Source organism: Streptomyces sp. NPDC107562 (assembly GCF_055657325.1).
Window position 1 is genome coordinate 790,224 of sequence record NZ_JBVKBE010000001.1, and the last position, 53,923, is coordinate 844,146.

Annotated in this window: 59 protein-coding genes and 1 pseudogene (1 of these 60 running past the window's edge); 31 read left to right on the plus strand and 29 right to left on the minus strand. The window is 69.7% G+C overall.

All coding sequences use genetic code 11. From position 1 onward, the window contains the following. Positions 1-146, minus strand: partial view of an aldo/keto reductase gene (locus tag ACZ7LV_RS03535; RefSeq protein ID WP_471935251.1) — the 5' end (the start) only. The gene continues 874 nt to the left of window position 1, outside the view; the window shows 146 of its 1,020 coding nt (coding positions 1-146); its start codon is at positions 144-146; its stop codon lies off the left edge, out of view. 26 nt (positions 147-172) lie between these two features. After that, entirely contained in the window at positions 173-1,069 is an 897-nt protein-coding gene (locus ACZ7LV_RS03540) for a helix-turn-helix transcriptional regulator (protein ID WP_471935253.1), read from the minus strand. Between the two features lie 282 nt (positions 1,070-1,351). Here ACZ7LV_RS03540 and ACZ7LV_RS03545 point away from each other — a divergent pair, with 282 nt between their 5' ends. Next, positions 1,352-1,912, plus strand: coding sequence for an MFS transporter (locus tag ACZ7LV_RS03545; protein WP_471935255.1), 561 nt, complete (start codon positions 1,352-1,354; stop codon positions 1,910-1,912). 69 nt (positions 1,913-1,981) lie between these two features. On the opposite strand, the gene ACZ7LV_RS03550 is transcribed toward ACZ7LV_RS03545, so the two are convergent. From ACZ7LV_RS03550 to ACZ7LV_RS03560, 3 genes are read right to left on the minus strand one after another with little or no spacing between them, the layout of a single operon-like run. Further along, entirely contained in the window at positions 1,982-2,854 is an 873-nt protein-coding gene (locus tag ACZ7LV_RS03550) for an NAD-dependent epimerase/dehydratase family protein (protein ID WP_471935257.1), read from the minus strand. Positions 2,855-2,867: 13 nt separating this feature from the next. Further along, entirely contained in the window at positions 2,868-3,692 is an 825-nt protein-coding gene (locus ACZ7LV_RS03555; RefSeq protein WP_471935259.1) for an MIP/aquaporin family protein, read from the minus strand. Positions 3,693-3,705: 13 nt separating this feature from the next. Next, complete coding sequence (locus ACZ7LV_RS03560; protein WP_471935261.1) at positions 3,706-4,206, minus strand: carboxymuconolactone decarboxylase family protein; 501 nt, start codon at positions 4,204-4,206, stop codon at positions 3,706-3,708. Between the two features lie 47 nt (positions 4,207-4,253). Between ACZ7LV_RS03560 and pdxR the strand changes: the two genes are divergently transcribed. Continuing rightward, positions 4,254-5,690 carry a MocR-like pyridoxine biosynthesis transcription factor PdxR gene (pdxR, locus tag ACZ7LV_RS03565; protein WP_471935263.1) on the plus strand — a complete coding sequence of 479 codons (1,437 nt, stop codon included), beginning with the start codon at positions 4,254-4,256 and terminating at the stop codon, positions 5,688-5,690. Positions 5,691-5,704: 14 nt separating this feature from the next. Here the strand turns inward: pdxR and ACZ7LV_RS03570 are convergent, their stop codons facing one another. Next, a complete protein-coding gene (locus ACZ7LV_RS03570) occupies positions 5,705-6,244 on the minus strand; it encodes an LOG family protein (RefSeq protein ID WP_471936097.1) in 540 nt (179 codons plus the stop codon). 513 nt (positions 6,245-6,757) lie between these two features. Here ACZ7LV_RS03570 and ACZ7LV_RS03575 point away from each other — a divergent pair. Beyond that, complete coding sequence (locus ACZ7LV_RS03575) at positions 6,758-7,015, plus strand: DUF6221 family protein (protein ID WP_471935265.1); 258 nt, start codon at positions 6,758-6,760, stop codon at positions 7,013-7,015. Between the two features lie 18 nt (positions 7,016-7,033). On the opposite strand, the gene ACZ7LV_RS03580 is transcribed toward ACZ7LV_RS03575, so the two are convergent. After that, positions 7,034-7,615, minus strand: coding sequence for a TetR/AcrR family transcriptional regulator (locus ACZ7LV_RS03580; protein ID WP_471935267.1), 582 nt, complete (start codon positions 7,613-7,615; stop codon positions 7,034-7,036). Positions 7,616-7,788: 173 nt separating this feature from the next. Between ACZ7LV_RS03580 and ACZ7LV_RS03585 the strand changes: the two genes are divergently transcribed. Next, positions 7,789-8,349: a hypothetical protein gene (locus ACZ7LV_RS03585; RefSeq protein WP_471935269.1), complete on the plus strand. Its 561-nt coding sequence runs from the start codon at positions 7,789-7,791 to the stop codon at positions 8,347-8,349. A gap of 112 nt (positions 8,350-8,461) precedes the next feature. On the opposite strand, the gene ACZ7LV_RS03590 is transcribed toward ACZ7LV_RS03585, so the two are convergent. Together ACZ7LV_RS03590 and ACZ7LV_RS03595 are read right to left on the minus strand one after the other, a co-directional pair. Then, a complete protein-coding gene (locus tag ACZ7LV_RS03590; protein ID WP_471935271.1) occupies positions 8,462-9,025 on the minus strand; it encodes a hypothetical protein in 564 nt (187 codons plus the stop codon). A gap of 35 nt (positions 9,026-9,060) precedes the next feature. Beyond that, a complete protein-coding gene (locus tag ACZ7LV_RS03595; RefSeq protein WP_471935272.1) occupies positions 9,061-9,507 on the minus strand; it encodes a hypothetical protein in 447 nt (148 codons plus the stop codon). Positions 9,508-9,681: 174 nt separating this feature from the next. Here ACZ7LV_RS03595 and ACZ7LV_RS03600 point away from each other — a divergent pair, with 174 nt between their 5' ends. Then, positions 9,682-10,809: a PP2C family protein-serine/threonine phosphatase gene (locus tag ACZ7LV_RS03600; RefSeq protein WP_471936099.1), complete on the plus strand. Its 1,128-nt coding sequence runs from the start codon at positions 9,682-9,684 to the stop codon at positions 10,807-10,809. A 39-nt stretch (positions 10,810-10,848) separates the two neighbouring features. Here the strand turns inward: ACZ7LV_RS03600 and ACZ7LV_RS03605 are convergent, their stop codons facing one another. Together ACZ7LV_RS03605 and asnB are read right to left on the minus strand one after the other, a co-directional pair. Further along, positions 10,849-11,331, minus strand: coding sequence for a MarR family winged helix-turn-helix transcriptional regulator (locus ACZ7LV_RS03605; RefSeq protein ID WP_471935274.1), 483 nt, complete (start codon positions 11,329-11,331; stop codon positions 10,849-10,851). A gap of 32 nt (positions 11,332-11,363) precedes the next feature. Continuing rightward, complete coding sequence (asnB, locus tag ACZ7LV_RS03610) at positions 11,364-13,208, minus strand: asparagine synthase (glutamine-hydrolyzing) (protein WP_471935275.1); 1,845 nt, start codon at positions 13,206-13,208, stop codon at positions 11,364-11,366. A gap of 323 nt (positions 13,209-13,531) precedes the next feature. On the opposite strand from asnB, the gene ACZ7LV_RS03615 reads away from it, so the two are divergent. Continuing rightward, on the plus strand, positions 13,532-15,037 hold the full coding sequence (locus ACZ7LV_RS03615; protein WP_471935277.1) for an aldehyde dehydrogenase family protein: 1,506 nt from the start codon (positions 13,532-13,534) through the stop codon (positions 15,035-15,037). Positions 15,038-15,149: 112 nt separating this feature from the next. Here ACZ7LV_RS03615 and ACZ7LV_RS03620 read toward each other — a convergent pair whose 3' ends face one another. Then, positions 15,150-15,869: a LamG domain-containing protein gene (locus tag ACZ7LV_RS03620; RefSeq protein WP_471935279.1), complete on the minus strand. Its 720-nt coding sequence runs from the start codon at positions 15,867-15,869 to the stop codon at positions 15,150-15,152. A 283-nt stretch (positions 15,870-16,152) separates the two neighbouring features. On the opposite strand from ACZ7LV_RS03620, the gene ACZ7LV_RS03625 reads away from it, so the two are divergent. The 5 genes from ACZ7LV_RS03625 to ACZ7LV_RS03645 all read left to right on the plus strand — a co-directional run bounded on the left by ACZ7LV_RS03625 (position 16,153) and on the right by ACZ7LV_RS03645 (position 19,555). Then, a complete protein-coding gene (locus ACZ7LV_RS03625) occupies positions 16,153-16,899 on the plus strand; it encodes a phosphotransferase family protein (protein WP_471935281.1) in 747 nt (248 codons plus the stop codon). Positions 16,900-17,062: 163 nt separating this feature from the next. After that, positions 17,063-17,830 (plus strand): SDR family NAD(P)-dependent oxidoreductase, encoded by a 768-nt coding sequence (locus ACZ7LV_RS03630; RefSeq protein WP_471935283.1) that lies wholly within the window; start codon positions 17,063-17,065, stop codon positions 17,828-17,830. A 94-nt stretch (positions 17,831-17,924) separates the two neighbouring features. Continuing rightward, positions 17,925-18,362: a MarR family winged helix-turn-helix transcriptional regulator gene (locus ACZ7LV_RS03635; RefSeq protein WP_471935285.1), complete on the plus strand. Its 438-nt coding sequence runs from the start codon at positions 17,925-17,927 to the stop codon at positions 18,360-18,362. Between the two features lie 141 nt (positions 18,363-18,503). Further along, positions 18,504-18,851: an ArsR/SmtB family transcription factor gene (locus ACZ7LV_RS03640; protein ID WP_471935287.1), complete on the plus strand. Its 348-nt coding sequence runs from the start codon at positions 18,504-18,506 to the stop codon at positions 18,849-18,851. A gap of 209 nt (positions 18,852-19,060) precedes the next feature. Continuing rightward, on the plus strand, positions 19,061-19,555 hold the full coding sequence (locus tag ACZ7LV_RS03645) for a cupin domain-containing protein (protein WP_471935288.1): 495 nt from the start codon (positions 19,061-19,063) through the stop codon (positions 19,553-19,555). A 23-nt stretch (positions 19,556-19,578) separates the two neighbouring features. Here ACZ7LV_RS03645 and ACZ7LV_RS03650 read toward each other — a convergent pair whose 3' ends face one another. Continuing rightward, complete coding sequence (locus ACZ7LV_RS03650) at positions 19,579-20,565, minus strand: aldo/keto reductase (protein WP_471935290.1); 987 nt, start codon at positions 20,563-20,565, stop codon at positions 19,579-19,581. Between the two features lie 470 nt (positions 20,566-21,035). On the opposite strand from ACZ7LV_RS03650, the gene ACZ7LV_RS03655 reads away from it, so the two are divergent. After that, positions 21,036-23,504 (plus strand): SpoIIE family protein phosphatase, encoded by a 2,469-nt coding sequence (locus tag ACZ7LV_RS03655; RefSeq protein ID WP_471935292.1) that lies wholly within the window; start codon positions 21,036-21,038, stop codon positions 23,502-23,504. A 107-nt stretch (positions 23,505-23,611) separates the two neighbouring features. On the opposite strand, the gene ACZ7LV_RS03660 is transcribed toward ACZ7LV_RS03655, so the two are convergent. Next, a complete protein-coding gene (locus tag ACZ7LV_RS03660) occupies positions 23,612-24,403 on the minus strand; it encodes an SDR family NAD(P)-dependent oxidoreductase (RefSeq protein WP_471935294.1) in 792 nt (263 codons plus the stop codon). A gap of 87 nt (positions 24,404-24,490) precedes the next feature. Between ACZ7LV_RS03660 and ACZ7LV_RS03665 the strand changes: the two genes are divergently transcribed. Beyond that, positions 24,491-25,342 (plus strand): helix-turn-helix transcriptional regulator, encoded by an 852-nt coding sequence (locus ACZ7LV_RS03665; protein ID WP_471935295.1) that lies wholly within the window; start codon positions 24,491-24,493, stop codon positions 25,340-25,342. Positions 25,343-25,361: 19 nt separating this feature from the next. Further along, on the plus strand, positions 25,362-25,676 hold the full coding sequence (locus ACZ7LV_RS03670; protein ID WP_471935297.1) for a hypothetical protein: 315 nt from the start codon (positions 25,362-25,364) through the stop codon (positions 25,674-25,676). Here ACZ7LV_RS03670 and ACZ7LV_RS03675 read toward each other — a convergent pair. Further along, on the minus strand, positions 25,654-26,028 hold the full coding sequence (locus ACZ7LV_RS03675; RefSeq protein ID WP_471935299.1) for a peptidase inhibitor family I36 protein: 375 nt from the start codon (positions 26,026-26,028) through the stop codon (positions 25,654-25,656). The two genes, ACZ7LV_RS03670 and ACZ7LV_RS03675, sit on opposite strands and share 23 nt — an antisense overlap. Positions 26,029-26,214: 186 nt before the next feature. Further along, on the minus strand, positions 26,215-26,520 hold the full coding sequence (locus tag ACZ7LV_RS03680) for a DUF6355 family natural product biosynthesis protein (protein ID WP_471935301.1): 306 nt from the start codon (positions 26,518-26,520) through the stop codon (positions 26,215-26,217). Positions 26,521-26,812: 292 nt separating this feature from the next. Here ACZ7LV_RS03680 and ACZ7LV_RS03685 point away from each other — a divergent pair, with 292 nt between their 5' ends. Next, on the plus strand, positions 26,813-27,769 hold the full coding sequence (locus ACZ7LV_RS03685; protein WP_471935303.1) for a LysR family transcriptional regulator: 957 nt from the start codon (positions 26,813-26,815) through the stop codon (positions 27,767-27,769). Positions 27,770-28,700: 931 nt separating this feature from the next. Here the strand turns inward: ACZ7LV_RS03685 and ACZ7LV_RS03690 are convergent. The 3 genes and pseudogenes from ACZ7LV_RS03690 to ACZ7LV_RS03700 form a co-directional block, all read right to left on the minus strand. Continuing rightward, a complete protein-coding gene (locus ACZ7LV_RS03690; protein WP_471936152.1) occupies positions 28,701-28,850 on the minus strand; it encodes a hypothetical protein in 150 nt (49 codons plus the stop codon). A gap of 6 nt (positions 28,851-28,856) precedes the next feature. After that, positions 28,857-29,620: pseudogene (locus ACZ7LV_RS03695) on the minus strand (ADP-ribosylglycohydrolase family protein); the annotation flags it as partial. Between the two features lie 325 nt (positions 29,621-29,945). Then, positions 29,946-30,452, minus strand: coding sequence for a hypothetical protein (locus tag ACZ7LV_RS03700; protein ID WP_471935306.1), 507 nt, complete (start codon positions 30,450-30,452; stop codon positions 29,946-29,948). A 181-nt stretch (positions 30,453-30,633) separates the two neighbouring features. Between ACZ7LV_RS03700 and ACZ7LV_RS03705 the strand changes: the two genes are divergently transcribed. Next, positions 30,634-30,873 carry a hypothetical protein gene (locus ACZ7LV_RS03705; protein WP_471935308.1) on the plus strand — a complete coding sequence of 80 codons (240 nt, stop codon included), beginning with the start codon at positions 30,634-30,636 and terminating at the stop codon, positions 30,871-30,873. Further along, positions 30,873-31,250, plus strand: a complete 378-nt coding sequence (locus ACZ7LV_RS03710) for a fic family toxin-antitoxin system, toxin component (protein WP_471935310.1) — start codon at positions 30,873-30,875, stop codon at positions 31,248-31,250. Before ACZ7LV_RS03705 ends, ACZ7LV_RS03710 begins: the two co-directional genes overlap by 1 nt. 122 nt (positions 31,251-31,372) lie before the next feature. Here the strand turns inward: ACZ7LV_RS03710 and ACZ7LV_RS03715 are convergent, their stop codons facing one another. The 7 genes from ACZ7LV_RS03715 to ACZ7LV_RS03745 form a co-directional block, all read right to left on the minus strand. Further along, positions 31,373-32,371, minus strand: coding sequence for a nucleotidyl transferase AbiEii/AbiGii toxin family protein (locus tag ACZ7LV_RS03715; RefSeq protein ID WP_471935313.1), 999 nt, complete (start codon positions 32,369-32,371; stop codon positions 31,373-31,375). After that, entirely contained in the window at positions 32,368-32,991 is a 624-nt protein-coding gene (locus tag ACZ7LV_RS03720) for a hypothetical protein (RefSeq protein WP_471935317.1), read from the minus strand. The genes ACZ7LV_RS03715 and ACZ7LV_RS03720 overlap by 4 nt, the downstream gene beginning before the upstream one ends. A gap of 272 nt (positions 32,992-33,263) precedes the next feature. Then, on the minus strand, positions 33,264-34,262 hold the full coding sequence (gene gap / locus ACZ7LV_RS03725; RefSeq protein ID WP_471935319.1) for a type I glyceraldehyde-3-phosphate dehydrogenase: 999 nt from the start codon (positions 34,260-34,262) through the stop codon (positions 33,264-33,266). A gap of 113 nt (positions 34,263-34,375) precedes the next feature. Beyond that, the gene (locus ACZ7LV_RS03730; RefSeq protein ID WP_471935321.1) at positions 34,376-35,332 is read right to left on the minus strand and encodes a GlxA family transcriptional regulator; all 957 of its coding nucleotides are present in this window, start codon (positions 35,330-35,332) and stop codon (positions 34,376-34,378) included. A gap of 342 nt (positions 35,333-35,674) precedes the next feature. Continuing rightward, complete coding sequence (locus tag ACZ7LV_RS03735; protein ID WP_471935323.1) at positions 35,675-35,881, minus strand: hypothetical protein; 207 nt, start codon at positions 35,879-35,881, stop codon at positions 35,675-35,677. Between the two features lie 722 nt (positions 35,882-36,603). After that, the gene (locus ACZ7LV_RS03740) at positions 36,604-36,825 is read right to left on the minus strand and encodes a hypothetical protein (RefSeq protein WP_471935325.1); all 222 of its coding nucleotides are present in this window, start codon (positions 36,823-36,825) and stop codon (positions 36,604-36,606) included. A 31-nt stretch (positions 36,826-36,856) separates the two neighbouring features. Continuing rightward, positions 36,857-37,618, minus strand: coding sequence for a maleylpyruvate isomerase family mycothiol-dependent enzyme (locus ACZ7LV_RS03745; protein ID WP_471935327.1), 762 nt, complete (start codon positions 37,616-37,618; stop codon positions 36,857-36,859). Positions 37,619-37,822: 204 nt separating this feature from the next. Here ACZ7LV_RS03745 and ACZ7LV_RS03750 point away from each other — a divergent pair, with 204 nt between their 5' ends. The 3 genes from ACZ7LV_RS03750 to ACZ7LV_RS03760 all read left to right on the plus strand — a co-directional run bounded on the left by ACZ7LV_RS03750 (position 37,823) and on the right by ACZ7LV_RS03760 (position 40,842). Then, positions 37,823-39,142 carry a tetratricopeptide repeat protein gene (locus ACZ7LV_RS03750; protein ID WP_471935329.1) on the plus strand — a complete coding sequence of 440 codons (1,320 nt, stop codon included), beginning with the start codon at positions 37,823-37,825 and terminating at the stop codon, positions 39,140-39,142. Positions 39,143-39,299: 157 nt separating this feature from the next. Further along, positions 39,300-40,187 carry a septum formation family protein gene (locus ACZ7LV_RS03755; RefSeq protein ID WP_471935331.1) on the plus strand — a complete coding sequence of 296 codons (888 nt, stop codon included), beginning with the start codon at positions 39,300-39,302 and terminating at the stop codon, positions 40,185-40,187. A gap of 127 nt (positions 40,188-40,314) precedes the next feature. Beyond that, positions 40,315-40,842, plus strand: a complete 528-nt coding sequence (locus ACZ7LV_RS03760; protein WP_471936101.1) for a hypothetical protein — start codon at positions 40,315-40,317, stop codon at positions 40,840-40,842. 274 nt (positions 40,843-41,116) lie between these two features. Here ACZ7LV_RS03760 and ACZ7LV_RS03765 read toward each other — a convergent pair whose 3' ends face one another. Next, positions 41,117-42,652, minus strand: coding sequence for a GntP family permease (locus ACZ7LV_RS03765; RefSeq protein ID WP_471935332.1), 1,536 nt, complete (start codon positions 42,650-42,652; stop codon positions 41,117-41,119). 323 nt (positions 42,653-42,975) lie between these two features. Here ACZ7LV_RS03765 and ACZ7LV_RS03770 point away from each other — a divergent pair, with 323 nt between their 5' ends. The 4 genes from ACZ7LV_RS03770 to ACZ7LV_RS03785 all read left to right on the plus strand — a co-directional run bounded on the left by ACZ7LV_RS03770 (position 42,976) and on the right by ACZ7LV_RS03785 (position 46,407). Then, on the plus strand, positions 42,976-44,205 hold the full coding sequence (locus tag ACZ7LV_RS03770) for a CaiB/BaiF CoA transferase family protein (protein WP_471935334.1): 1,230 nt from the start codon (positions 42,976-42,978) through the stop codon (positions 44,203-44,205). Next, positions 44,206-45,144, plus strand: coding sequence for a hydroxymethylglutaryl-CoA lyase (locus ACZ7LV_RS03775; RefSeq protein ID WP_471935336.1), 939 nt, complete (start codon positions 44,206-44,208; stop codon positions 45,142-45,144). 39 nt (positions 45,145-45,183) lie between these two features. Beyond that, entirely contained in the window at positions 45,184-45,984 is an 801-nt protein-coding gene (locus ACZ7LV_RS03780; RefSeq protein WP_471935338.1) for an IclR family transcriptional regulator, read from the plus strand. A gap of 129 nt (positions 45,985-46,113) precedes the next feature. Beyond that, a complete protein-coding gene (locus tag ACZ7LV_RS03785) occupies positions 46,114-46,407 on the plus strand; it encodes a hypothetical protein (RefSeq protein ID WP_471935340.1) in 294 nt (97 codons plus the stop codon). 67 nt (positions 46,408-46,474) lie between these two features. Here ACZ7LV_RS03785 and ACZ7LV_RS03790 read toward each other — a convergent pair whose 3' ends face one another. Continuing rightward, positions 46,475-47,302 (minus strand): SDR family NAD(P)-dependent oxidoreductase, encoded by an 828-nt coding sequence (locus ACZ7LV_RS03790; RefSeq protein WP_471935342.1) that lies wholly within the window; start codon positions 47,300-47,302, stop codon positions 46,475-46,477. 238 nt (positions 47,303-47,540) lie between these two features. On the opposite strand from ACZ7LV_RS03790, the gene ACZ7LV_RS03795 reads away from it, so the two are divergent. From ACZ7LV_RS03795 to ACZ7LV_RS03825, 7 genes are all read left to right on the plus strand, one after another. After that, a complete protein-coding gene (locus ACZ7LV_RS03795) occupies positions 47,541-48,110 on the plus strand; it encodes a TetR/AcrR family transcriptional regulator (RefSeq protein ID WP_471935344.1) in 570 nt (189 codons plus the stop codon). A 298-nt stretch (positions 48,111-48,408) separates the two neighbouring features. After that, positions 48,409-49,554 (plus strand): hypothetical protein, encoded by a 1,146-nt coding sequence (locus ACZ7LV_RS03800; protein ID WP_471935346.1) that lies wholly within the window; start codon positions 48,409-48,411, stop codon positions 49,552-49,554. 132 nt (positions 49,555-49,686) lie between these two features. Next, positions 49,687-50,556: an AraC family transcriptional regulator gene (locus ACZ7LV_RS03805; protein WP_471935348.1), complete on the plus strand. Its 870-nt coding sequence runs from the start codon at positions 49,687-49,689 to the stop codon at positions 50,554-50,556. 157 nt (positions 50,557-50,713) lie between these two features. Next, on the plus strand, positions 50,714-51,031 hold the full coding sequence (locus ACZ7LV_RS03810; protein WP_471935349.1) for a hypothetical protein: 318 nt from the start codon (positions 50,714-50,716) through the stop codon (positions 51,029-51,031). 150 nt (positions 51,032-51,181) lie between these two features. Beyond that, entirely contained in the window at positions 51,182-51,937 is a 756-nt protein-coding gene (locus ACZ7LV_RS03815) for a hypothetical protein (RefSeq protein WP_471935352.1), read from the plus strand. Between the two features lie 110 nt (positions 51,938-52,047). Further along, on the plus strand, positions 52,048-52,713 hold the full coding sequence (locus ACZ7LV_RS03820; RefSeq protein WP_471935353.1) for a nitroreductase: 666 nt from the start codon (positions 52,048-52,050) through the stop codon (positions 52,711-52,713). Between the two features lie 121 nt (positions 52,714-52,834). Then, positions 52,835-53,122 (plus strand): hypothetical protein, encoded by a 288-nt coding sequence (locus ACZ7LV_RS03825; RefSeq protein WP_471935355.1) that lies wholly within the window; start codon positions 52,835-52,837, stop codon positions 53,120-53,122. A 143-nt stretch (positions 53,123-53,265) separates the two neighbouring features. Here ACZ7LV_RS03825 and ACZ7LV_RS03830 read toward each other — a convergent pair whose 3' ends face one another. Beyond that, entirely contained in the window at positions 53,266-53,586 is a 321-nt protein-coding gene (locus ACZ7LV_RS03830) for a hypothetical protein (protein ID WP_471935357.1), read from the minus strand. Positions 53,587-53,923 lie beyond the last annotated feature (337 nt).

Below are 53,923 nucleotides of genomic sequence, written 5' to 3' on the forward strand. Positions count from 1 at the left end.
ACGAAGTTGATGCCCGCGTCGAGGGCGCGGTGGGTGATCCGGATGGAGTCGCTCTCGTCCTCGTTGCCCCAGGGGCCGAACATCATCGCGCCCAGGCACAGCGGGCTGACCTGTATGCCGGTACGGCCCAGCGGTCGGTACTGCATGGAGGGGTTCTCCTCTGTCGTGGGGGTCAGTCGTTGCCCGCGGGCACGACCGTGCCGGTGCTCGTCCAGCTCGCGAGCAGGTTCAGGGCCTGCTGTTCCGGGGAGTCCGGCTCGGGTGTGTAGAAGTTGAGGCGCAGGCCGGGGTCGGAGGGCAGTTCCATCGCCTCGTAGGGCAGTGCGAGAACCCCGACGAGCGGGTGGTGAAGGTTCTTCAGGCCGGAGCGGTGGAACTTCACGTCGTGCCGTGCCCACCTGCGGGCGAAGTCGCTGCTACGGGTGGTCAGTTCGCCGATCAGATCGGTGAGGGCCTTGTCGTGCGGCGCGCGACCCGTCTCGGTGCGCAGGAAGGCGACGGCATCGTCGGCGCCCTTGTCCCAGTCGACCCAGAAGTCCTGGCTGGCGGGGTCGAGGAACAGGAAGCGGGCGCTGTTGACCGGCCCGCGCTGCGCGAACAGCGGCGAGTCGAACAAAGGCGCGTACAGCGCTCGTCCCAGTGCGTTGGCGGCCATGATGTCGAAGCGGGCGTTGCGGACGAACGCCGGGACGCCGGTCATCGAGTCGAGCAGCCGCAGGATCGTCGGCCGGACGCGCGAGGAGGTCACCGCCGGCCGTCGGCCGGACGGGCTGGCGGCGCGGGCCAGATCGTAGAGGTGGGTGCGCTCGGCCTCGTTGAGCTGTAGGGCGTGCGCGAGGGCTTCGAGGACCGAGTCGGAGGCGCCGGCAAGGTTGCCGCGCTCCAGGCGGACGTAATAGTCCACGCTCATGCCTGACAGCAGGGCGACCTCTTCGCGCCGCAAGCCCGCGACACGGCGGTTTCCGCCGTAGACCGGCAGCCCGGCCTGCTCGGGGGTGATCCTGGCCCGCCGGGTGCTGAGGAACTCCCGCGCCTCGGCGGCCACGTCCTTCTTGGTGCGGTTGGTCATGCTCATTTCCTGGTGTGGGTGCCCGGCTCCGACCGGGCTCGTCGCGTCGGCCGCCGGGCCGGACCCGACCTCGAGTGGCGAGGCACGGCGGACTCCTCCTGATCGGCCTGCTCGGTGTGCCGGTTCATCCACGGTAGGTCGGCCCGGGCAGGCCTGCGAGGTACTGCCAGTACCTGGAAGAGCAGTGACTCCCACTGCCCCCTCAAGGGGCCGTTACCTGGAAGACGCCACAGACGGGCGGCCCGGAAGCGGGCCGCACTCCCGATCGACGCGAGGAAGAGCGTGCGTACCGCAGCCATGCACGACGCCGGCGATGCGCCCGCCGGGCCAGTCGCCGACTCAAACCGTCCGGGCGGGCCGAGCGGCGACAGGACCACCGCCCCGCGCCACCAGGCGCGGCGTTCCTCCGGGGGCCCGGCCCGTTCGACGCTGATCCTGGCGATCATCTGCATCAGTTACTTCATGGTCGTCCTGGACAACTCGATCGTGTTCACCGGGCTGCCCCGGAACCGCTCTGACATGGGATTCTCCGAGACGGGCCTGTCGTGGATCACCAACGCCTACGTACTGGTCTTCGGCGGGCTGCTGCTTCTGGGAGCGCGCGCCGGTGATCTCTTCGGCCACCGCAAGGTCTTCCTGTACTCGCTGGTGGTCTTCTCGCTGGCCTCGCTGCTGGTGGGCGCCGCCCAGAGCGCCTGGTGGCTGATCGCGTCCCGGGCGCTGCAGGGCGTCGGCGCCGCCGTTCTCGCCCCGTCCGCGCCCTCCCTGCTCACGCGCAGCTGCGCGGAGGGCAAGGCCCGCAACCGGGCCGGTAGGCCGTTCAGGTCACTGGGCGGGCGGTGAAGCGGTAGCGGCGGAGCCCTACCCCGCGGGGACCGGGGGTGTCGCGACGCAGGGCGCCGCGACACCGGTTCAGATTTCCTGGGAGGCGAAGCCCTCGCGCCAGGTGCCGTGTTCGGGCCGCCAGCCTCGAGAGCGGGCCAGCGCGTTGGACGCTCCCCGTGCCCAGTCCTGTCGTGCCGCGGTGGCTTCGGGAACGGGCACGCCGAGCGCCCCGGCTAGGACGGGCAGCCACTGGCGGCCTTGGGCCGGCTCGTCGTCCACGATGTTGACGGGACCGTCGGGCCAGTTCAGGGCGGCGACGGTGGCCCGTGCCGCGTCGGCCACGTGGATGAACGACGTGACCGAGCGGTCCGCCTCAAGGTACGCCAGCAGACGAGCGCCGGGATCACCCGCCAGCGCCGCGGCGACGGCACCGCCCGGGGCGTACCACGTGCCGGGGCCGTACAGGATGCCGTACCGCAGCGCCACGGCGGTCTCCAGCTCTGCCGCGGTCTCCTCCAGCGCCCGGATGCCGTCGACCATCGCGCCGCGCGGTCGCGGCGCGCCGAGGTCGAGCGGAACGGACTCGTCGGCGGGCCCTGCTCCGGGGGCGTACGCCCAGGCGAGCGACTGCGCGACGATCCTTGTGGCTCCGGCGGCCTTGGCCGCGTCGACCAGGTTGCGGGTGCCTTCGCGGCGGAGCCTGTCGGTCAACGCGCCGTCCGCATCCGTCAGCGCGGTCATCTGATGGATCACCGCGTCCGGCGCGGCCTCCTTCACGACGCGACGCAGGCCTTCGGCGTCGAAGGCGTCCGCCACGGCGGCGCAGGCGCCCTGCCGCCGCACGCGATCGGCGCCGGCGGCCGTGCGGGAGACACCGGTGACGTGGTGCCCCGCCTCCAGCAGCATGGGGACGAGCAGGCGGCCGACCGCACCGGTGGCGCCCGCGATCAGGATGCGCATGGAAATCAGTCCTTCACTTGGTGGGGGGTGTATCGGCTTCTCGGAAGTTGTCGGTCGCACAGCCGTCGGGTCGACGCCGAAGTCCGGCCAGGAGGTGGTGGAGGTACGCGCCTGCGGCCGCCCCCAGGATCGGTGCGACGAGATAGATCCACAGCTCCGTGCTCTGCCCTGTGAGCGCCGCCGGTCCGAACTGGCGGGCGGGATTGGCGGAACCGCCGCTGCGGGGACCCAGGACGGCGATCATCAGAGCGACGGCCGACCCGATGACGTAGGGCACGAGGTGGGCCGAACGGGCATGCGTCATGGTGAGCCCGACGGCGACCATGATGAGCGTCATGCTGCCCGCCTCGGTCAGGAAGACGGCCATGGGCTGCCACGTGGGCGCCGGCACGATCACCGCGTAGTCCACCGACGGCAGGGTGACGGCGGGCCCCCACACCAGGCGCCCGAGCCCGGTGCCTGCGGCGGAACCGGCGAGTTGGGCCAGTACGTAGGGCACGACGGCGCGTCCGGGGAAGGCGTTCATCAGCCACAGGGAGATCGTCACGGCGGGATTCATGTGGCCCCCGCTGCGTCGGCCGGGCGGGGAGAGGATCAGTCCGGTGAGGACGGCCCCGCTGAGCACGCCGATGATGACGAGCGCGGCTGCGATGTCACCGACGTAGACGACCGAGTCGGGGTCACGCACCCACCGTACGACCGTCACCGCGACGAACAGCAGGACCGTGGCGAGCACGAACTCGTCGGCGGCACGGGCCAGAAGGGTCCGCAGGACCGGAAGCCGCCGCGGCCGGAGGAGCAGAGCCTGCCGACGGGCGAGCCGGAAGTCGACACTCACCGGAGTCCCCTTGTCAGCCGGCGGGGGAGTGGTGGCCGGGCACGAGGCGGGTGGAGACGCCGAAGCGGTTCCACGCGTTGATCGTGGTGATCGCCACGACGAGTCGGGCCAGTTCCACCTCGTCGAACTCGTTCGCTGCCCTGGCGTAGACCTCGTCGGGGACGAAGCCGTCGGTCAGGACGGTGATCGCCTCGGTCAGTTCGATCGCCGCGACCTCTCTGGCGGTGTAGAAGTGCTTGGACTCGCGCCACGCGCCCAGCTGGATGATCCGCTCCGCGCTCTCACCGGCCGCCAGGGCGTCCTTGCTGTGCATGTCCAGGCAGTAGGCGCAGTGGTTGATCTGCGAGGCCCGGATCTTGACGAGATCCAGCAGGGTGGGCTCCAGGCCCCGCCCGGCCGCGGTGTCGAGTCGGATCATGGCCTTGAAGGCCTCCGGGGCGAGCTTCGCCCAGTCCAGTCGGGGAGTGTGCTCGGGCAGGCGCCCCGTTCCTTCGCGTGCTTCGTTGGTGTTCATGACGGCAACGCTACGCAGCGAATGGCACTGGAGTATGGTCCATTTACATGAAGAGTCACCAGGCCAATTCCGCCGAGGGTCAGCCCTCCGTCTCCGGCTCGGACCTGCACCTGGAACTTCGCGGCCCGGGCTTGCGCGCGGGGCTCACCGACGCGTTGCGGGATGCCGTGCGCACGGGGCGGCTGGCGCCCGGCACCCGGCTGCCGCCCTCGCGCTCCCTCGCCGCCGACCTGGGCGTCTCCCGCAACACCGTGACCGACGCCTACGCCGATCTCGTCGCCGAAGGGTGGCTCGCCGCGCAGCAGGGCTCCGGCACCCGCGTGGCCGAACGGACCGCGCCGCGCCGGGCCACCGCCACGCCCCGCACCCGGCCGGCCCGGCACCGTCCGCTGTACGGCATGCAGCCGGGCGCGCCGGACCTCGCGAACTTCCCGCGCGCACAATGGCTCGCCGCCGCCCGCCGCGCTCTGACCGCGGCGCCGCACGACGCCTTCGGCTACGGGGACGCGCTCGGCAGGGAGGAGTTGCGCACGGTGCTCGCGGACTATCTGGCCCGCGCCCGCGGCGTCACGGCCGAACCGGACCGGATCGTCGTCTGCGCCGGATTCCATCATGGTCTGGCGCTGATGGCGCAGGTGCTCAAGGAGCGGCACGTACGGGCGGTGGCGGTCGAGGCCTACGGCCTCGACCTCTACCGCGACCTGCTCACCCGCGCGGGACTGGACACCTTGCCCGTTCATGTCGACGAACATGGAGCCCGGACCGATGACTTGGCGCATGACGTCGGCACCGGCGCGCTGCTCCTGACCCCGGCGCACCAGTACCCGACGGGAGCCGCGCTGCGCCCGGACCGCCGCGTGGCCGCCGTCGAATGGGCGCGTGCCACCGACGGGTTGATCCTGGAGGACGACTACGACGGGGAGTTCCGCTACGACCGCCAGCCCGTCGGTGCGTTGCAGGGCCTCGACCCGGACCGCGTCGTGTACTGCGGCTCGGTGAGCAAATCGCTGGCACCGGGCGTGCGGCTCGGCTGGATGGTGCTGCCCGAGGAACTGATCCCGCACATCGTCGAGGCCAAGGGCCACGGGGACTACATGTCGAGCGCGCTGGAGCAGTTGACGCTCGCCGAATTCATCGCGTCGGGCGCGTACGACCGTCACGTGCGCTCCATGCGCGTTCACTACCGGCGCCGCCGCGACGAGTTGGTCGCCACTCTGGCACGCAGGGCGCCCCACGTGCGCGTGGGCGGCATCGCTGCGGGGCTGCAGGCGGTCGTGCGACTCCCCCACGGCACCGAGCACTCGGTCGTCCAGGCGGCGTCCCGGGAGGGTCTGGCGGTCAGCGGGCTCGAGGAGTTCCTCCACGAGACGGCGGACCCCGAACAGCGCTCGCCCGGGCAGGACGCCCTGGTGGTCAACTACGCGGCACCTTCGGACAGTGCGTGGGCAGGTGCGCTGGACGCCCTGTGCCGGGCGCTGACCTGAGCCGGCACGACGCGTCAGCGCCGGCCCACCGCCTCCTCCAGAGCGGCGAAGGCGTCGCCCGGTGAGTCGGCGGCGAGGTACAGCTCGGACAGTCGCGCCGGCAGGAAGCCGTCCTCCTCCATCCTGCGGAGCTGGAGGAGCAAGCCGTCGTAGAAACCCCCCGTGTTCAGCAGCACCACCGGCTTGTCGTGCAGGCCGTGCTTGCGCAGCTCCAGGATCTCAGTCAGCTCGTCCAGGGTGCCCAGACCTCCGGCCAGCACGACCAAGGCGTCCGCCTCGGCGAGCAGCAGGGCCTTCCGTTCGGCGAGATCCTCGGCGAACACCATCCGGTCGGCGTCCGTCCGTGCCCACCGCCTCATGAAGCCGACGGACACACCTACGAGCCGTCCCCCGCTCTGCCGGACCCCGTCGGCGACGACTTTCATCAGCCCGGTGTCGGAACCGCCCCACACCAGCGTGTGGCCCCCCTTGCCGATCAGCCGGGCGAAGTCGCGGGCCGGTCGCGTGTAGCGGTCGTCGAGGTCCGCGGCCGAGAGGAAGACGCAGATCCTCATGCCGGCGGGGGATATCGCATTCATGAACCGGACCGTACGGGCAGGCCGAGGCGGTCGTACGGACCAATCAGGGGACAGGGCGGAGAGCCAATCCCGTGCTGCGCTTCCTCAGCGTTGCGGCTCCCAGGGGTGAGGACGCCTTCGGCGATTGAGGTCATGCGGTTGCGACCGCACCGGGATGTGCGGAAGATGCGCCAGGACTCTTCTCGGTGGGAGTGAGTTCCTGCAGGGGTCCGCGTTTGATTACCGTGCCGGCGATGTTTGTGGGAGCGCGCGTGAGTCGCCGATCTGGTCGCACTCGGTGAGTGTGCCGTTCAGCAGGACGAGGTCGGGCCGTCCTCGCCACTGGCCGGGCACTCCCTTGGTGCTTCTCGGTCCATGGTGATCAACGGCTTGCTGGTGATTGTGGCCAGGACGAACGGGCCTTGACCAGTAGGGCCGCACTCCACCTCGCCGCCATCCTCGTCCGGACAGTCGCTCGACCCGCGGCACCTTGCCCGCCAAGATGGCCGCATGAACGACCTTGTGCAGTTTCTCGTCGCGCGCATCATGGACGACAACCATGCCTATGCCTACGTGGCCGATACCCTGGGCGGCGAGGCTGTTCTCGACAGCCATCTCCCCATGCTCGACCTGACCGAGCAACTGGCGCGCGACTACAAGGCCATGGATCCCTCGGACTCCCGCTCGGCCGGGCTGGCATACGCGCTGCGAGTCCTTGCCCAGTCATATGCTGGGCACCCCGCCTACCGCCAGGAATGGCGCCCATAGCTTCAAGGAGACAGGGCCCTAGTCCCGGGTCGCGAGGATTCCCTCGACGCCTTGCAGGAAGGTCTCGGAGATCAGGTGCGGGTCGAAGAGACAGCCGGCCGCCATGGCGCCGTCCCGGAGCATCACGAGGTGCCGGCCGGCCGCGTCGGCGGGCGTGCGGCCGGTCCGTGCCAGCAGTTCCGTGACGGTGTCGAGGAACCATTGCCGGTGGGCCAGCACTGCTTGATGGACGGGGTGGGCCGGGTCGGGGTATTCGGCCACCGCGTTGAGGAAGGCGCATCCGCGGAATCCCTGGGACCGGATGCCTTCGGCGATGGAGCGGCAGACGGCGCGGACCATCTCGGCCGGTGACTCGATGTCCGCCTGTGCCGCCGTGATCTGGGCCCGGATCCCTCGGTCGGCCGCGTCGAGATAGGCGAGGACGAGGTCCTCCTTGCCCGAGAAGTGCCGGTAGAGCGTGGCCCGCGGCACCTGCGCCTCCGCGGTGATCCGGTCGATGCCGACGGAGTGGATCCCCTCGGTGTAGAAGATCTTCGTTGCGGTGCTCAGCAGCCTGGCCCGTGGTTCGGATGTGCTGCCGCCTCGTGTGCCCGGACTCATGGGGGAGAGGCTACCAAACGCTGAGGGAGAACGTTCGGTCTTGACATTCGTCACCGAGGAGCCCTTAAATGCTCGTGAGACCGAACGTTCTCCCTCGCCAGCTGGTCAGTCCGATGACCTGTCTGCTGGGCAGCCCCTTCCGCACCCGTGCACCGTCACTGAAAGGCACACCCGTGGACACCCTCCTCGAAGCGACCCCCACCAGCGTTCCCGCGGCCCTGCGCAAGCTCTACTTCACGCGTTTCGCGTTCGCCGCCGTATGGGCCGCGCTGCTGTTCGCGAGCGCCGACACCCTGTCCCCGCTCAGCGCCACGCTCCTGGTGATCTACCCCCTCTTCGACGTGGCCTGCGCCGTCGTCGACGTCCGGTCCGCGCAGGCGAACGACGGACCCGTGCGCCACCTGTACCTGAACATCGCGCTCAGCGCCCTGGCCGGCGTCGGCCTCGCGGTCGCCGCCACGTCCGGGATCCCGGCGGTGCTCCGCGTCTGGGGCGTCTGGGCCATCACTGCGGGCCTCGTCCAGCTCGCCGTGGGCGCCGCCCGACGCCGCCTGGGAGGACAGTGGGCGATGATCGCCAGCGGTGCCATCTCCACCGTCGCCGGTGCGTCCTTCTTCGCCCAGGCGGGCACGGCCGAGCCCTCCCTGAGCAACCTCGCCGGCTACGCCTTCCTCGGAGGCGTCTTCTTCCTCGTCTCCGCGCTCCGTCTGGGTCGCGCCGCCAGGGGCGCGTGACCCGGGTCGCCGAGCGCCATGGGCCCGGTCGGTGCGTCTTCGCACCGGCCGGGCCACACCGCCGTGCGGCGCAGGCGTCCGCGCCGGCCTACCGGAGCGGGCAGACCGTGGGTCATGGCCGTTTCTCGACGTCCTTCACCGAGCTCGGCCCCAGCTGCTTGGCGCTGGCGTACTCCGGCATCGTCATGGGTTTGTCGAACAGGAAGAACGACTGGTTCGTGCCCACCGTGAACTCCATGTACGCGCCGGTCGTGGCGTCGAAGCCGTAGTAGGCGTTGCAGGTGGACCCCGACGTGTAGGTGCCGTCCATGCCGGGCTGGGCCAGGACCGCGACGCCGTTGGAGGTGGACTCCACCCGCTCCGTCGGAGTCAGCATCTTGCAGCGTGGCACCGGCAGGCCCTTCATGATGAAGTAGCCGTACTCGCCGGCCGCGTTCTGGATGTAGACGTACGAGAGCTTGCCCCGCTTCCCCCACGTCTTGACCCACTGGTTGATCGCCTCACGGGTCGGCGAGTACTCCATGCGGCCCGCCGGCTGCTGGGCCACGAGGCGGTCGTAGTTCTCCTGCTTGGCCTTGTTCTCCTTGTCCTGGCTGGAGTCGGTGCAGGACGTCAGGGCGAGGCCCACGACGAGCGCGACGACGGTGGCCAGGGCCATGCGTGCGAACTTCTTCATGCGGTGCTGCCCTTCTTCCCTGGAGGAGACGGGGATCAGTCGGTGCACGTCGTGCGCTCGGCCGTGGCGTCCAGCCGGTACGGCAGGTCCTTGTCACGGAAGGGCGCGCGGTGCTCCTGGGCGGCCTTGGAGTTGTAGGCGTTGACCGACTCGATCCGCGTCGCCTTCAGCGCGGTGATCGACTGGTCGATCTGCGTCGTGCGCGCCGGCGCGGCGGTCTTCCGTTCCTCCTGGAGCGCCTGGATCGTCCCCTCGGCGTTCTGCGTCGCCTCGCACAGATCGAAGAACTCCTCGTACGTGGTCTGACGGAACTCACCCGAGCCGATGGTGTTCTCGCGCTTGTCCGCCTCACCGCGGAACGGGGCCGTGATCCACCCCGCGCCACCGAAGGCGAAGGCCCCGATCACGTACAGAACGGCCAGTCCGACGACCCCGACGACGGCCCAAGCCCCTATGCGTGCCCCCTCGCGTACCTGCCCCATGGCATCCCCCTTCTCAGGTGGGTCCGCGGCGTGGAACCACCTTCCGCGGAGAAGGACACGGCGCCCGGTGAAACGGTTCCGCCGTCCGGAGCGCCGGGCGGTGGGCGCCCCGCCCGGTCGGCGCGGCACCAGGGACGGCGCCAGGCATCTCGACGCTCGCTTTGCCCGGATATGATGCTTTTTGTGATCACGCAGAGACGGCCGCAGCGCCGTCGTCCTCCACACAGCGGCCGCTGGGAAGCTCCCCTGCTGTCACCGGTGATCCTCACGTTCCTCATCGCGGGCCTGGCCTTCTCCACCCCCAGGGAGATCGCCATCAGCCGCCTCCTGCCGGTCGCACCCGCGCTCGCCGCGGCGATGTGGTCCACGCTCCCCACGATCCTGCTGGGCGCGTTCTGCCTGCTGGTCATGATCGGCCTCAGCTTCGTCTACACCGACCTCGGGACGCCCTACACGGCTGCCGCGATCGTGGCCGTGACCCTGGCGGCCGCGTACGCGAGCCGGGTCCGACTCCAGCGGGAGGAGACGCTGCTGCGCGTCCGGCTCGTCGCCGACGCGGCCCAGAAGGTGCTGCTGCGTCCCCTGCCCCGCCGTATCGAGCACGTCGAGATCGAATCGCTGTATCTGGCGGCCCAGGAGGAGGCCCGGATCGGCGGCGATTTCTACGAGGCGGCCGGCACGCCGTACGGGGTGCGCCTGCTGATCGGCGACGTCCGCGGCAAGGGCCTGTCCGCCGTGGGAGCGGCGTCGGCGGTGATCAGCTGCTTCCGGGAGGCCGCCTACGACGAGCCCGACCTGAGGGGCGTCATCCACCGCTTGGAAATCACCAGCACCCGCCACAGTGCCGGGTTCCCCTCCCAGGAACTCCCGGAGCGCTTCGCCACCGCTCTGATCGCCGAGATCCCGCACGGCGGCGGCCACGTCAAACTCCTCAACTGCGGCCACCCTCCACCGCTGCTCATGCACCGCGGGCAGGTCCGCGTCCTGGAACCCACCACCCCCTCGCCGCCCCTGCACTTCGCCGCGCTCGTCGGAGAGCACTACTCCGTGGACACGGTCAGTTTCGCCCCGGGCGACCAGCTGCTCCTCTACACCGACGGCGTCACGGAGACCCGGGACCGCACGGGTGCGTTCTTCCCGCTGCCGGACTGGATGGGCCGACAGGGCTCGGCGCAGCCCCGCGAACTGCTCGACCGGCTTCACCGGGACCTGCTCCACCACAGCGGAGGCCGACTCGACGACGACATCGCCGCCCTCGCCGTACGCTGCCCGGGCAACCCGGCTCAGGAGCGGAGCCCGTAGAGGCAGGAGCCCAGCCCACAGGGGGCGGAAAGGACCGCATCAGCGAGGTTCGGCCTCGGCCAGTCGACGGAGCAGCGGGCCCACCTCCAGCACCTGCCGCACCTCCTGGGGGGACAGGACGCCGAGGCGTGACAAAAGGGCCTCCGCCTCGCTGTGGGCGATCCTGCACAGCGCGTCCGAGCCCGACGCCGTGATGGCCACCTGGACGGCGCGGCCGTCGGCGGGGTCGGGCTCGCGGGCGACGAGCCCCTCGGCCTCCAACTGCGTCACCGTCGCGGTGACCGTCGGCTGGGTGCACGGGACGCGGTCGGCCAGGACGCCGATGCGTGAGGGGCCGTACTGGTTCAGCAGGGCGAGGACGATGAACAGAGTGGGCTGCAGGCGAGGTTCCGGTCGTGCCCTGCGCAGTGTCCGCAGCAACCGGTGCAGGGACACGACGAGTTGCACGGCCGTCTCCTCGGCCACCCCGCGGAGGTCGGGCTCACCGAGCTGGGTGTCGTCGACTTTGCCGGACCCGGTCATCGTCCACGCCCCCTTCGTGTCGTGCCCGCCGATCAGGGGAGTTCCACGGTGGGCCGGTACATGTCCATCCACATGGCGAGGTCCAGGGCGCGTTCCAGACCGTGCCGTGAGGCGAAGGTCGTCCCGGCGTGGTCGCTCCTGACGGCGTCCTGCAGCCATGCGCGGCTGACCAGGTCGAACACCGGATGGGACGGTTCGGCCAGCAGGCCCTTGGCGTTCTCCTGGAGCGCCATGGCGTACTTCAGGTCCTGCGTGGAGGGATAGGGGCTCTTGACCCGGTCGTACACCGAGCGTGGCAGCAGGTCGGCCGTGGCCTCGCGCAGCAGGCTCTTCTCCCTGCCGTCGAAGGACTTCAGTGCCCAGGGGGCGTTGTAGACGTACTCCACCAGCCGGTGGTCGCAGTACGGCACCCGCACCTCCAGGCCGACGGCCATGCTGGCCCGGTCCTTGCGGTCGAGGAGGATGCGCACGAAGCGGGTGAGATGGAGGTGGCTGATGACGCGCATCCGGTACTCGAAGTCGCTCTCGCCGTCCAGTCGCTCGACCAGGGAGACGGCCTTGCGGTAGCCGTCGCGCAGATAGGCCTCCATGTTCAGGGCCTTGGTCACGGTGTCGACGAGGATGCCGCCGTCGTCGCCGAAAGCCTGGTCGTAGCGGACCAGCCAGGGGAAGTTGTCGGCCGCGCGGGCTTCCTCGTCGAAGAATTGCGGGTAGCCGCCGAAGACCTCGTCCGCGGACTCCCCGCTCAAGGCGACGGTGGAGTGCTCCCGAATCGCCTTGAACAGCAGGTACAGGGACCCGTCCATGTCGCCGAGTCCCGCGGGAAGATCACGGGCGCGGATCACCTTCGCGCGGACCTCGGGGTCGGCCAGTTGCTGCGAGTCCAGCACGATGTCCTGGTGCTCGGTGCCGGCCAGCGCCGCCACGTCGTGGACGTACGGCGTGTCGGGGGTGGCGCGCAAGGGGTCCGGAACGAAGTTCTCGGTCTGGCCGACGAAGTCGACGGCGAAGCTGCGTACGCTCTCGCCCACGGCGCCCAGTTGCCGCGCCGCGAGCGCGGTCATCGCCGAGGAGTCCAGGCCCCCGGAGAGCAGGGTGCAGCGGGGCACGTCGGAGACGAGTTGGCGGCGCACGGTGTCCTCGAGGAGCTCGCGCACCCGGGCGATGGAGGTCTCCTGGTCGTCGGTGTGCGGCTCCGTCCTCAGCGTCCAGTAGACGTCGGTGCGAATGCCGCTCGGTCCGACGGTGACCACGGTGCCCGGTTCGACCTCGCGCATCCCTTCCCAGACCGCGTGGCCGGGCGTCTTGACGAAGGCGAACAGCTCGCGCAGCCCGTCGAGCGAGACACGCCGCTCGGCGAGCGGATTGGCGAGGATCGCCTTGGGCTCGGAGCCGAACAACACACCGTCGTCGGTGGGGTAGTAGTACAGCGGCTTGATGCCCATACGATCGCGGATCATCACGAGCTTCTGTTCGCGGCTGTCCCAGATCGCGAAGGCGTACATGCCGTTGAGCCGGTCGGCGACGCCCGGGCCCCACTCCAGATAGCCGTGGAGCACCACTTCGGTGTCCGAGGTGGTGGTGAACCGATGGCCGCGCGCGGCCAGTTCGGCGCGCAGTTCGGTGAAGTTGTAGGCCTCACCCGAATACACCATCGCCACCGCGCCGCGCTCGGGCGTCTCGGTGCTCATGGGCTGCTTGCCGCCCGGCAGGTCGATGATGGCGAGCCTGCGGTGGCCGAGCGCGGCGGGTCCGTGCACCCAGGTGCCGCGGGCGTCGGGCCCACGGCAGGCCATCGTCTCGGTCATCGCGTCGACCGTCGCGTGTTCGCGTCGCAGGTCCCGCTGGTACGAGATCCACCCGGTGATTCCGCACATGCGTGCTCCTCCGGCTGTGTCCGGGCCCTTGTGTCGGGTTCGTTCGCGACGTCGCGGTCGGTGGGCCCACTCCGCTCCGTGACGTCACCGATCGTCACGATGGGTGATTTGTATCGTGCACCTATGTTTCGAGTGTCCGTCGATGCGTGCAATGAGTCAAACGTCGGTTTTCGACTGGTTTCCCTGCACGGTACCGGTGTTGAGGTCCGCGCTCGCGGTCGATCGTTGATCGTCCGAAACTTGGTCTGCGCTATACGGTGTGTTTGCCCATTAAAAAGGAACAACAGCTTCATATGGCATCTATTGGTGCGATTCTGGACTCCATGTCCACCTCCAAGTTGTCCACTGTGCAGAGCGCGTACGGTGCTCGGCCGGCCGTCCGCGAGATCGTGGACCGGCCCTGGCACATGCTGATCGGCGGCCGGATGACCGATGCCGCCTCCGGAGACACCCTCGACGTCGTCAATCCCGCCGACGAGACGGTGGTGACGCGCATACCCCTGGGCGGCGCCACCGACATCGACGCCGCCGTCGACGCGGCCCGCACGGCGGCGCCGGCGTGGGGGGCCACCTCCATCGTCGACCGGGCGCGGGTGCTGACCGGGCTGGCCGGAGCGATCGAGGCACATGGCGAGGAACTGGCCTGGACCGACACGATCGACAACGGCACCCCCGTGCGGGTGATGCGCAACGACTCCCGCGTGGCCGTCGCCCAACTCCGCTACTTCGCCGGACTCGCACTCCAACTGGGCGGTGAGACCATCCCCATGGCGGACCACGACGCCCTCGACTTCACCCTGCGCGACCCGTTCGGCGTCGTGGGGCGCATCATCCCGTGGAACCATCCCCTGATGTTCGCCGCCGCCCGTATCGCGGCACCGTTGCTCGCGGGCAACACCGTGGTGCTGAAACCCGCGGAGGCGACCTCCCTGTCCGCGCTGCGGCTCGGCGAACTGGCCGCAGAGATCGTGCCGCCCGGCGTGCTGAACATCGTGCCGGGTCTCGGGTCCGTGGCGGGTGAGCAGTTGGTGACCCACCCGGACGTACCGCGGATCGCGTTCACCGGCTCGTCCGCCACCGGGCGCCGCGTACAGGCGCGTGCGGCGAGTGCCGCGGTCAAGACGGTCACCCTGGAACTGGGTGGCAAGAACCCGCTGATCGTCTTCGCCGACGCCGATGTCCACGCGGCCGTCGACGGCGCGATGGCAGGCATGAACTTCACCTGGCAGGGCCAGAGTTGCGGCTCCACCTCACGCCTGCTCGTCCACCGCTCGCTGTACCACCACGTGGTCACCGAGGTGGGGCGGCGGATGGACGCGATGCGCCTCGGTGACCCGGCGGAGCCCACGACGGACATCGGCCCGCTGGTCTCCGCGGACCACTACGCCAAGGTGACCTCCTACATACGAACGGGCCTGTCCGATCCAGCCCTTGACCTCGTCGCCGGCGGAAGCACCCCGCACCGGCCCGGGTACTACGTACGACCCACCCTCTTCTCCGCGCCCTCCGGCCCCGCCGGACCGCTGTTCCGGGAGGAGATCTTCGGCCCGGTGCTGGTGGCGGCGCCCTTCGACTCCTACGAGGAGGCCGTCGCCCAGGCCAACGCCCTGCCGTACGGACTGACCGCCAGCGTCTGGACCACCTCGCTGCACACGGCGATGGCAGCCGCGCGCGACCTTCGCACCGGATACGTATGGGTCAACGCCAGCTCCTCCCACCTCCCCGGCGCGCCCTTCGGCGGGGTGAAGAACTCCGGCGTCGGCCGCGAGGAGGGCATCGAGGAACTCAAGGGGTACACCCAGCCGAAGAACGTCTACGTACGCTTCTGATTGTCCGCTGAGGTGTCTTCTGCGGTCTCTTCCGAGGTCTCTTCTGCGGTCTTCTCGGGGGCGGCCTTCTGTTGGGTCTGCTGGCGCTTGCTGAGGTGCTCGCGCTCGCGGCTCAGTCCCCGGAGCGACCCCCTGGACGCCGCACCACCAGTCGCGTGACCTGGAACGACATCTCGTCCACGTCGTCCTGCGGCGGCGGGTGGTAACGCCCCGCACACACGGAGAGGTTGACGATGAGATAGGCGTGCCACCGGCTTCCCACCCCTCGTCCGTCCGAGAAGGCCCGGACGCCGTCGACCCACCAGACAACGGACCGCGCGCCGAACTCGACCCGCAGATCGAGCCACGCTCCCGGGGAGATCGCCTCGTGCCGGTAGTAGTGGCCCGTGTCACGGACGTGGTTGCTGAGTTCGAGCAGATCAGGGTTGTCCGGGTGATACTCGAAGACGTCGATCTCCTGGTCGCCGTCCCGCCATGTCCAGATGGCCGGCCAGGCCCCGATCTCCCGGGGAAGGCGTACGCGGGCCTCCAGCACGTCGCCCGCGCGGACGAGGAACCCTTCCTGGCTCCCCTCGGTGGTGAGCAGTCCCGCGTTCCATCTGCCGTCGGGCCTACGCCTCGCCAGGAACCTCCCCTGGCGGCAGTACGCCGGATCGGACACGAGATGGTCCAGCTTGTTGTCGGCGGGGTTGACGGGACCGCCGCCGGGATACGCCCACGAGCGGCCTGCCACCCACTGCCGGGTCGACGCGAAGTCGGCCGTGAAGACCACGTCCGTCGCACGAGGGCGGGCGGGCGGACGTGACGTGCTGTCCTGCGAGGGCTCACGCATGACGGGGTCATGTCCGCAACAGCCCGACGCCATGCCCGAATCCGCCTGACCGGCGGCTCAAACACCACGTCCGGGTGTTCTCCGAGCACGTTGCCGCCACCGCAGGCACCACCCGTCACGGCTCGCGAGGGAGCTGCCTCGCACCGGCACGACCGGGCGCTCCGCCTTGCTGATCGCCCTCCATGGGGGAGTCCTGCCGAACCGCATGTCCCGCGGTCAGCCGCGTCACCGCACGTGACAAATTTGGCGAAGCCGAGGACCCTCCCCGCGATACTTGTCGCCCATGGATGAGGTCGAAGTCGTCGTCGCCCATTCCGAGCGCGCGACCCTGCGGGTCGGCGATGTGTTCCTGAAGGTGGACGCCGATCAGGCGCGCATCGACGTCGAGGTCGAGGCGATGGCACTGGCTCCGGTTCCGACCCCGCAAGTCCTGTGGCGCGAGCCGCCCGTACTCGCGCTCGCCGCGCTCCCAGGGACCGCGCTCGGCTGCCTCGGCGAGCCGTCGCGCGCGACGGCGGCGGCGTCGGCCGCGGCGGGTGCCGCCATCCGGACGTTGCACGACGCGCCGCTGCCGACCTGGCCCGGCCGGGCCGGCCGCGGCATCGAAGAACTGGCGGCGGATCTCGACGGTGAGTGCGCGTGGCTCGTGACGAACGGCGTCCTGCCCGCCGACCTGGTCACCCGCAACCGCCAGGTCGCCGAAGCCGCGTTCCGGCCGTGGACTCCGGCGTTCACGCACGGCGACCTGCAGATCACCCATGTATTCGTCGACGACGACGAGATCACCGGCATCATCGACTGGTCCGAGGCCGGCCAGGGTGACGCCTTGTTCGATCTCGCCATCCTGACGCTCGGACACGAGGAGCGCCTCGGCGACGTCATCGCCGGCTACGGCACCGAGGTCGACCTCGACGTGATTCGCGCGTGGTGGTCGATGCGGAGCCTGCTCGTGGTTCGCTGGCTGCTCGACCACGGCTTCGACCCGTTCGCGCCGGGTTGTGAGGTCGACGTGCTGCGATCCCGGCTATGAGGCCGGGCGGCCCCCGTGTGCTGCGAGGTGGCCCAGGTGGATGCCCTGCCCCAGGTCCGTGGCCCGTAGGCCGCGTCGAAGGCCGGGCTGTCACAGAACCGGGGGCTGCCCTGTCGAGAGGGGGTACGTACAATATTCGTCGAACATCGAACAAGGAAATCTCGTGACTCTGAACTCTGCTGATCACCACTTCTCCGGCCACGTAGCGATCGTCACCGGCGCCGGGTCCGGCATCGGGCGGGCCACCGCGATCGCGTTCGCCCAGGCAGGCGCGCATGTGCTCGGGGTGGGCCGCCGCGAGGCCCCGTTGCGTGAGACGGCCTCGGTCCACCCCGAGATCGACGTCCTGGCGATCGACATCTGCGACGAGGGCGCGCCCGCAGAGGTGGTCCGTCGCGCGGTGAAGCGATGGGGGCGTCTCGACCACCTGGTCAACAACGCCGGCGCGACGGCGGTCATGCCGCTGGCCGAGACCCAGAAGCAGGTGATCCTCGACCTGCTCGCCCTCAACGTCGTCGCCCCGAGCCTGCTCGCCCACGAGGCACTGCCTCACCTGCGCGAGACCTCGGGGACGATCGTCAACATCTCCAGCACCTACGGACACCGCCCCATGGCGGGCGGCGCCCACTACTCGGCCAGCAAGGCGGCCATCGAGCAGATGACCAGGAGCTGGGCCCTGGAGCTCGCCGGTGAAGGGGTACGGGTGAACTCCGTGGCGCCGGGCCCCACCCGCACCGACGTCATGGTGCACGCCGGTCTCACCCCGGAGGCGGCCAACGACATGTACGCCTACGAGCGTGACCGGATCCCCACGCACCACATCGCGAGCGCGGACGAGATGGCCCACTGGATCCTGAGGCTGGCGGAGCCCGCCGGGCGGCACGCCACCGGCCAGGTGATCACCGTCGACGGCGGCCTGGAACTCATCTGACACCTCGGCCCGCGACCCGGACGAGCCGCGGGCGGCCGCAGCGTCATGGGGCCGCCCGCGGCGCCGGCGATTCCCGCCGCCCCCGGAGGGAGCAATGAACGAAACCACGACTGCGAACCAGCGCTGGAGCACCTTCGACAGCCTTCACCGCGATGTCTCGTCGCGCATCGACCGGCGCGTGCACGACGAACTCGGGATCAGCATGCGCGAGTACCGTGCCCTGACCGCGCTGAAGGAGCACGACCCCTTGTGCGGCCCCCAGGTACGGACCGTGTCCGTGGCGACAGGTCTCAGCGCGTCGGCCACGAGTCGGCTCCTCGGCCGTCTGCACCGGCGCGGTCTCATCACCGTCCACACGAGCAGCCAGGACCGCCGCATCCTCGGAGTCGCCCTGACCTCGCAGGCCGACGGACTGATGAGCCGGGGCAGTTCCGTCGTGGAGAGGGTCACGGCCGCCGCCCTCGCCGAACTGAACCCTGCCGAGATCAACCCGCTCCTGCTCCTCTTCCTCCAGCCGTCCCGACGGCCGTGACTCCACCCCTGTCGACACAAGGTGTGGCTGACGACATCTGCGATGTCACACACCTTTGTGATCCGGCGCGGTTGAAAGCTCCTCCGGTGGCCTCGTCGGACCATGTTCGATTCGCACCGAACGAGCGCTAGACTTGGCACCATGCCCGATCACTCGCTTCCCACCGACCGTGAGATCGAGTTGCCACGGTTGCTGGGGGCGCTCAGTGATCCGACGCGACTGGGGATCGTCCGCCTGCTGTCCGACGGCCATGAACGCGGGTGGGGCCAGTTGTGCGCCCCGGTCGCCAAGTCCACCATGAGCCATCACCTCAAGGTGCTGCGTGAGGCGGGGGTGACTCAGACCCGCCAGGAAGGCACGCGATGCTACGTGACGCTGCGCCGGGACGCCGTTGAGGCCCGTTTCCCGGGCCTGCTCTCGGCGCTGCTGTCCGCGACCGTCGCCGACAACGTCGGAGAGCACGTCACCGAACGCGACTCGGTGGCCTGAGCCGCCAGTGATCGGGGGAGGCACCCCGGGGCCCCCGCCCCAAGCGCCGCGAAGTGCCGTGCCTTGGGCAGCCTGATCGGCATGGCTTTCGAGGGTGTGCGTGTCCGCTGTCACAACGAACGGCGCCGACCTGTCACGTGTAGGAGTGGGCTGCCGGGCCGGCAGCCCACTCAGCCCTCGATGAGGTCGCGTCAGGAAAGGAACCAGCGATGTCGTATCCCTACCCGGAACAGCGGTACTGGGGAGAGGAAGGCGAAGTCAGCGCCGTCTTCCGCCCGGCCACCACCCCGCCTGACATCGGGGAGAGCGGTACCGGGCAGAACGCCACCCACTATCTGGCCACCACCGAGACCACGAGGGGCGAGTTCGGGCTGTACCGCGTGGAGATGAAGCCGAGGGCGGGCGGTCCGAAGACGCACTTCCACAAGCGCATCTCGGAGTCGTTCTACATCCTGGACGGCACGGTGCGTGTCTTCGACGGCGTGCAGTGGGTGGATGCCCGCAAGGGCGACTTCCTGCACGTGCCGCAGGGCGGCCTGCACGCCTTCCGGAACGACTCCGACGCCCCGGCGGACATGCTGCTGCTGTTCACGCCGGGCGCGCCGCGAGAGGAGTACTTCGAGCAGGTGGGACAGCTGGCGAACGCATCGGAGGAGGAACGAGCCGCGTTCTTCGACAAGCACGACTCGTACTTCGTGGAGTAGTCGCCGCGAAGGAGGGGACGCGGTCAGCGGTTGGTGGAGGCGAGTTGCTGCGGCGTGTAGCGGGCACCGTGCACGGTGTCGGGCCGGACAGCCGCGTCCAGGGAGGCGAGGTCCTCCGCCGTCAGCACCAGGTCGGCCGCGGCCGCGTTCTCCGCGAGGTAGGTGCGACGCTTGGTGCCCGGGATGGGCACCGCCTGCTGCGCGGCCACCCAGGCGAGCGCCACCTGCGCCGGGGTGGCGCCACGGCGTTCGGCCACGACCCGGACGTGCTCGACGAGTTCCAGGTTGGCGGCGATGTTCTCCGGGGAGAACCGGGGGAGTCCGCGGCGGGAGTCGCCTGGTTCCAGGTCGTCCACGCTGCGAATGGCACCCGAGAGGAATCCCCGGCCGATGGGGGAGTAGGCCACCAGGCCGATGCCCAGCTCGTCCAGGGTCTGCTTGATTCCGGACTCGAGAAGGTCCCTGCTGAACAGCGACATCTCGGACTGCACGGCGGTGAGCGGGTGCACGGCGTGCGCCCGGCGGATGGTGTCGGCGGACACCTCGCACAGGCCGATGTGGCGGACCTTCCCCGCCGTGACCAGCTCCGCCATGCCGCCGATCGTCTCTTCCACCGGGGTGTCCGGGTCGAGGCGGTGCATGTAGTAGAGGTCGATGCGGTCGGTGTCGAGGTGGCGCAGGGACCGTTCGACGGCGCGGCGGATGTGTTCCGGGCGGCCGTCCAAGGGGCCGGGCTGACCGTCGTCCGTGAAGTCGAGACCGAACTTCGTCGCCAGCAGGATCTCGTCACGCCGGTGCCCCAGGGCCCGGCCCAGCAGGCGCTCGTTCGCGAAGGGGCCGTAGGACTCGGCCGTGTCGAACAGGGTGATGCCGAGGTCCGCGGCATGGTTGAGCGTGGCCATGGACTCCTTCTCGTCGTCACTCGCGCCGTACGCCCCGCTCATGCCCATCGCGCCGAAGCCCTGTGCCGACACGGTCAGCCCCTGACCGCCCAGTCGAACCGTTCTCATCTGCTGACTTCCCATCTCGCTTGGTCACGCGCCCGGGCGCCGCACGCCCGCGAGGGGCTGCTGACCCGGATCACTGCACTGTACACACACCATGCGTGTTGTGCCGGAGTCGCCACATGACACCGTGTTTTCTCCGCAAGGCGGGACGGGACGCGGTGATACACCGGCGGCGGCCGCGCATGGACGACCGCCGCCTGCCCGGTGAGCACGTAGCGTCCCCGCGGCGGCACAGCATGAAGCGGCGGGACTGATTGCATCCGGCGAACCAGCGGGCCCCGAAGGGGCAGGAGAGGGCCGTCAGTACCCCGGCCCTTCGCCGTCCTCGGCACCCACTGTGTCGCACCATCGCCGAGGGCGGCGCCACCCGCGCCCCTCGGTGCTCCTCCGGCCTGCCGATCCCCTGGCAAGAGGTAAATTGATGCCTATGCCCTATATCGTCGACGGCTGAGCCACCCGGGGGCGATGGTCCGATGACCAAAGCCACGATCACTGCCGGTCGAGTGGCATTCGACAGGCAGATACGCACATCGGACATATCCGACACCGCCTTCGCGCTGCTCGATGAGCGGGGAACGGTCGTGGCGTGGACGCGAGCCGCTGAGCACCTGGTGGAGTACGCCGCCGGGGAGGTGGTCGGCCGGTCCGCCGCACTCTTCCTGCCGTGCTTCGGGACAGCACAGACGATGCCGGCGTACGTCGAGCGGTGTCGTGCCCGCAACGGCTGGTCCGGCGTGCCCGCGGTGCGCCACCGGGACGGCCGCATACTCGATGCCGGTCTGCGGCTCTCGTTGGTGCGGGGGTCGGACGAGTCGGTGCGGTGGCTCGTGTCCGCGACCGACATCGCCGTGAGGTCCGGAGGCGTGGCGAACGTCCTGGTGCAGGGGGCGATCCTCGACCGCGCGCCGGTCGGCGTCGTCGTGCGCGACCTGCACCTGCGGTGCACCTGGGTGAACGACACCATGGAGAGCCACGACGGCATCTCCCGGGACCAGCGGCTCGGATGTCGGGTCACCGACGCGTGGTCCGGCGTCGAGGCCGAGACCATCGAGGCGGTCATGCGGCAAGTGCTCCAGGGCGGCAGCACCAGGGTGCACGAATACCGGACCTGGCTGCCGACGAGGAGGGGAGAGGAACGACCGTGTGCCGTATCGATCTCCTGTCTCCAGGGCGCCGACGGCCGAGCGCTCGGCGTATGCATGATCAGCGCCGACCTCACCGAGAGCCGGCTGGAGCGTGAGCGACTGGACATCCTCGGACAGGCGGGAACGCGCCTGGGCAGCACTCTGGATGTTCTGCAGACCGGACAGGAACTGGCCGATCTCGCCGTGCCGCAGTTCGCCGACTACGTCTCCGTGGACGTGGAGCAGTCGGTCCAGTCCGGCGAGGGGCCCCCGGTGCGCATCGGGTCGATCGGCGAGCGCCTCCCCGTTCTGCGGCGGGCCGGCGTGGCCTCGATCCATCCAGGGGTGCCGGAGTCTCCGTGGAAGCGCGGTGAGCGGATACTCCTGCCGCACACCTCTCCCGTCGCCGATGTCCTGCGCAGTGGCCAGTCCCGTCTGGAAGCGAAGGTCGACACCGCCCCGGGCGGGTGGATCGACCAGTCGCCCGCACTGGCGCAGCGGATCCGCGAGAACGGCATACATTCCGTGATGGTCGTTCCCGTCCAGGCACGGCGCGTCCTGCTGGGCATGGCGGTGTTCATCCGTACCGAGAATCCGATGCCCTTCCAGGAGGCCGACCTGCTGCTGGCCGAGGAACTCGTCAGCCGCGCCGCGGGGTCGTTGGACCAGGCCCGCCAGTACTGCCGCGAGCAGGCCGCCGCCCTTGCGCTGCAGCGCAGTCTGCTCCCGCACCGGCTGCGGGGCGGCGCGGCGGTCGACGCCGTCTCGCGTTACCTGCCCGCCGAGATCGACAGGGGCGTAGGGGGCGACTGGTTCGACGTGATCCCGCTGTCCGGCGCCCGGGTGGCCCTCGTGGTCGGCGACGTGGTCGGACACGGTATCAACGCCGCCGCGGCGATGGGCAGGCTCCGCACCGCCGTCCACACCCTCGCGGACATGGAGCTGCCCCCCGACGAACTCCTGGCTCGCCTCGACGACACCGTCCAGCGACTGGCGGACGCGGACGCCGAGGCGCCGGACGAGTACACACCGGTGATGGGCGCCACCTGTCTGTACGCCGTCTACGATCCGGCCACCTGCCGGTGCACCATGGCCGCCGCCGGTCACCCCCCGCCGGCGATCATCGACCCGCACGGCAAGGTGTCCTTCCCCGACCTTCCCACCGGTGTTCCGCTCGGCATCGGAGCGGGAGCCCCCTTCGAGTCCATGGAGGTGGAGCTGCCCGAGGGCACCCTCGTCGCCCTCTACACCGACGGCTTGATCGAGACCCGCGACCACGACATCGAGCACGGCATGCGCAGCCTGGGCACCGCCCTCACGCCCACGGACCTGTCGCTGGACGAGCTCTGCACCCGCGCGACGGAACTGGTCCGGGATCAGGAGGCGTCCGACGACGCCAGCCTGCTCCTGATCCGCACCCGCTCCCTGAGCCCGGCCCAGGTCGCCACCTGGAACCTGCCCCGTGGCGACGCCGCCGTCGACCGTGCCCAGGAACTCACCGCCGACCAACTGTCCGCATGGGGCCTGGAGGGCTCCAAGGACGCCATCGAACTGATCGTCAGCGAACTGGTCACCAACGCCGATCGCCCAGGCGACGGCTCGATCCGCCTTCGCCTGATCCAGCACCAGGTCCTGACCGTCGAGGTGAGCGACGCCGACGTCGCCACCCCGCTACCAAGCGACGGCCGCTCCGACGAAGGACACGGCCCCGGACTGGCCGGGGTCGCACGGATCTCCCGGAGATGGGGTAGCCGCCCGTCACGGGACGGGAAAGTCCTGTGGGCCGAGACGGACCTCACCCGCACCTCCGGTCGCTGACCGAACCCGGCACCGGGAAGGCCCGGTCGCGTCCCGGGCGGCACGATTCCCGATGCCATTCATGTACATGGCGGCGAAGGCGTGGCCGCGACCCGCGGACGCCCCGTTCAGGCTCCGGCGCCGCCGTCGACCGGCACGATGGCGCCGGTCACGAACGAGGCGCGGTCGCTGAGCAGCCACGCCGCCACCTCGGCGATCTCGCGAGGGTGGGCCATGCGGCCGAGCGGGGTCGCGGCGCTGATGGCCTCCACGGTCCCCGGGGTCGCCGCCTCCCACTCGTCGATCATGTCCGTGGCGGTGCCGCCGGGCGTGATGCCGTTGACGCGGATGCCCTCACGGCCCCAGGTCACGGCCGCGGTCTCCGTGATGCTGTTGAGCGCGCGCTTCATGGCGCCGTACGCCGGCAGCGCGGGGTTCGCGTGGCGGCTGCCGATGCTGGAGGTGTTGACGATCGCTCCGCCTCCGCCCCGTCGCATGAGGGCCGCCTCGGCGGTCATGGCGGTCCAGTGCGCGCGGAAGTTGACGCCGAACTGACTGTCGATGTCCTCGTCGCTGGTGGCATCGAGCGGACCGGGCCGCTGGATGGCGGCCCCGTTGTTGAACGCGCCGTCGAGCCGACCGTGCAGTTCCTCGACACGGTCCACCGCCGCGCGAATGCTCCCACGATCGGCGAGGTCCAGCGGGACGGCGTCGGCGACGCCGCCGTCGGCGCGGATCTCCTTCACGACGCGTTCGAGGGCGTCGATGCCGCGGGCGCCGAGCACGACGGCGGCGCCCTCGGAGGCGAAGAGCCGGGCCGCGGCGGCCCCTATCCCGCGGCTGGCGCCGGTGATGAAGAGGACCTTGCCGGTGAGCAGGCCCACGGGTGAGCTGCCGGTGTGGTGCGTGTTGTTCGTCATGGCCCCCAGCGTCCGGCCGGCCCCGGACCGGATACAGGCACAGGCTGTACCAGGATCCGCTCGCCGTGCCGCGCGCACACTGGGCGTATGGACAGACAGGAAGTCGGGGCGTTCCTCCGCAGCCGCCGCGAGCGGCTCCGCCCGCAGGACGTCGGCCTCCCCTCGGGCCCGCGACGCCGGACACCCGGTCTTCGCCGCGAGGAAGTGGCGGTCCTCGCCCACATTTCCACGGAGTACTACATCCGGCTGGAGCAGGGCAGGGCGCCACGGCCGTCGGGCGACGTCCTGGCGGCGATCGCGGGCGCGCTGAGGCTCACCGACGCCGAGTCGGACCACCTCCACGTACTGGCGGGGACCGCGCGCAACCGCACCGCACTGCACCGGCGCGACGTCCGGCCCAGCATCCTCGCGCTCCTGGAGAGGTTGCCGCAGACGGCTGCCTTCGTCATCTCGGCCGCGTACGAAGTCCTCGCCTGGAACGACCTCGCCGCCGCGCTCATGGAGGACTTCACCCCCCTGACCCCCAAGGAACGCAACCTCGCACGCCGGGCCTTCCCGGGGCCCCGGTCCACCGATGCGACCTTGTACGGGGTCTCCGACGCCGCCGAGTTCCGGTTGAGCGTCGTGATGCAACTGCGCGCCACCCTCGCCCGCTATCCCGCGGATCCCGAGGTGACCGGCCTCGTCGACGAACTCCTCGACTCCAGCGTCGATTTCGCCGGGCTCTGGGAACGCCACGACGTACAGCCCGTGCCGATGCTCACGAAGACCTTCCATCACCCGGCCGTCGGGGAGGTGACCGTCGACTGCGACACGCTCACCCTCACGGACCGTGACCAACACCTCGTGCTGTACACGGCGCCGCCCGGGTCGTCCGGCGCGGAGGCCCTGGACCTGCTGAACGTCCTGGGAACGGAGGCCAGTCGGTACCCGCGGTAGCGACACGGCCGGCGAGCCCGTGCACGTCACGTTCCTGTGGGAGGGGCGGGAAGAGGCGGAACGCGCGGTGCTCGTGCCCGCGGCCACGCTGGCGCTCTGGGAGCACTGGGCCCCCGACGCCTACCGGACGAGGGCCGCCGGGACGGAGTACCGGGCAACGGCGGAGCAGGGCGCACGGCGGCGGTGGCTGGAGGAGCAGGCCCGCAAGGTCCGGCAAGGCTTCATGGATCCGCGACAGAGGGCGGCGTTCGAGGAGTTTCTGGGCCCGGCAGGCGTCACTCGACGAGCAGTGACGCCTGCCGGACCGCGCGTCAGCACTCCCCGCGCCACGTGACTCCCGTGATCACGACGCCCGGGGCGACATCGCCGCTGTAGGTGCCGGGGCCGGGGTTGTAGTGGACACAGAACTTGTTCTCCAGCCCCTGCCAGTCGTAGTGGATGTCGACGTGGTCCGAGCCGGGGGACGGGTAGCCGTTGTTGAAGAACGACTGGTAATACGCCCTTCCGCTCCAGTTCCCCGCGGTCCGCACCACCATGGGGCCCGTGCGTTCCGGGCCCTGCCAGGCACAGAAGTAGCCGCGGGGGCAGCCCGGCGGGTCAGGTTCGGCCGAAGCGCCGGGCGCGGAGGCGAAGACCGCCGCGAAAGCGGCGGAGATGGCGGCGATAGTCGCGGTACGAACGCGCATGACAGGTCCTCGATACCTCTTGCGATGGTCGGTGGTGGTCGTACTGCGCGGCCGGGGGAGACGGGCGGCCTTCGGCCGGCCGGCCCGCCTCCCCGGTACGCACGTGCGGCGATGCGGCGGGCACCGCCGTGTTCCCCGCCGTGTCATGGGGGCGGTGCCGACCGCCTGGGCGGACAGTCGGTGCTGTCAGCAGTCCCCGACGTAGTGGGCGTAGTCGATGTCGTCGGTGCTGCCGAGGTTGGTCTCACCCGGTCCGACGCATTGGTAGCGCTCGGTGGTGGTCCAGTCCAGATCGATCTCGATGATGACGCGATTGGAACCGCAGTGGCCGTAGTAGGCGGTGTTCCCCGCCTCGTAGTAGCCGCATGCCATGGCGGAGACGTCTCCCGCGGGCGCGGCCTGGGCGGTCGTGGTGAGCGCCGTGCCGGCCAGGGCCGCGGCGCTGAAGACGGCCGCGGCGACACGCAGCGGGCGGCTGACTTTCTTACCCATGTGACTCCTTGACGACTGGTCCAACGGAACGATGTGCCGCCGGTGATGCTCTTCTCCTGTGGCGGGCGCCGGTCTGGAGACCGGGGCACGGGGTGACGGAGGACCACGTGCGACAGGCGACATGCCCGGCAGGCCGTGCCTGTTGCCGTGGTGCGGGACATCGGGAGGACATCGCCCGTTGTCCACCGGTTCCTCCGGCGTTTCGGGCGACATCAGAAGGATGCAGGAGGGCGCCATGGTTGTCAGCGGGTTCGATCATGGAGAATCCTCGCGATGCGATAAGGAGCACCTTATGGCGCCAGGCAGGGGGGCCGGTGTGAGGGTCGCGGGCGACGCGGAACCGAGCGTTCACCAGTTGCGGCTGTTTCTGACGCTGGGTGAGGAGCTGCACTTCGGCCGCGCCGCGGCACGCGTGTTCATCTCCCAGTCCGCTCTCAGCCAGCAGATCCGTGACCTGGAGAAGCGGCTGCAGGTACAGCTCTTCCGCCGCTCCAGTCGCACGGTCGAACTCACCACGGCCGGAGCGGCGTTGCTGCCCGAGGCCCGGAAAGCCGTCGCGGGCATCGACCGGCTCCGCCGTGTCGCCGGCGCGCAGTCCCGCCAGCTCTCCGCCAGGCTCACGGTCGGGACCATCGGGGCCGAGGCCGCCATGCCGCACACGCGGGCCGTCCTGCGGATCCTGAAGCAGCGCCACCCCGGGACGGAGATCCAGGTGGTCACCCTCAACTTCGTCGACCACATGGATGCCCTCTTCCGCCAGGAGGTCGACGTGGTCTTCCTGCGCCCGCCCGTGCCCGACGGTATCGAGACCCATCAACTGGCCTCCGAACCACGAGTGGCCTGCCTGTCCGCCGACGACCCCCTGGCAGCGCTGCCGCAGATCGCGCTGGAGCAGCTCGCCGACCGTGCCGTGGTGGGCATGCCGGAGCGATTACCAGGAGTGTGGCGGGACTTCTGGGCGGTGGACCCCCGCCCCGACGGCAGCCCCGTGAAGTACGGGCCGGTCGTCCCCGACATGGAGGCGCTGCTGCACACCGTGGCCGCCGGGGAGGCCATGTGCTTCCTGCCCACCGCCGCCAGGGACTTCTTCCCCCGCCCCGGCGTCCGGTACGTGGACGTCACCGGACTGGTCCCCTCCGCCTCGTCGTTGGCCTGGCTCGCCGCCCGCCGCAACGCGCCCACGATCACCGCGGCCCGCTACGCCGCCCGCACGTACTCGCAACGCCCTGGTTCCGGGACGGTGAACTGAAAGGTCATCCCTCGCCGGAGTCGGCGAGCAGATGGCTTGGCCCGGCGTCCGAGAACAGGGGTACCGGCATCTGGATGAGGTTGCCCGGACCTACGGGGAGGGCGGCTACCGAGGCGTGGTGTTGCCGTGCGTCTGCCCGGACCGTAGTTTCTCCGTGACTGATCGTTGGCGGGAGAGGGCGGTTCACGGGGTGACTGATGTGCCGGTGCTTGAGACAGCGTCCCCGCCGTGGCCAGGGCACATCACCGCCGTAGCGACGCGTACGTCCGAGTCTGCGGACGACCCGGCGTCGGGACAACTGCACCCGCGGCGTACAGCGCACCGCACCGGGTACGCGCTGTGCAGGGTGGGCTGATACCTGTGGCAAAGCCGAAGGTCCGCATCCGTGCCGCGGCAGGCTGGGCACTGCTCCTGATGGCGGCCGCGGCCTGCACGTCTTCGCAGGACACGGCTTCAGAGGAACACAGGCCCCGTTCAGCGACAGCGGTGGCTTCCCAGAAGCCGATCCCATCAGGGGCGCGGACAGCCAGTCCGGTGACACCACCATCGCTGGACAACCCCGGCGAGATCCGCGCCGGGCAATCCACCGTCACCAGCGGCAGTGGGAGCTTGCGGTACGCAAGCGGACGAGTGGGCAAGCCGTTGATCGTCGGGGTGAGTTGTTCGGGCGGAGCCAAGCTCACCGTTCGGCTCCCTGTGATGAAGGTGTCGTTCGACGTGGAGTGTTCCGCGGTGGAGCCTTCTGTCACGTACAACCAGTTCGCGCTCGGGGCCGCCGACAGGGCCGGCACCGTTTCTGTGACGGCAGCCCCGACCGTGACGTGGGCTGTGACCGTCGGCAGGGGCGAACCTGTCCCGGAGGACACGGCGAGCTGAGAAGAAGCAACTTCACACGATTTCCCACCGGAAAGGTGATTGCGCGCTGGCCTGGTCAGCCGCTGAGGCGGTGTGCCAGGTGGATCAGATCTGCCAGATGCAGCACACGCCCGTCGAATCCCGGGAGGGGAACGTGGAGCGGCTGCGTCCAGCGGGCGGGGATGGCGTCCAGGCCGTAGTAGGCACCCGCGAGCCCTCCGGTCACCGCCGCGACGGTGTCCGTGTCACCGCCGAGGTCGATGGCCGCGCGTAGGGCGTCTTCGAAACTCGTCGTGGTGCGCAGGGCCCAGACAGCGGATCCGAGGCAGGGCCAGACCGCACCGTTGAACTCTGTCGCCTGATCGGGGTGCCAGTCGGTCGCGAGGACTGTGGCGTAGCGGCCGCGGTGTTCGGGGTGGACAAGAGCCAAGATGCCCGGGAGTGCCGCGAGCGGGTGCCCTCGCACGTGAGGCGGATGAGTTCGTGGAAGATCGCGGTGCCTTCCCAGGCCGCGCGGTCGCCGTGGGTGAGAGCGGCGATGTGGCGGGCCGCGTCCATGGTGGCCGCCTGGCCGGCCGCCGCGAAGTGGACCGCGGAGGTCGATGCCCGCATCAAGGAGCCGTTCCCTGCTGCTCGTTGGTTGACCTGGAAATGGACCCCGGCGGCGAGATCCCAGGGCATACCGTTGGTCAGGACATCTTCGGTCTGCAAACCGATGTCCTTCGGTTCCGATGCTGCCCAGCGCTGGAAGCGGGCGAAGATGTCCGGCAGATCCACTCCGCCCCGCTCCAGCAGGGACTCCGCGACGAGTACCGCCATCTGCGTGTCGTCAGTGGCCTCACCGGGATCCCAGCCACCGCCTCCGCTCATTTCGGCTCCGCCAGGGGCGGGAAACCGCGCGGTGAACGCCCCTTGGGGACCGAACTCGAAGGGACCGCCCAGGGCGTCACCCACCGCTGAGCCGACGACCACGCCGGCGGCCCGCTGCATGCGCATCACCCCAGCAGGCTACCTTCGCCGCTCCGTAGGGCTCCGTCCTCGTATCGGAGCCGGTATCCGTCACGTCCGACGGATACCCGCGCCGGCGTGCGTGAGCGCGTACAAGCGCGCCGGCAGGGCCTCCTGGCACTGCTCGGTTCGGTTCGCACCTCCGAGCTACGGCCGCGAGGCCCTGCCTTCATGCGCCGCCCCCACGGGCCAGCCAACTCCGCTGATCGGTGGACCGGTTGTGGTCCAGCTCCCAGCTAAGAGGCTTGCCGGCAGGTCCTCTTCCCGCGCATTGGTGAGTTTCGCTGATACGCGCGGGTGTCCTGGCGACGGCCTACCACCATGGAGTGCAGATGGCGTCGGTGGATTCTGAGGGGCTGTACAGGATCGCGCAGACCTGGAAAGCCCGGCTCGACGAGCTACTGGTCGGATAGGCCGGGGTCGTGATCCTGGTGCCGGCCGACCGCACCTCGAACGGGCCGCATGTGACGGACGACGCGTGGTTGTCGTTGGTGACATGCATCCAGACGCTGGCCCTGACGCCGGGCCCCCAGTCGCCGCCTCCTCCGGTGCTCAGGACGCCCCAGCCCATCTGTCTGCCGCCGACGTGGCCTGCCTGCATCGCCCACGAGGCGACGGCATGGGGATTGCTGATCACCAGCGCTCCCGCCCCCGCCACACCCTGGCCGCTGAGACTGTCGGGGATGTCGGTGAAACCGTTGGCCCCTCCCGTGCAGTCGGACGGCGCCGCCTGAGCCGCACCGGAGGAACCGGCCAAGAGCCCCGCCCCGAGTACGAACGCGGCCGTTCCCACGCCGAAGATCCGGCGGATACCGTACATGTCTTCTCCCTGGTCGAAAAGCTGACGGCTCCCGCAGACAGGCCCTTCGCCGTCATGCCGGAACCTTCGTCATGTCGTCACGACGGTGTCGGACGACTCTCTGTATGAGCGCGGGCGCTGGCCGGCGAACGCGATTCGGAGGTACCAGCCGACCCGGGGTAACGGCTGTTACCATGCTGCTATGAGGAAGACACAGCTCGGGGCGCGCGTGGACGAGGACGTGGCGGAGCTCGCCAAGAAGCGGGCCGCTGACCTGGGTCTGAGCATCGGGGACTACCTGGCCAGGCTGGTCCAGGACGATGCCAGCGGCTTGCGTGCCCGATCCGTGGAGGCCGCGGCCCGATTCCTGGCCGAGCACCAAGCGGTCTTCGACGAGGCCGAGGAAGCCCAGCGAGCGACCGGGGGAGCGCGCGCCGCCTGATGGAACTGCACATCGACGTTCCCTGGATCCTGCAGGTGGCCGAGGCCGCCGGCGCCGATGATCCAGCCCCGGACGACTACGGCGTCCCCATTTCGGCAGTCGCCCGCCACCGGGCGGAGCTGTTCGGCGACCCGGTCTACGACGGCACCTACGCGAGAGCTGCCGCGCTGGTGCACACGTTGGGCCGGTGCCGATGGCTGGAGCGCTCCAACATGGCTGTCGCGGCGGCCACCGGCGTGATGTACCTCGACGCCGCCGGGATCGCCGTCAAGCCCGCCCGTGAGGATGCCGTCGCCCTCAAGGACCTTCTCCTGAGCCCCGCCTGCACCGCGGCCGAGATCGCCGCTCTGTTGCGGACTTGGCCCACTGCGACGTGAGACCCGGGACGTCACCGGCCGGGAGGCCCCGGCGACGGCCCCACGAGCTCACCGAGCTCACCGAGCTCACCGAGCTCACCGAGCTCATCGCGACAGGAGTACGGCCGCCCCGTGCATGAAGATCAGTTGGCGTCCTCAGCAAACGTCGGCGTCACGGCCCGTACCAGCCGGTCCGCATACTCCCGCTCGGCGTCGCGGAATTGCGGATACTCGGTGACGAAGTGGTTCCACTCCACATAGCCCACCGCCTCCGTCACGTCCTCGAGGAGAACTCTCTCGCGGTACGGATAAGGCCACTCGCCCGACAGCCGGAACACCTCGTGCAGCAACTCGTAGCGCAGCGCGTGCCGTTCCGCCAGGAGCACCGCGTCGTACAGGTCCTTGCCCTGGGCGTGCACGTCGTTGATCAGCCACATCAGCTTCCAGGCCAGGGACACTTCCGGCGTGGCCGCCTGCACGAGCGTGCCACCCGGCAGCTCGGTCGGCTCGGGCTCCTCGGCGAGGCGCTCGTTGAAGACGAAGTCGAGCTGGACGTGGCCGCCGGGCAGTCCGGGCGAACCCCATGGCAGCACCATGCGGCGGCCCGGTACCCGGTCGTAGGTCCAGATGTCCTCCACCACCGCGCCCCGCGCCGAGATCCCGACGTCGCGTCCCCGGGTGTCGGCCAGCGCCTGCGCCGCATCGGCGATTCCGCGCAACATCAAGTCCGTGCGGCCGTCGTCGATCCGCCAAGTATGCGGAACGACGACGAAGTCAAGGTCACCGGGCTCCCGGGCGACATCCGGGAACCACACCGACATCAGTATGCTGCCACGCAGCATCAGCGCGTCGACCCACCGCGACGCGGCGATCGCGTCCAGCACGAGGTGCAGGGCCTGGCGCCGGGCCGCCCGCCACGCCTCACCCCGCGCCGGATCGCCGAACCGCGGGTCGGTCGCACGATATGCGTTCTGGTGATGCTTCAGCGACGGGTCGAAGACGGGACGCTGGACCACATCGTCCCCTGGCACCCACTGCAGCGTCCTCGGCAGGTCCGCCGCCCTGCGGGTGGCTTCGTCCAGCGGCTCCCGGGGCAGCTGGGTGCTTCGCCAGCCGAACCCGTCCCACGCCGTACCGCTCATGTTCGTACCCCCACGGGCTCCTCGATCCAGCCGGCGTCCACGGACAGGTCACTGTCGTGCAGCACGAACTCCCGCTCCACGTCCAGCACGGTCAACCCGCCCAACGCCGTCAACAGTCCGTCCAGGGCCAGCCCCGCTCCGTCGGTGGTCACCCCGCGGCAGCGCTGTGTCACGAACCGCTCGTGCCGCGCCCCGTCCCGCACGCGCCGGGCGTTCCACGAGAGGTGGGCACCATGCGGCACGACACGCGCGGCGAGCCTGGCCAGATCCGTGTCCGCGTCCAGGAGCAGCTTCACATGGTGCTCGAAATAGCGCTCGTCCCCCTCCATGAGCCGCGCCGGCACCTCGGGAGCCCACGGTGTGGACTCGGTCTTCACCCGCACCGGCTCGAAGCCGTCCCACCGCAGCCTCCCTACGACGTCCTGCACCCGCGCGGCCTGCTCGGCGTACGACGAGGACCCGGACAGCGTCAGCATCGGCTGCTCGCGCATCCGGCCGCGAGCCAGCACGATGTGTGTCAGCTTCAGGTCGCAGACGGCGGCCCAACGCTCCAACCGCGCCTGCTCGTCGGGGTCGGCGCAGCGGATCGTCACATGCGATTCGTACAAGGAAGCGGACACCTACGGATCGTGCCAGACCACCGCCGTACACGGCATCCGCGTTTTCCGCGGCGGTAGCCAGGAACAAACCCTCCGGCACGTCAGAATCGACGAGACCACTCACACCCCCTCGTCGGACACCACGCCGCACTCCGGAGCGCACGTCTTCGAGGATCTCCTGCTGCGGTCTCTCCGCGAGCTGCTGAACGAGGACCTCGTCGAAAGGTGCGCCCGTTTCGGCTGCGAAAGTGGAGGCCGGAGTGGTCGCGGCTGCGGACCACCCCGGCGTCCGGTCAGCGGGAGGCGAGCAGCTCGAGCGTGTCGATCACGCGGTTCGAGAAGCCCCACTCGTTGTCGTACCAGGCGACCACCTTCACGTGTCGGCCTTCGACGCGGGTGAGGGCCGAGTCGAAGATCGAAGAGGCGGGGTTGCCCGTGATGTCGGAGGACACGAGCGGGTCCTCGGAGTATTCGAGGACGCCGGCTAGCGGCCCGTCCGCCGCGGCGCGGTACGCCGCCAGCACGTCGTCGCGCGTCACGTCGCGGGCGACGGTCGTGTTGAGCTCGACGATCGAGCCCACGGGCACCGGAACGCGGATCGAGTCGCCCGACAGCTTGCCGTCGAGGTTCGGCAACACCAGGCCGATCGCCTTCGCGGCGCCAGTGGTGGTCGGCACGATGTTGACACCGGCGGCTCGGGCGCGACGGGCGTCGCGGTGCGGACCGTCCTGCAGGTTCTGCTCCTGCGTGTAGGCGTGCACCGTCGTCATGAACCCGTGCTCGATACCGGCGAGGTCGTCCAGCACCTTGGCCAGCGGCGCGAGCGCGTTGGTGGTGCAGGAGGCGTTCGAGACGATCGTGTGGACGGCCGGGTCGTAGGCGTCCGAATTGACCCCGAATGCGAGCGTGACGTCGGCGCCTTCCGACGGCGCGCTGACGAGTACCTTGCGTGCGCCCGCGTCGAGGTGGGCCTGGGCGGCCTTGGCCGAGGTGAAGCGGCCGGTGGCTTCCAGAACGATGTCGACTCCGAGCGCGGCCCACGGCAGCTGGGCCGGTTCGCGCTCGGCCAGCACGGTGATCCGACGGCCGTCGACCACGAGCGCGTCCCCGTCGACGGTCACCGGGCGCCCGAGCCGGCCGGCGGTGCTGTCGTAGGCGAGCAGCCGGGCGAGCGTGGCGGGCTCCGTCAGGTCGTTGACGGCGACGATCTCGAGAGAGCTGTCACGCTCCAGCAGCGCGCGCAGCACATTGCGTCCGATGCGGCCGAATCCGTTGATGGCGATGCGAGTCATAAGTGATGTCCCTTCCCTTCCCGACAAGGCTCGCCCGCGACTGGCGCCACCGACAGTGGCCGGATCGCCATGGTTCAAAAGGATCCCGCCACCCCCGGCGCGTGCCGGCCGGCCTACTCGCCCCGGGTGAAGGTGCGCCGGTACTCGCTCGGCGTGGTGCCGAGGATGCGCTGGAAGTGCAGGCGCAGGTTGGCGCCGGTGCCGAGCCCGACATCAGCGGCGATCTGCTCGACGCTGCGCTGCGAACGTTCGAGCAGTTCGCGGGCCAGGTCGATGCGGGCGCGCATGACCCATTGCATCGGCGTGTAGCCGGTCTCCTCGACGAAGCGACGGGAGAACGTGCGCGGTGAGACCCCCGCCTGCCGCGCCAGGACGTCGAGGGTGAGGGGCTCGCCGAGGCGGTGCAGCACCCACGCGCGGGTGGCGGCGTACCGCTCCCCGAGCGGCTCGGGAACGCTGCGGGGCACGTACTGGGCCTGGCCGCCGCTACGGTACGGTGCCGCCACCAGACGCCGGGCGGCGTGGTTGGACGCGGCCACGCCGAGGTCGCCGCGCAGGATGTGCAGGCACAGGTCGATGCCGGATGCGGCGCCGGCCGAGGTGAGCACGCTGCCCTCGTCGACGAACAGCACGTTCTCGTCCACCCGGACGAGCGGATACCTGGCCGCCAGTGCCCGCGTGTAGTGCCAGTGAGTCGTCGCGCGCCTGCCGTCGAGCAGGCCCGTGGCGGCGAGTGCGAACGCACCGGTGGAGATGGCCGCGAGCCGCGCGCCCCGGTCGTGGGCGGCGATCAGCGCGTCGACGACGGCCTGCGGCGGATCGTCACGGTCCGGGAACCGGTACCCGGGGACGAAGACGATGTCGGCCCACGCGAGCGCGTCGAGGCCGTGGGCGACGGAGTACGCGAGACCGTCGCCGCCGGTCACGAGACCGGGTGCCGCTCCGCACACCCGCACCTCGTACGGCATGCTCGCCCGGGTGGTGAAGACCTGCGCGGGAATTCCGACGTCGAGCGGTTTCGCCCCTTCGAGGACGAGGACGGCTACGCGATGGAGGCGTGGTGCGGGCACAGCAAGAGGTTACGTCCGGCATGCCGTCGCTACGCGCGCAGCGCACGGACCGCAGCGCACGGACCTCTCGCTCGCCTCCACCTGATCCGACACGGAACATGCGCCAAAGGGGCCCAGGCGACAGCAACGCCGGGCACATGGCGCTGTCCCAGGGGCTCACTCAGTGCCCCTTGGCGGCCGCCGTACCGGACGTGTATCTGATCGGAGCGTCCGCCTGGCCGGGACCGGGGGTGAGCGGCGCGTCGGGCCGAACGGTGGCCAACCTGATCCTCGCTGCCGACAGTCGTCGCTGACCGAGACACCTGCTCCGGTGTTGACCTGATCGCGAAGCGGCATGCGTGGTCACCCCTGCCGATCTCTCGCGACCCGTTCCTGCCGCGGCACGGTGATCTCCAGGGTGTCGGCACTGGGAGCCGTCCACGTGCGGGCCCACGTATGTACGGGCCGCAGGATGTACGTCCCGGTCTTCACGTCGGTGATGATGCCTTCTTGATCCGCGCTGGAGTCGTACACCTGGTCGCCGACCCATGGGGACTGCTCTTCGGTCATTGAGCCTCCAACTCGCTGCACGGGGTGCCCTTGGCAGGGAGGAGACCCACCAGAAGCTCCTGCTCGTCGCGTGATACGCCGGGTGCCGGAGGTTGCCCCCTGTCTCCTTCAGCGCCCGGACCTCCGCAGGATGGGATTCGCCGCCCATGGCCCCATTGGATGCACCACACGAGAAATCGGCCTTGTGTGGTGAACTCCTGGGGCGGCGGGCTCGATACACGTGCTCGCACGCGACCGGCCACGGTCGCCGCCCCTACGAGCATCTAGGTCGCAGCCGGGCGGGCGGTGGCGCGACCACCGGCAGGTGATCGACGCGATGGCGTGGAAGTTCCAGACCGGCTCGCAGTGGGTGCACCTGCCGTACGGGTAAGGCTCGTTGAAGGGCGCCTGCACCCGGCAGCGGATCTGGGGGATCGGCGGCAGTTGGGAACGGGTCTGCACCGCCCTGCGCGTGCGCAAGGGGATCGGTCGGCCGCGCACACTCCCGTCGTGGTCCTGGCCAACTCGTCCAAGGCGGTCCGAGAGCAATTGCCAACGAGCGGAATTCGGGCGGTCGCTCCTCAGCCCGCCGACCGGACCGCCAACCGCAAGGCACTGTGGCTGCATCAACCACCTCAAGACCCGGCGCGGCCTGGCCACTCGCTACGAGAAGACTGTCACCGTCTTCCAGGCGGGACTCAACTGGTCGGCCAGCGGATCCGAGTGAGGCCATCTGAGGAGCGTCAGTTCCACGGTTCCCGGTAGGGGTCTTCGCCCAGCAGCTTTGCTGCGGCCACACAAAGGTCTTCGCCGAAGAGCTGGTTGCTGCCCCATTCGGATCCCCACAGGTCGGACGCGGCCTGGGCCACAGCGCGCCAGGAGTAGTCCCCATCACATCGCCACGTGCGGATCTGAGCAGCCATCTCCAGCGTCATCGTTGCCGGGTCAACAGCGTTGTGTGTCACCCCAGCGACCCTAGGGGGCGGTATGGGCCGCCTACTCCTCGGGCTCCCAGGCGATCAGCTGCTCGAACACCTGCTGGCCGCCCGTGATCTTCAGGTCGTTCAGCGTGAGGCGGCCCCAGACGAAGAGGAGCAGTTGCTCGGCCGTGCCCGTGGCCGAAGCGGAGGCGGGTGCGGCGTCGTCCGTGAGGGGTGCGGGCCAGGCGCCGCTGCCGTCCAGCACGAGGAGCCAGGAGCGGCCCTCGGTGGCGTGGTAGTGGATGGTGGCGGCCTCGTGCGGCCAGGCCGCCGGGGTGGAGTTGCAGGTGTCGAGAAACTCGGCCACGCCGTCGATCGCGACGTCCGTCGGCATCGGCTGCACGGCGCCTGCGGCGAGTTGGGCGTCGTAGGTGTGCACCAGCACCTCGTGCACCCGGCGCCGGGCAACGCCCCAGGCATTCGCCGGAGACACGCCGGCGCGCCACCACGCCCAGCACTCGCGCTTCGGGCCGGCCTCGCGCAGCGCACTCAGCAGCAGCTCGTTCGATTCGGCGTACCAGGCCAGCAGCGCTTCGAGCTCGCGCGGTGCCGCCGCGGCATCCTTGGCCGGCGGAGCCTCGGCCGGGCCCGCGGCGACGATCGCGGCCCACCAGCGCTGGCCCGTACCCAGGTGCTGGACCAGATCGAACAACGTCCACTCAGGGCAGGACGGCACCGGCGCGTCAAGGCTGGGCGCGGCGGCCACCGCACTCCGGAACGCGGCGGACCGCTCGTCGATCAGTCGCAGCAGGGCGGAATACTCAAGACCTTCTGTCACATCGCTTGGCTATCACCCCAGCTCGGCCGACCGCACCCTATTTTTCTTGGGCGTCAACCGGGGGAGTTCGGAACGGTCCTCCGTGGATGGTGACGGGTGCCCAGACTCGGGCCCGACTCCAGCGCGCGGAAGCCGTGCCGGGGCACGAAGGGCCCCGCGTAATGCGGTTGAGGGTGATGCGGATCATCGATGAAAATCCTCGGCATGTTCTCCCGCAAGCATCGCCGCCCGAAGACTCGCGAACTGCTCGACGCGTGGCACGCTCTCGACGAGGGTGATGTCCCGGGAGCCCTGCGCCAGTTGCGGCAGGAAACCGACGATCTGCCCCTCGATGAGCTCGCTCTCGTGGTCGCCCGGGCCGCCGGGAGTGCCGGTTTCGATGATCTGCGCACGGCCGCCGACTCGTTGGCGGCCCGTCCGCAAAAGGTGCAGACTCTCTACGACTTCGGCTACGCGTGTATCGAGCGAGGTGTGCCCTACCTGGCGATACCCGCCCTGCGTCTGGCCCTGCGCCAGGCGCAGGGATCCGTCCCGGTCCTGCGCGAGCTGGTCTCGGCGTACGAGCGTGAGGGCCGGCATCGCGATGCCGTGGAGGTGCTCACGGCGCACGAGAGCGGGCTCGTCGACTGGCCGGACCGCTATCTGCTGGTCTTCAACGCCCTCATGGCCGGTGATCTCGCCGTCGCCCGCCGCCATCACGCGCGGCTCCCCGATCCGCAGGACGCGGTGTGGCTGCCCGCTCAAGCCCGCCAGCGACGCATGCTGGAGCGAGCAGCCGGGACCGAGCCGGTGAGCCCGCTGGACGCCACCGACTTGCGGGGGTGGCAGTACGTGATCGGCGGCACCGTGCTGGGCACCCTGTCCCCGTACGGTTTCGAGTCGGGCATGACCGGGCGGTTCGCCTGGCTTCAGGACACCCACGGCCAGTGCCTGCGCGGCCTGCTACGGCTCAAGGCGGTCCTGGGCGCCGCCGGGGTGCGCCCCACGTCGGTGTCCCTGCTGCCCGAGCGCGGAAGCAGGATTCTCGGCCTCGCGGCGGCCGAGGTGTTGGAGCTGCCGGCCAAGCCCTTCGCGCCGGACCGGGAGGACACGGTCGTCGTCGCGTACGACCTGAACGTGGTGGCCGACGCCGAGCAGGGTCCGGAGATCCTTGGCCGGCTCCTGGAGCGGACGCCGGGCCAGGTGCTGCACGAGCACGCGAGCAGCTGGACCGACCCGCCGGTCGTGACCGCTGACAGCGTCACCCTGCTGCATCAGTCGGCGACCGCGCCCTGGGAGGGACAGCTGCGTGCCGACGAGGACGGCAACGTCGAGCGAGGTGCTCCCGACGACCGGCCGGAGGAGGACATCGCCGCCGACATCCTGGCGGCCGACGCGTCAGCTGATGAAGGCGACGGCGGAACGCCCGCCGATCCTGTCGAGAAGCTCACCGATTTCGTCTCCGCGGTCCGCGACACCTGGCTGACCGGCGACCGAGCGGGCTTGAACTCGACGGGGCCGGTGTCCAGCTCCCGCTTCCGCTGACGCGTCGTATCACCGTCGGCCGCAGCGGTACAACCTTCGCCGTCCGTCGTGAGTCGGAGTCGTCGTAGTGGGGTGAGGGCCTTGGCGCAACGGGGTGTTTGGGATGGCATACGATGCGCGCAACCTCATAAAGATCAGATAAGAGGATGTGCACGTCATGGCAATCCATGTTCCGTATCGTTCCCTTCGCGGTGTGTCCGCCGTTGTCGCCCTGCTCGCGATGGGGGCTGTGGGGTGTTCGGACGTCACGGACGCCGTGGACAGTGCCAAGGACGGTGCGAGGAAGGTGGCTCGCCAGCAGTCGGTGTTCTCGCTGGACGTCGGTGACTGCTACAACCCCAACGGCAAGGCGGAGGGGACCGCTTACGCCGTCGAGGTCGTCCCGTGCGGCGAGGCTCACGAGGGTCAGGTCGTCGGTGAGTTCGCGGTCGACGAGGGGGACAAGTATCCCGGCGATGACGCTGTCGCGGCGATCGCCGACGACCGCTGCCCGGTCGAGGCGCAGAAGTACGCGCCGGACACGTGGGCGCTCCCTCAGGGCGTCGCGCTCTTCTACTACACCCCGACCAGCGAGAGCTGGGCCACCGGCGACCGTGCGGTGAGCTGCACCTACACCGTGGAGAAGGGGACGTTCAGTGGCTCGCTGGACACGGCGAAGTCCCTCAAGCCCGAGCAGAGCACGTATCTGAAGGGTTCGAACGCGGTCTACGAGGCTCTGTGGGCGAACCAGTCCGAGAAGGACGCCGTCGAGGACGACCTGGCCGGCTACAAGGCACAGGCCAAGGCCGTCGCGGCCGCCCTCGACGCACACGTCGAGGGCATGGGCGGTATCGAGGGCGCCGAGGTCGGCAAGCTCCGCGAGACATTGGAGAAGGCGGCAGGGGACTGGAAGAAGGCCGCCAACGCCTCGGACGCCGACGCGTTCTACATTGCCTACGACCCGGCGTTCACGGGCATCGACCCGGGCAAGTCGGTCGCCGCCCGGAAGGAACTGGGTCTGGCCACCACCGTTCCGGCCGACGAGGCCGAGGTCTGGGCAGGCTGACCCCGTCGGAGGAGCGGGGCTCAGGCCCCCAAGGCCTCGGCCCCGCTCCGCTCCGTGCAACCCGCGCGGCGTCACTATTGAGGTGCGGCGAGGCTGCTGCTGGTGCACTCTTCCTCGCGTGGAGTTGATGGAGGGCGAGCTACGGCGTCTTCGCTCCGGGCCAGCGGCTGAGGATGGTCGCCGGCGACCGTTTCTCGTACAGGTCCGGTTCACGGCCGACGAGCCCGGCCAGGTCATCGCCGATGCCCGTGCGGTGCTGACGCAGGTGGTCGAGCGGACCGGTGATTGGCCTGCCTGGGAGCGGTGGCCGCAGCTGCTGCCGGGATGGTTCATCCAGCGGTGCGCGCCCGAGCCCGTTCGGCCGGAGCCTGGCAGGAGCGTGAATGCCGGAGCGTGGTTGCGGCGGTGGCGGGCGATAACGCCGTTGCAGGCAGTTGCTGACGACCAGGAACCGTGGACGTTGTCGGCTTGGCTGCACGGCTTCGACCCCGCAGGGGACGGCGTCGACCGCAGCTGGTGGTGGTGGCACGCCGGAACCGACGAAACGGGAGTCGGCTGGATTCAGGTGGCCACCTCCGGTTTGCCTTTCGGTAACGGTTCGCTGTCCTGGCTGATCGAGGCCAGTGGTGGCACACATCTTGTCTGTGGTCCGTGAGATGCACGGACGACCCCCCGGCGGAAGTGCAGTCACAGGCACGATCGCGATCTGTCCGCTGGAGTCATGGGAACCGCCCGGCACGGTTCGAGTGGGTGACCAGGTCTTCGACGCCGTCCGGCGAGCCGCCTTCCGAGAGCGCCCCTGTCGTCAAGTCTCCTTCGAGGAACCTTTGTTCGGCACGGTGGGCCGCCGCAACCGGATGGGGCACGCGGAGGCCGCCGTAACGGTCGCCATGTCCGGCGCGGAGGTCGGCGCCGCGTCGGATCGACCGTCAGAACAGCAGGCTGATCGGCTGCAACAGGATGATGCCGACGACCGAGGCGACGGACACGCCGAGCGTGCAGGTCTTGAGCGTGCCGCGGGTGGTCTGTCCCATGAGTGACCGGAGCAGCCAGAACGTATTGCTGGTGACATGTACGGCGAACATGGAACCGGTGCCCGCGGCGAGCGCGATGAGTACCGGGTCGATACCGAGGCTCGGTGCGAGTGGCGCGAGGACGCCGGCCGCGGTGATGGCAGTGATGGTGACCGACCCGACCGCCAGGTGCAGCAAGGCCGCGATCGCCCAGACCAGCAGCAGGGGAGCGAAGGAATGAGTGCCGAAGTATCCGCGCAGGACGGCGCCGAAGCCTCCGGCCGCGACCACGGCGGCGAGTGATCCGCCGACGGCCGTGAGGATGAGGATCTGGCCACTGTCCTTGAACCCGCGCACGATGGCGTCCTCGGCCCGCTTCCGTCCCATCCGGATCCGACCGACGATCACCGTGCCGATCAAGCCGACGAGGAGTGCGACGACCGGATCCGCGAGGAAGCCGAGCACGCGGTTGTGCAGGTCCGCGGCGTCCGCGATGGCTCCGCTGGCGATCATCAGCAGGGCTACGAGGAGCGGGGCGAAGCTGACCAGCAGGTGCGGGGCGTCGGGACCGGCCTGCTGTCCGTCGGCGCGGCCCTCTTCACCTCTCCCGCCACCTCCCTCACCGCCGCCTTCCTCGCCATCCTTCTCGTCGGCGGTCCTGTCGAGTGTGGCAGTGGCGGCCGTGATGGTGCCCGGCCCGTTCGCCGGAGCGACGGAGGGCGTCCCGCTCCGCTGACCTGCTGTGACCGGGTCTTCCCCGGCTTGCCTGCCGGAACCTGCCTCCGTCTCGGCCTCGTACGTCTCGGCGGCGGTCTCGTCCGTGGCCGGGTTCCAGAAGCCCTTGCGGAACAGGAAGGTCATCAGTGCCACCGAGATGAGGATCGTGGGGATGATCAACACCACGCCCCCCAGCAGCATCGTGCCCAGCGGTACGTGCAGCAGCGCGGCCAGGGCCAGCGCTCCGACTCCCGGGACGACCAGGACGATGCCGCTCTCCAGGCCGATCGCCATGGCGACGGCCATGCGGGGTGTGCCCAGGGGACCGATGCGGCGGGAGGCGGAGCGGGCCAGCGGTGCAGAGATCACCAGCAGCACGTCCAGGTATATGGACTGCAGCAGGGTGCCCAGCGTCAGGGACATCGAGTACGGCAGCCGCTTGGGCCCGAAGACGCGGATCAGTCGCTGCACCAGCTGCTCGATCGTGCCCATCTCCTGAAGCATCGCGCCCATGAGGACGCCGAAGGCGATCAGCAGGCCTACCTCGGCCATGATGTCGCCGAAGCCCTTGGTGATCGTCTGGACGGTCTTGTCGAGGCCGAGTTTGGATGTGAGGCCCAAATAGAGGGAGCCCAGTACGAGGGAGATCACGGGGTTCACGTGGAATCTGACGATCAACACGACCATGGCCATGATGGCCACGCCCGTATTGACCAGGACCGGAACGTCTGACATACCGCTCGCTCCTTGCCTGCGGCCCTGAGAGCCGTGCTGCGCGGGTGGCGGTGGCCGGCATTGTCGAGTCGCTGGTCGCTGTGACGGCGCTGTTTTGGCGTCGGGACGGGACCTGCACCCGTTGTCTCATGGGATGGCAACCCAGACTGCGCGCCGATGGTGGCAGGCCGATGGTCAAGAGTAGAACTAAATGGCGGTTCCTGCGTCGCAATCGTCACATTTTGTAGAAGTTTTGGTGTATGAAGTCGGCCTTGACCGATCAGGGAGAAAACCGCATTCTGGTATACGGACCCACATAGTGAGGTGACGGTAGGAGGCTACACATGGCCGCAACCGACGAGGGTGGGCAGCGTGTCCCCGGGCCACTGGACGGCCTGCGCGTGGTGGAGCTGGGCAACTTCATCGCCGCGCCGTCGGCGGGCCGACTGATGGCCGACCTCGGCGCCGACGTGGTGAAGGTGGAGCGGCCGGTGCGCGGTGACGAACTGCGCCGCTGGCGTCTGTACGAGGGGGACACCTCGCTCCTGTTCCGAGTGATGAACCGGAACAAGCGATCACTCACCCTGGACCTGGGGCACCCCGAGGGCCGTGCGGTCGCCAGGGAACTGATCGGGCGCTGCGACATCGTCCTGGAGAACTTCCGGCCCGGCACGCTGGAGCGCTGGGGCCTCGGTGTCGACGAGCTGCGCCGAGCCGACCCCCGTCTGATCGTGGTCCGCATATCGGGCTACGGACAGACCGGGCCCTACCGCGACCGGCCCGGATTCGGAGGCGTCGCCGAGGCCGTCGGCGGCCTGCGCCACCTGACCGGCTACCCCGACCGGCCGCCGACCCGGCTCGGCATCAGCCTCGCCGATTCCGTGGCCGGTCTGTACGCGGTCATCGGCTCACTCGCCGCCCTCCAGCGCCGCGCTGCCACCGGCCGCGGGGACTCCGTGGACGTCGCGCTGTACGAGGCGGTCTACTCCCTGATGGAGTCCCTCACCCCTGACTACGACGCCTTCGCCGTGGAACGCGAACGCTCCGGCAGCTCGCTACCGGGCATCGCGCCGTCGAACACCTACGCGTGCGCCGACGGCAAGTACGTCGTCATCAGCGGCAACGGCGACTCCATCTTCAAGCGGCTCATGCACGTCATCGACAGACCGGACCTGGCCGAGGCCGCCGACCTCACCGACAACGCCGGACGCGTCCGGCATGCCGGCGAACTCGACGACGCGATCTCCGCCTGGACGCGACGCTTCTCGTACGACGAAGTCCTCAAGTTCCTGGACGAGGGCGGCATACCGTCCGGTCCCATCTTCACCGCGGCGGAGATCGCCACCGACCCCCACTACGCGGCGCGCGGCATGCTGGAGCGCCACTGGGTGAGCGTCGCCGAGGGTGACGAGCGTGAGGTGGCTTTCCCAGGCGTCGTGCCCACATTCCGCGAAGCGCCCGGCCGCACCCGCTGGCTCGGCCCCGACCTGGGCGAGCACACCGACGAGGTCCTGGCCGAGATCGGAATCGACGACGCACGGCGCACCGCGCTGCGTGACATGGGAGTGGTGTGAATGAACGGCATGCCGGACCAGGTCCTGATCACCGAGGTGTTGTTGCGTGACGGCCTCCAGATCGAACCGGTGATCGTCCCCACCGACGACAAGCTCCGCCTTGCCCTCGGCTTCCTCAAAGCGGGAGTGACGTCCCTGGAGATCGGCTCGTTCGTCCACCCCGACAAGGTGCCGCAGATGGCGGACACCGACCGACTGGCGACCGAACTGAGCGCCGGCGAGGCCGCTGCCCTGCACGCCCTGGTGTTCAACGAGAAGGGAGCCCACCGCGCTCTTGCAGCGGGAGTACGACACGTCCGCCTCATCGTCTCGGCGAGCGACGGTCACAGCCGGGCCAACGCCGGACTCCCGACCCGACAGGCCCTGGACCGCCTGCGCCCCGCGGCGGAAGCGCTCACGGACGCCAAGGTCCAGCTGGAAGCCACGATCGCCACAGCTTTCGTGTGCCCGTTCGACGGCGAGACGCCCCCCGGCCGCGTCGTGGACACCGCCCACCGGCTGGCCGACCTCGGTGTCTCGGCCCTCCATCTGGGCGACACGATCGGAGCGGCCAGCCCGTGGCACATCCGGCGGACGGTGACCGCCGTGCAGGACGAGCTCCGCGACATGCCCCTCGGCCTGCACCTGCACAACACCTACGGCATGGCCTTTGCCAACGTCTGGGAGGCCCTGCACCTGGGCATTCGCCGTTTCGACGCTGCGCTGGGCGGCGTGGGCGGCTGCCCCTTCGCTCCCGGTGCCGCGGGAAACATCGCCACCGACGATCTCGTCAACCTCTGCCATCACGCCGGTATCGCCACCGGCATCGACGTCGACCAGCTCGTGGCCCTACGCGACGAACTGCACGCGCTGCTCGGGCGGAAGCTGGACTCGGCCCTGGCAGCCGTGCCGGCCGCACCGGCACCGCTGCGTGTCACGGCCCCGTCTGACATACCGTAGGTGCTCGTACGGGCGGAGTTCCGGCGGGGAGACGTGGCGATGAGCACGCAAGACAAGGGCGGTACGGCGCCCCTGCTGGTCCTGAACAAGATCCGGCAGATCCTCGAATGCTTCACGATCGAGCAGCCCGAGCTCACCCTCCAGCAGCTCACCAGAACCACCGGTTTTCCCGCCAGCACCTGCCAGCGCCTGGTGCACAACCTCACGCGCGAGGGATTCCTCGACCGCATCGACGACAGGTACCGCATCGGCCTGGGCCTGGTCCGCTGGTCCGCGCCGGGCACGTTCGGGCTGGACATGGTTCAGCTGACCCGCCCCGCACTGCAGCAACTGCGCGACCGGACCGGTGAGACGGCGTGCCTCTATGTGCGCGACGGGGCTTTCCGGACCGTCGTCTCACTGGCGGAGACCCGGCACGTGGTCATGCGGCTGTTCATGATCGGCATGGTGATGTCCCTGCACGCCGGATCGGCCGGCAAGGTGTTCATGGCCTACGACCCCTCGGCACGCCGGGCCGCGGTCAGTCACGGCCTCACGCGGCACACCAGCCGCACCGTCGTGGACATCGACGTCCTGGACCGGCAATTGGAGGAGGTGCGCCGCAACGGCTTCTCCGCGACGTTCGAGGAACGGGATGTGGGCGCCGCCTCGGTCAGTGCGCCCGTCTTCGGCAGCAGTGGCGAACTGGTCGCGGCCATCGGCGTCGGAGCGCCGACCCAGCGTCTGACCCCGGCGGACGTCGCCCAGGTCGCGCCCTTGGTCGTCGAAGCCGGTGAGGAGGCCTCCCGCCTCCTGGGTTACCGGCCCGGCATCCGCTCGCGGGCGGGCGACTCCTCATGACGGACCGGCCCTACGCCGGAACGCGGAGTCAACTGCCCTCCACGGCCACGAAGATCGCACGTCCGTCGCGACGTCACCCCGCACAAGAACGGTCTGTTGGGTGGCGCGGTCGGGGGTACACGGCTCAGCATGGCACCGAAGACTGATCACCTCATTCCCTCCCGGGCCGTCCGACAACTGCGCCGGATCCGCGCCTTCTACGCGGGAGGAGCCCTGTTGTGGGCGGCGGCGGCCTGGACGGGATGGGCGAACTCCGCGAGCCGGCAGATGTGGGTCTCCCTGCTCCTGCTGGTCGTCTTCTCCGCACTGCTGTTCACCGCATCTGTCTGGCTGCGGCGCCTGAGGTCCGCCACAGCGGCAGATCGGCCGGCGCATCACGCCGCACCACGCCGCGCGGTCGGCCCACGCCATGCGAGTGCCTGACCCCCTGGCGAAGTTCCCCCGCGGTGTCGCGTGAGGCGTGACCCGACACCGCAGGGGATTCGCCCTCTCACAGCAGGCTCGGGTGCGGTTCCGGCGGTCCTCCCATCCGGTGGCGCAGCGAGAGGGGCGTTGTGCCGTCGATGTCGGTGACACCGAGATGGGCGCCCAACTCCGCACCGATCAGGGTGCGACCCGAGAAGTCCATCAGGTCCTCCCGTGCGTACAGAGCGGAGATGACCCGCCCGGTGAACTCCGGTGACTCGCGCGGCGTACTGGGTCGCCGTTCAGGAGGGAGGGTGTCGAGGTAGGCGCGTGCGCGTTCCGTGTCGAGACCACCCATCCAGATCGAGACGGAGGCCACGTCGTGCGGCCGCAACTCGCGTGCCATGTCGGCAGCCATCTTGTCCGCCCCGGCCTTCTGCGCCCCGTACGCGGGTCCCTGGTAGTAGGACACCGCGCCGTAGTGGCCGGTGGTCACGATCATCCCTCGTCCGTTGGCCAACAGGAGAGGCGCTGCGTAGTAGGCGGCGACATAGTGGGAACGCAAGCCGACCGAGATCAGGTCGGCCGCCTCGAGCGGCTTCTCCCAGAAGCCCATCGGCCCTGTGATTCCGTTCAGCTTCGCCGCGTTGTTCACCAGGATGTCGAGACGCCCCTGCTCATCGGCGATTCGCTGAAACAGTCCTTCCACACTGGCATCATCGGCGTGATCGACGACTACGGGCACCCCGTGGCCCCCCGCCTTGTCGATCATCTCCGCCGTCTCGAAGACCGAGCCCCCGTACGGCGATTCCTCGGCGGCCCGCGTACGACCCGTGACGTAGACGGTCGCGCCTGCTTTCCCCAGAGCGAGGGCAATTCCCTTGCCCGCTCCCCGGCTGGCGCCTGTGACCACGGCGATGGACCTGGTGATGACGATCTCCTCAGTGCTGGGCGGACGACGCTCGTTTCGGGTCGTCCGTCGGGTAGGTGGCCGCCCGGACGGGCCCGGGATCAACCGCTGTCAGGTTTCGGTGACCTGCCGGTCGCCCTGTCCGGTTCCGGGTTGCGGTTGCGCTTCCGATGATACGGACACCGTGTCCGTTTGACCCTGTGCTTCCGGACACAGTGTCCGTTTGAGTTAGGCTGGCGTCATGGCCGAAGTCGAACCGCCGCCGACGCGCGCCGACGCGCGACATAACCGCGAAGCACTGCTGATCGCCGCCGAGGACGTGTTCACGCGCCTGGGCACCGACGCCCCCCTGCAAGCCATCTGTCAGCAGGCCGGCGTGGGACGCGGGACGCTGTACCGGCACTTCCCCACCCGTGAGCACCTGTTCGTCGCGATCATGCGCGAGCGGGTCGAGGAACTCGATATCAGGGCGCGTGCGCTGCTCGACGCGCCCGACACGGCTTCCTCGCTGGTGGAATGGCTGCAGTTGTACGACCGGAGCGCGACCGACTATCCGGGGATGAGTGCTCAGGTGGGTGGCGGGCTGGCGGACAGCACGTCCCCTGTGGAGCCCTTGTGCCGTCCGATGAAGCGCAACTTCGCCAAGCTCTTCGCGCGCGCTCAGGAGGAAGGCGCGGTCCGCACCGACGTCTCGGCTGTGCAGGTACTGACACTGGTCGGTGCCCTGCCGAAAGACCCGGCAACCGGGCGGACCGTCGCGCCCTACCTGGACGTGGTCATCAACGGACTCCTGCGGTCGGACCGCAAGTAGACACGAAACCGAGAAAAGACGACACATGCAGGGCTGACGAACGCTGCCGTGTTCGTCGTGACCGCCTACGTCGGGAGGGTCCGGCCGGAGGACGAGATCGCGGAAGCGCTCCCTGCTACAGCAATTCGGGGTCGGGCGGGAGCCGACCGAACCTACAACTCGCCCCGCCCTGGCGTGACTCGGCCGCCCGCTCTTCCGCTCTCCTTCACGCCCAGGACGGCTCGCCGCTGCGCCGTGCCCGCACGATCACTCGTGTCAGCCGCCGTTGCTCGCCCCACCGAGAAAGGCTCGCCTCCCCATGTCCCTGTTGAGTCGCCGCACGCTGGTCACGGGCGCGTCCGCCGCCGGCCTCGCCCTGACACTGCCCCACCCCGCCCAGGCGGGGGAGTCCGCCTCATCGGCGGAGACCGCTTACGCGGCTTTCCGTGTCGTCCGGGCGCGAGCGGGAGAGCCCGGGTATCCCGAGGTCACCCTGCCCGCCGGCTACACCGCCCTGCCGGGCGAGAAGTACCAGGTGGCGAGCCGGGCCGAGTTCTACAGCTTCATCACGGGCCCGAAGAACGCCGCCGGCATCGAGGTTTCCGTCCGCTGGCCCGGGGTCTTCGTGAAGGCCGTCGTACACATGGAGACGAGACTCGCGGTGGAGCGTGACCCCGCCGACCCCTACCGGATCACCTTCACGCTCCCCGTCAGCCGGCCGACGATCGGGGCCAATGAGCCCACGCTCCAGATCTGGAGCCACCCCGACATCTCGGCAGGCATGTACTACAAGATCGACCACAACGACCCGGACCGGGTTGCCGGGCCCTGGCGGGACGTGCCCTGGCCGGCGAACGAGGTCAGGTCCCAGACCCACCAACTCGTCGCCGCCCACACGATCCTGGTCGCTTCCGGTCTCAAGGCGACGGCCGCGGCCAAGGGCCACCGCTGGTTCGTCGCGGGCTTCGAGACCAACAACACCCTCCACGCGGACAACCCGCCGCACTGGCACATCTCGTACAACTCCGGAGCGGACTTCAACGCCCCCACCCACAACACCCACTTCTGGCTCGACAGCGAGGCCCGGAACTTCTACAACGGCATGGACGTCACCGGTCTCGGCCGCCTGAAGCACTACGTGGGCGACCCGGCCCGCATCTACGACTTCGACGGTGACGCCAACGACGGCCGTGGCGATCTCGTCGCCACCATGACCATCCGAGAGGACGGCGGTATCGACATCGCCGCGCCCGACGGCCCGGTCTACGCGATCGCGGCGGGCCGCGACGGCTCCCTGATCGAGCAGGTCACCGTCCTGCGCGACGCAAAGCCCTGGCTGCGCGTGACGACCGACGACCACCAGCGCATCGGTGTGACGACCGTGCGGGTCCTGGGCCTGCAGGATCCCCGTGAGAGCTACGCGAAGGTACTGCGGTACGACCCACTGACCGGCGTGCTGATCTGACCCGGCAGGGTCCGGGCGCCGCGGAGCGCCCGACAGCCCCTGTTGCCGACACCGGTGCATGATCGGATCGGTTCGCAGCGGTCGGGTATGGCCAGGCGCCCGCTGCCAGGCTTGGAGTCGAAAGGAGGCCTCATGATCTCGGGACTGAACCAGCTCGTCGATCTCGTCGAGGAGCACCTCGCGGAGGAGCCTGACGTCCAGGGGTTGGCGGGGGCGCTCGGCACGACCGAGTACCACCTGCGCCGGATGTTCTCGTCGCTGGCCGGCATGCCGCTGTCGGAATACGTGCGTCGGCGGCGCATGACCGTTGCCGCCGCCGACGTCGTCCGGGGCGAGGTGGATCTGCTGAGCATCGCGGTCCGGCACGGATACGGCTCGACCGAGGCGTTCGGACGTGCGTTCCGGGCGGTCCACGGCGCCGGGCCCGGAGACGTACGCCGCCACGGAGGCCCCCTGCGCACGCAACCGCAGCTCAGGTTCCGCCTGACCGTCGAAGGGAGCACTCCCATGGACACCCGGCTCGTCAACCGACCCGCCTTCCGGCTGATCGGACACGCCACCCGCGTCCCGCTCATCCACCAGGGCGTCAATCCGCACATCCAGCAGCACATCGCCGCCCTCCCGCAGGAGGAACACCTACGGCTGAAGGCCCTCGGCGACACCGAACCGGGAGGCCTGCTGCAGGTCTGCGACGAGGTCGATCCCGACGGCACGGAGGGCAGCGAACTGACGTATCTGCACGGCGTCGCGGTGGGCCGGGACACGCCGGCCCCGGACGGCCTCGACGCCATCGAGGTACCGGAGGGCACCTGGGCGGTCTTCCGTACGAGCGGACCGCATCCGCAGGCCCTGCAGACGACCTGGGCGGCGACCGCGACCGACTGGTTCCCCTCCAACCCGTGGCGGCTGCGCCCGGGTCCCTCGCTCGTGGCCACCCTTGAGCGTGCGGAGGACTTCAGCACCGCGACCTGTGAGCTGTGGCTGCCGGTCGAACCGGCGTGACGCATCACGAGTGCTCGACGCTCAGTCACGTCTCCTGCTTGCCGCAGGCGTGCCTGAGCGTCGAAGTCTGCCCCGCGGCACGCTCCACCGGGAGGTCGCGGACAACAACCCGCTCCCCGGCCGCAAGGCAAACAGGTCGGCCGCTAGGCTCTCGGCCATGACGCCACCAGCGACAAACACGGAGGCAGTCCGCCCGGCCGCGCTGTGGGGCGTCTCCTTGGCGTCGCTGTGCGTCTTTCTCCTCAGCTGGGCGCTGTGTTGGGTGAACGCGTACGTCGTGAACGACGACCTGCCGAACGTCTGTGCCGACCTGCGCCGACAGAACTTTCCCCCGGAGGTGGCATGCGCGTCCGCGGACGGCACGCTGACGGGTGCGAACGCCGGCTGGATCGAGGCTTTGTTCTTCGCCTCGCTCATAGTCTGCGTGCTGCTCGCAAGCATGGTGCTGGCGCTCGCGTCCATCCGGAGGAAGTGAGGTACGGCCTCGGCCCGGGGGGCCGCCTAATGGGCTGCTTCCGTCCTGTCTGGATGCGGGCCCCCCGACGACTACCGCTGAGCGGCGTCGGCCAGCTCGCAGCGACACTGCCACCCATCGCGACCCGCAGGCCGCTCCCCTACTGTCAGGATGGAGGAGGAAGCGTTGGAGACGGCCCGGCAGTGGCTGGCTGATCGGGGCGTCAGCCAGGTGCGCGACGGGTGGGTGAGCGAGGACGAGCCGGACGCGCTCCTGACAGCCAACCAAGTGGCGCAGACCTGGGTCGGCGATGTGTTCACCGAGAGCCTCGATGCAGCTGACCAGGTACGGCTGGCCTTCGCGCTGCTCGACCTCCTGGACGACTACTGGGTCACCTGCGAGATCCGGCTCGCGCACGAGAGTGCCGCGGGTCCTCTGCCTGCCGAAGCGTTGTGGGACGGCTACCGCCGACGGTTGGAGGCGGACAGAGATGTAGAGGCCGTCTCCTACTCGCTCTGGGTGGACTGGTTCCAGGACCACGTCACCTCCGCGACAGCCTTTGCCGAAGTGCTCGGTAACGACATCGATGGAGTGGTGGCCGATCATTCGGAGGCCCGGCTCCGCCGCGCCCGGAGGGTTCTGGAGTGCTCGGGCCCGGTGCGTTGGCCCGTGAAGGAGCCGGCGTACCGCACCGCCTTACGGCTTCCTGCCCTGCACGGAGCCGTTTTCAAGGGACTCCTGACGAGCTTCCACGACGTGTACGGCGACCTGGAACCGGCAGCCGCGCTGTCCCTTCTCGAACAGTTGGACCTACCGACGAACACCCAGCACCTTGCGGAACTACGCCACGTACTCACCGAAGGACACAAGAATCACCACCGCTGTCCGCGCGCCTGGGAGGACGCGGTTCAAGCCCGAGTCCGATGAGCAGCAGCAGGACCGCACAGACCATCGCAACGCTTAGCAAAGGTACTGGCGGAGCCAGGCGCGACCGATGCATACGGTAGAGGTCCTGCCGGCTGAGAGGACGCGAAGACGTGGACGTGTACGAGGCCGTGGACAGTCGCCGAGCGGTGCGGGCGTTCAGTGGTGAGCCGGTGTCCAGAGATGTGCTCGAACGGGTGCTGGTCGCGGCCGCGCGGGCGCCGTCGAGCGGCAACCTCCAGCCGTGGCGCGTATACGTCGTGGGAGGAGAGCCCCTCGCTGAGCTGAAGAGACGCGCGACGGCCAGGGCGCTGGCCGGGGACCCGGGTGATGAGCGGGAGTATCCGATGTACCCGGCGGAACTGGCCTCGCCGTACCTGGACCGCTTCCACGCCGCGGCCGCCCAGAGGTACGAGGCGCTGGGGATCGAACGAGACGACCCCGCCAGGCCCATGAAGATAGCTGCCCTGAACGCGGGTGCGTTCGGAGCGCCGGTCGTGCTGTTCTGCTATCTCGACGGAGCGATGGGTCCGGGACAGTGGGGCGACGCGGGGATGTACCTGCAGACGGTCATGCTCCTGCTGAGGGCGGAGGGGCTGCACAGCTGTCCCCAGGTGATGTGGACCATGTACCGCAAGACCGTCAGTCAGATGGTCGGTGTCGGAACGGAGTTCGTGATGTTCTGCGGCGTCTCCGTGGGGTTCGAGGCAGAAGACGGACCGCGCATGCGCACGCGCCGGGCGGACCTCACGGAGACAGTGAGCTTCGTCGGACTATGACCAGGTCGGTGGGCGGAGTCGCGTTCACTTACGAGCTTGCGAGCCTGCGAGGGGTAGATCTCCGTGCGTTCCGCCATGAGGGCGCGCACGAGTTGTTCGGTCCGCTGTGCCATTCGCACTCGTGCTCGCCGCGCCCTACCTGACACGCAGCGACCGCCGCGGGGCTCTGCAATGGGGTGTCACTCAACAGATCAGACGGATCCGCGCCGAGATCCTCGTCAGCCCGGCGCACCATCGTCCGATGGGCACCTGGGAGGTCCTGGAGCCGTACATCGAAGCCGAGCGCGCCAGGCGGAGCAGCGTGGTCCTCCCGTTCTTTGAGGACGCATACGCCACTGCGCGACGAACCGATCCGCAGGCGCTGCACCGTCGGCTGGGACGCAAGCGGACTGACGGCAGCCTGCGTTGAGGCCTCCGACGGAAGCCGTGGCACTCTCAGCAGCCGAAGGCACGCGCCGACAACCTGCCGCGGCATGCAGGCCGAGCGGGAGATCCCGACATCTCCCGCTCGGCCTGTGCCCTACCCGTGTGGCCCGGTACCCGCGGTGAGCCTCAGGTTCGAGTCGCCCGGAAGCTGCCACCGGTGATGTACGCGCCGTTGCGGCATTCCGCCTTCTGGTACCCCCAGCGCTTGGCCCCGTTGATGGGCGATCCGGAACTGCAGGTGACCGAGACCGTCACGTAGTACCCGGGGCACTGCACGTGGTACCGCTCGGCGCCGCCGCTGCCGGCGGTGTCGAACCACTCGGTGCACGCCGCCGCCGCCGACGGAGCCGCGGTCGGCGTCGTCGAGGCTTGCGCGGGGACGACCATCGTGCCGAGAGCCACGGCGGTCCCCAGCCCGGCACCGGCGAGTACAGAACGCAGTCGCATAGCTTTCTCCCTGCTTCGTTGGAGATGGTCGGAACGGGCATCACTCTGCACGCCGGGCATGGAACAAACCTTGGACGAACCTTGTATGGGCCGCCGTTGAGAGAGCGGCCTCCGTGGATCGGCCTGCGTCGCCGCCGACGTGGTGAGGCCCGGCAGCGCGCATGCGACGGGTGCCCGTCCTTGTGCCTCGCCGATGGCGTGATGAACTCCGCTCCCGCGACATCGCTCGGGCCGGATGGCCGGAGGCGGCGGTACCCGGATCTCGCCGGCGCGGCACGTCCGGTGCCGGGCCTTACGCCTCGGTCTGCATGCCGAGCGAGGGGCGGTGCGAGACGGC

Excerpts from the sequence above, each read along its gene's own strand:
- ACZ7LV_RS03540 (WP_471935253.1), bottom strand. The coding sequence starts at position 1,069 with ATGACCAACCGCACCAAGAAGGACGTGGCCGCCGAGGCGCGGGAGTTC.
- ACZ7LV_RS03550 (WP_471935257.1), bottom strand. The coding sequence starts at position 2,854 with ATGCGCATCCTGATCGCGGGCGCCACCGGTGCGGTCGGCCGCCTGCTC.
- ACZ7LV_RS03560 (WP_471935261.1), bottom strand. The coding sequence starts at position 4,206 with ATGAACACCAACGAAGCACGCGAAGGAACGGGGCGCCTGCCCGAGCAC.
- pdxR (WP_471935263.1), top strand. The coding sequence starts at position 4,254 with ATGAAGAGTCACCAGGCCAATTCCGCCGAGGGTCAGCCCTCCGTCTCC.
- ACZ7LV_RS03570 (WP_471936097.1), bottom strand. The coding sequence starts at position 6,244 with ATGAGGATCTGCGTCTTCCTCTCGGCCGCGGACCTCGACGACCGCTAC.
- ACZ7LV_RS03575 (WP_471935265.1), top strand. The coding sequence starts at position 6,758 with ATGAACGACCTTGTGCAGTTTCTCGTCGCGCGCATCATGGACGACAAC.
- ACZ7LV_RS03580 (WP_471935267.1), bottom strand. The coding sequence starts at position 7,615 with ATGAGTCCGGGCACACGAGGCGGCAGCACATCCGAACCACGGGCCAGG.
- ACZ7LV_RS03590 (WP_471935271.1), bottom strand. The coding sequence starts at position 9,025 with ATGAAGAAGTTCGCACGCATGGCCCTGGCCACCGTCGTCGCGCTCGTC.
- ACZ7LV_RS03595 (WP_471935272.1), bottom strand. The coding sequence starts at position 9,507 with ATGGGGCAGGTACGCGAGGGGGCACGCATAGGGGCTTGGGCCGTCGTC.
- ACZ7LV_RS03600 (WP_471936099.1), top strand. The coding sequence starts at position 9,682 with ATGCTTTTTGTGATCACGCAGAGACGGCCGCAGCGCCGTCGTCCTCCA.
- ACZ7LV_RS03605 (WP_471935274.1), bottom strand. The coding sequence starts at position 11,331 with ATGACCGGGTCCGGCAAAGTCGACGACACCCAGCTCGGTGAGCCCGAC.
- asnB (WP_471935275.1), bottom strand. The coding sequence starts at position 13,208 with ATGTGCGGAATCACCGGGTGGATCTCGTACCAGCGGGACCTGCGACGC.
- ACZ7LV_RS03615 (WP_471935277.1), top strand. The coding sequence starts at position 13,532 with ATGTCCACCTCCAAGTTGTCCACTGTGCAGAGCGCGTACGGTGCTCGG.
- ACZ7LV_RS03620 (WP_471935279.1), bottom strand. The coding sequence starts at position 15,869 with ATGCGTGAGCCCTCGCAGGACAGCACGTCACGTCCGCCCGCCCGCCCT.
- ACZ7LV_RS03625 (WP_471935281.1), top strand. The coding sequence starts at position 16,153 with ATGGATGAGGTCGAAGTCGTCGTCGCCCATTCCGAGCGCGCGACCCTG.
- ACZ7LV_RS03635 (WP_471935285.1), top strand. The coding sequence starts at position 17,925 with ATGAACGAAACCACGACTGCGAACCAGCGCTGGAGCACCTTCGACAGC.
- ACZ7LV_RS03640 (WP_471935287.1), top strand. The coding sequence starts at position 18,504 with ATGCCCGATCACTCGCTTCCCACCGACCGTGAGATCGAGTTGCCACGG.
- ACZ7LV_RS03645 (WP_471935288.1), top strand. The coding sequence starts at position 19,061 with ATGTCGTATCCCTACCCGGAACAGCGGTACTGGGGAGAGGAAGGCGAA.
- ACZ7LV_RS03650 (WP_471935290.1), bottom strand. The coding sequence starts at position 20,565 with ATGAGAACGGTTCGACTGGGCGGTCAGGGGCTGACCGTGTCGGCACAG.
- ACZ7LV_RS03655 (WP_471935292.1), top strand. The coding sequence starts at position 21,036 with ATGACCAAAGCCACGATCACTGCCGGTCGAGTGGCATTCGACAGGCAG.
- ACZ7LV_RS03660 (WP_471935294.1), bottom strand. The coding sequence starts at position 24,403 with ATGACGAACAACACGCACCACACCGGCAGCTCACCCGTGGGCCTGCTC.
- ACZ7LV_RS03665 (WP_471935295.1), top strand. The coding sequence starts at position 24,491 with ATGGACAGACAGGAAGTCGGGGCGTTCCTCCGCAGCCGCCGCGAGCGG.
- ACZ7LV_RS03675 (WP_471935299.1), bottom strand. The coding sequence starts at position 26,028 with ATGCGCGTTCGTACCGCGACTATCGCCGCCATCTCCGCCGCTTTCGCG.
- ACZ7LV_RS03680 (WP_471935301.1), bottom strand. The coding sequence starts at position 26,520 with ATGGGTAAGAAAGTCAGCCGCCCGCTGCGTGTCGCCGCGGCCGTCTTC.
- ACZ7LV_RS03685 (WP_471935303.1), top strand. The coding sequence starts at position 26,813 with ATGGCGCCAGGCAGGGGGGCCGGTGTGAGGGTCGCGGGCGACGCGGAA.
- ACZ7LV_RS03700 (WP_471935306.1), bottom strand. The coding sequence starts at position 30,452 with ATGTACGGTATCCGCCGGATCTTCGGCGTGGGAACGGCCGCGTTCGTA.
- ACZ7LV_RS03705 (WP_471935308.1), top strand. The coding sequence starts at position 30,634 with ATGAGGAAGACACAGCTCGGGGCGCGCGTGGACGAGGACGTGGCGGAG.
- ACZ7LV_RS03710 (WP_471935310.1), top strand. The coding sequence starts at position 30,873 with ATGGAACTGCACATCGACGTTCCCTGGATCCTGCAGGTGGCCGAGGCC.
- ACZ7LV_RS03715 (WP_471935313.1), bottom strand. The coding sequence starts at position 32,371 with ATGAGCGGTACGGCGTGGGACGGGTTCGGCTGGCGAAGCACCCAGCTG.
- gap (WP_471935319.1), bottom strand. The coding sequence starts at position 34,262 with ATGACTCGCATCGCCATCAACGGATTCGGCCGCATCGGACGCAATGTG.
- ACZ7LV_RS03735 (WP_471935323.1), bottom strand. The coding sequence starts at position 35,881 with ATGACCGAAGAGCAGTCCCCATGGGTCGGCGACCAGGTGTACGACTCC.
- ACZ7LV_RS03750 (WP_471935329.1), top strand. The coding sequence starts at position 37,823 with ATGTTCTCCCGCAAGCATCGCCGCCCGAAGACTCGCGAACTGCTCGAC.
- ACZ7LV_RS03755 (WP_471935331.1), top strand. The coding sequence starts at position 39,300 with ATGGCAATCCATGTTCCGTATCGTTCCCTTCGCGGTGTGTCCGCCGTT.
- ACZ7LV_RS03760 (WP_471936101.1), top strand. The coding sequence starts at position 40,315 with ATGGAGGGCGAGCTACGGCGTCTTCGCTCCGGGCCAGCGGCTGAGGAT.
- ACZ7LV_RS03765 (WP_471935332.1), bottom strand. The coding sequence starts at position 42,652 with ATGTCAGACGTTCCGGTCCTGGTCAATACGGGCGTGGCCATCATGGCC.
- ACZ7LV_RS03770 (WP_471935334.1), top strand. The coding sequence starts at position 42,976 with ATGGCCGCAACCGACGAGGGTGGGCAGCGTGTCCCCGGGCCACTGGAC.
- ACZ7LV_RS03775 (WP_471935336.1), top strand. The coding sequence starts at position 44,206 with ATGAACGGCATGCCGGACCAGGTCCTGATCACCGAGGTGTTGTTGCGT.
- ACZ7LV_RS03780 (WP_471935338.1), top strand. The coding sequence starts at position 45,184 with ATGAGCACGCAAGACAAGGGCGGTACGGCGCCCCTGCTGGTCCTGAAC.
- ACZ7LV_RS03785 (WP_471935340.1), top strand. The coding sequence starts at position 46,114 with ATGGCACCGAAGACTGATCACCTCATTCCCTCCCGGGCCGTCCGACAA.
- ACZ7LV_RS03795 (WP_471935344.1), top strand. The coding sequence starts at position 47,541 with ATGGCCGAAGTCGAACCGCCGCCGACGCGCGCCGACGCGCGACATAAC.
- ACZ7LV_RS03800 (WP_471935346.1), top strand. The coding sequence starts at position 48,409 with ATGTCCCTGTTGAGTCGCCGCACGCTGGTCACGGGCGCGTCCGCCGCC.
- ACZ7LV_RS03805 (WP_471935348.1), top strand. The coding sequence starts at position 49,687 with ATGATCTCGGGACTGAACCAGCTCGTCGATCTCGTCGAGGAGCACCTC.
- ACZ7LV_RS03810 (WP_471935349.1), top strand. The coding sequence starts at position 50,714 with ATGACGCCACCAGCGACAAACACGGAGGCAGTCCGCCCGGCCGCGCTG.
- ACZ7LV_RS03815 (WP_471935352.1), top strand. The coding sequence starts at position 51,182 with ATGGAGGAGGAAGCGTTGGAGACGGCCCGGCAGTGGCTGGCTGATCGG.
- ACZ7LV_RS03830 (WP_471935357.1), bottom strand. The coding sequence starts at position 53,586 with ATGCGACTGCGTTCTGTACTCGCCGGTGCCGGGCTGGGGACCGCCGTG.